The sequence below is a fragment of the Candidatus Pelagibacter sp. genome, assembly GCF_052049775.1.
In the GTDB taxonomy this organism is placed as follows: domain Bacteria; phylum Pseudomonadota; class Alphaproteobacteria; order Pelagibacterales; family Pelagibacteraceae; genus Pelagibacter.
In genome coordinates, this window is the sequence record NZ_JBNGZH010000029.1 from 1 (window position 1) to 57,671 (window position 57,671).

General features: G+C 29.9%; 62 protein-coding genes and 1 riboswitch (1 of these 63 running past the window's edge). Of the genes, 26 read left to right on the forward strand and 36 right to left on the reverse strand.

What is annotated here, in order from left to right; genetic code table 11:
* Both ACTT83_RS04240 and rsmA read left to right on the forward strand, forming a co-directional pair.
* Window positions 1–626, forward strand: a 626-nt coding sequence (locus tag ACTT83_RS04240) for a 4-hydroxythreonine-4-phosphate dehydrogenase PdxA (RefSeq protein WP_440918880.1), incomplete at its 5' end; no start/stop codon positions are given.
* The gene (rsmA, locus tag ACTT83_RS04245; RefSeq protein WP_440918881.1) at window positions 623–1,405 is read left to right on the forward strand and encodes a 16S rRNA (adenine(1518)-N(6)/adenine(1519)-N(6))-dimethyltransferase RsmA; all 783 of its coding nucleotides are present in this window, start codon (window positions 623–625) and stop codon (window positions 1,403–1,405) included. The genes ACTT83_RS04240 and rsmA, both read left to right, overlap by 4 nt.
* On the opposite strand, the gene gmk is transcribed toward rsmA, so the two are convergent.
* The 4 genes from gmk to fabD are packed head-to-tail and all read right to left on the reverse strand — an operon-like array spanning window position 1,400 to window position 3,987.
* The gene (gene gmk, locus ACTT83_RS04250; protein WP_440918882.1) at window positions 1,400–2,032 is read right to left on the reverse strand and encodes a guanylate kinase; all 633 of its coding nucleotides are present in this window, start codon (window positions 2,030–2,032) and stop codon (window positions 1,400–1,402) included. The two genes, rsmA and gmk, sit on opposite strands and share 6 nt — an antisense overlap.
* A 7-nt stretch (window positions 2,033–2,039) precedes the next feature.
* Window positions 2,040–2,279, reverse strand: a complete 240-nt coding sequence (locus tag ACTT83_RS04255; RefSeq protein WP_008544320.1) for an acyl carrier protein — start codon at window positions 2,277–2,279, stop codon at window positions 2,040–2,042.
* A gap of 47 nt (window positions 2,280–2,326) precedes the next feature.
* Window positions 2,327–3,064, reverse strand: coding sequence for a 3-oxoacyl-ACP reductase FabG (fabG, locus tag ACTT83_RS04260; protein ID WP_440918883.1), 738 nt, complete (start codon window positions 3,062–3,064; stop codon window positions 2,327–2,329).
* Entirely contained in the window at window positions 3,061–3,987 is a 927-nt protein-coding gene (fabD, locus tag ACTT83_RS04265) for an ACP S-malonyltransferase (RefSeq protein ID WP_440918884.1), read from the reverse strand. The genes fabG and fabD overlap by 4 nt, the downstream gene beginning before the upstream one ends.
* Before the next feature lie 87 nt (window positions 3,988–4,074).
* On the opposite strand from fabD, the gene rpsF reads away from it, so the two are divergent.
* From rpsF to ACTT83_RS04330, 13 genes are all read left to right on the forward strand, one after another.
* Entirely contained in the window at window positions 4,075–4,428 is a 354-nt protein-coding gene (gene rpsF, locus ACTT83_RS04270) for a 30S ribosomal protein S6 (protein ID WP_440918885.1), read from the forward strand.
* Window positions 4,429–4,430: 2 nt separating this feature from the next.
* The gene (rpsR, locus tag ACTT83_RS04275; RefSeq protein ID WP_440918886.1) at window positions 4,431–4,703 is read left to right on the forward strand and encodes a 30S ribosomal protein S18; all 273 of its coding nucleotides are present in this window, start codon (window positions 4,431–4,433) and stop codon (window positions 4,701–4,703) included.
* On the forward strand, window positions 4,704–5,162 hold the full coding sequence (gene rplI, locus ACTT83_RS04280) for a 50S ribosomal protein L9 (RefSeq protein ID WP_440918887.1): 459 nt from the start codon (window positions 4,704–4,706) through the stop codon (window positions 5,160–5,162). It begins immediately after the preceding gene.
* A 67-nt stretch (window positions 5,163–5,229) separates the two neighbouring features.
* Complete coding sequence (locus ACTT83_RS04285) at window positions 5,230–6,648, forward strand: replicative DNA helicase (protein ID WP_440918888.1); 1,419 nt, start codon at window positions 5,230–5,232, stop codon at window positions 6,646–6,648.
* 21 nt (window positions 6,649–6,669) lie between these two features.
* Entirely contained in the window at window positions 6,670–9,057 is a 2,388-nt protein-coding gene (locus ACTT83_RS04290; RefSeq protein WP_440918889.1) for an efflux RND transporter permease subunit, read from the forward strand.
* Between the two features lie 4 nt (window positions 9,058–9,061).
* Entirely contained in the window at window positions 9,062–9,607 is a 546-nt protein-coding gene (locus ACTT83_RS04295) for a CvpA family protein (protein WP_440918890.1), read from the forward strand.
* Entirely contained in the window at window positions 9,561–11,042 is a 1,482-nt protein-coding gene (purF, locus tag ACTT83_RS04300; RefSeq protein ID WP_440918891.1) for an amidophosphoribosyltransferase, read from the forward strand. Before ACTT83_RS04295 ends, purF begins: the two co-directional genes overlap by 47 nt.
* Window positions 11,043–11,609 (forward strand): HD domain-containing protein, encoded by a 567-nt coding sequence (locus ACTT83_RS04305; RefSeq protein WP_440918892.1) that lies wholly within the window; start codon window positions 11,043–11,045, stop codon window positions 11,607–11,609.
* A gap of 17 nt (window positions 11,610–11,626) precedes the next feature.
* Complete coding sequence (locus ACTT83_RS04310; protein ID WP_440918893.1) at window positions 11,627–12,922, forward strand: glutamate--cysteine ligase; 1,296 nt, start codon at window positions 11,627–11,629, stop codon at window positions 12,920–12,922.
* Entirely contained in the window at window positions 12,912–13,838 is a 927-nt protein-coding gene (gene gshB / locus ACTT83_RS04315) for a glutathione synthase (protein ID WP_440918894.1), read from the forward strand. Before ACTT83_RS04310 ends, gshB begins: the two co-directional genes overlap by 11 nt.
* A complete protein-coding gene (locus ACTT83_RS04320) occupies window positions 13,835–14,695 on the forward strand; it encodes a DMT family transporter (RefSeq protein ID WP_440918895.1) in 861 nt (286 codons plus the stop codon). Before gshB ends, ACTT83_RS04320 begins: the two co-directional genes overlap by 4 nt.
* Before the next feature lie 58 nt (window positions 14,696–14,753).
* The gene (locus tag ACTT83_RS04325; protein ID WP_440918896.1) at window positions 14,754–16,109 is read left to right on the forward strand and encodes an MFS transporter; all 1,356 of its coding nucleotides are present in this window, start codon (window positions 14,754–14,756) and stop codon (window positions 16,107–16,109) included.
* Window positions 16,110–16,217: 108 nt separating this feature from the next.
* Entirely contained in the window at window positions 16,218–16,949 is a 732-nt protein-coding gene (locus ACTT83_RS04330; protein WP_440918897.1) for a hypothetical protein, read from the forward strand.
* Window positions 16,950–16,956: 7 nt separating this feature from the next.
* On the opposite strand, the gene ACTT83_RS04335 is transcribed toward ACTT83_RS04330, so the two are convergent.
* Together ACTT83_RS04335 and ACTT83_RS04340 are read right to left on the reverse strand one after the other, a co-directional pair.
* Window positions 16,957–18,072, reverse strand: a complete 1,116-nt coding sequence (locus tag ACTT83_RS04335) for a serine/threonine protein kinase (protein ID WP_440918898.1) — start codon at window positions 18,070–18,072, stop codon at window positions 16,957–16,959.
* A 5-nt stretch (window positions 18,073–18,077) separates the two neighbouring features.
* On the reverse strand, window positions 18,078–18,983 hold the full coding sequence (locus ACTT83_RS04340) for a DMT family transporter (RefSeq protein WP_440918899.1): 906 nt from the start codon (window positions 18,981–18,983) through the stop codon (window positions 18,078–18,080).
* A gap of 86 nt (window positions 18,984–19,069) precedes the next feature.
* Between ACTT83_RS04340 and ACTT83_RS04345 the strand changes: the two genes are divergently transcribed.
* From ACTT83_RS04345 to ACTT83_RS04365, 5 genes are all read left to right on the forward strand, one after another.
* Window positions 19,070–19,468, forward strand: a complete 399-nt coding sequence (locus ACTT83_RS04345) for an iron-sulfur cluster assembly scaffold protein (protein ID WP_440918900.1) — start codon at window positions 19,070–19,072, stop codon at window positions 19,466–19,468.
* Between the two features lie 4 nt (window positions 19,469–19,472).
* Entirely contained in the window at window positions 19,473–19,937 is a 465-nt protein-coding gene (locus ACTT83_RS04350; RefSeq protein WP_440918901.1) for an HPP family protein, read from the forward strand.
* 77 nt (window positions 19,938–20,014) lie between these two features.
* Entirely contained in the window at window positions 20,015–21,214 is a 1,200-nt protein-coding gene (locus ACTT83_RS04355; protein ID WP_440915972.1) for an NAD-dependent formate dehydrogenase, read from the forward strand.
* Between the two features lie 92 nt (window positions 21,215–21,306).
* Window positions 21,307–21,882 (forward strand): peptide-methionine (S)-S-oxide reductase MsrA, encoded by a 576-nt coding sequence (gene msrA / locus ACTT83_RS04360; RefSeq protein WP_440918902.1) that lies wholly within the window; start codon window positions 21,307–21,309, stop codon window positions 21,880–21,882.
* A gap of 6 nt (window positions 21,883–21,888) precedes the next feature.
* Window positions 21,889–23,343, forward strand: a complete 1,455-nt coding sequence (locus ACTT83_RS04365) for a protein adenylyltransferase SelO (RefSeq protein WP_440918903.1) — start codon at window positions 21,889–21,891, stop codon at window positions 23,341–23,343.
* Here ACTT83_RS04365 and ACTT83_RS04370 read toward each other — a convergent pair whose 3' ends face one another.
* Both ACTT83_RS04370 and ACTT83_RS04375 read right to left on the reverse strand, forming a co-directional pair.
* Window positions 23,344–24,447, reverse strand: a complete 1,104-nt coding sequence (locus tag ACTT83_RS04370; RefSeq protein WP_440918904.1) for an NAD(P)/FAD-dependent oxidoreductase — start codon at window positions 24,445–24,447, stop codon at window positions 23,344–23,346.
* Window positions 24,447–24,914: a TspO/MBR family protein gene (locus tag ACTT83_RS04375; protein WP_440918905.1), complete on the reverse strand. Its 468-nt coding sequence runs from the start codon at window positions 24,912–24,914 to the stop codon at window positions 24,447–24,449. Before ACTT83_RS04375 ends, ACTT83_RS04370 begins: the two co-directional genes overlap by 1 nt.
* Window positions 24,915–24,938: 24 nt before the next feature.
* Between ACTT83_RS04375 and ACTT83_RS04380 the strand changes: the two genes are divergently transcribed.
* Window positions 24,939–25,700, forward strand: coding sequence for an SDR family NAD(P)-dependent oxidoreductase (locus ACTT83_RS04380; protein WP_440918906.1), 762 nt, complete (start codon window positions 24,939–24,941; stop codon window positions 25,698–25,700).
* Here the strand turns inward: ACTT83_RS04380 and ACTT83_RS04385 are convergent.
* The 10 genes from ACTT83_RS04385 to ACTT83_RS04430 all read right to left on the reverse strand — a co-directional run bounded on the left by ACTT83_RS04385 (window position 25,697) and on the right by ACTT83_RS04430 (window position 36,466).
* Window positions 25,697–26,245, reverse strand: a complete 549-nt coding sequence (locus ACTT83_RS04385; RefSeq protein WP_440918907.1) for a DUF3833 domain-containing protein — start codon at window positions 26,243–26,245, stop codon at window positions 25,697–25,699. The genes ACTT83_RS04380 and ACTT83_RS04385 overlap by 4 nt on opposite strands.
* A gap of 13 nt (window positions 26,246–26,258) precedes the next feature.
* On the reverse strand, window positions 26,259–27,437 hold the full coding sequence (locus ACTT83_RS04390) for a class I SAM-dependent methyltransferase (protein ID WP_440918908.1): 1,179 nt from the start codon (window positions 27,435–27,437) through the stop codon (window positions 26,259–26,261).
* Window positions 27,437–28,195, reverse strand: a complete 759-nt coding sequence (locus tag ACTT83_RS04395) for a DUF1365 domain-containing protein (RefSeq protein ID WP_440918909.1) — start codon at window positions 28,193–28,195, stop codon at window positions 27,437–27,439. Before ACTT83_RS04395 ends, ACTT83_RS04390 begins: the two co-directional genes overlap by 1 nt.
* Window positions 28,188–29,426 carry an NAD(P)/FAD-dependent oxidoreductase gene (locus tag ACTT83_RS04400; protein ID WP_440918910.1) on the reverse strand — a complete coding sequence of 413 codons (1,239 nt, stop codon included), beginning with the start codon at window positions 29,424–29,426 and terminating at the stop codon, window positions 28,188–28,190. The genes ACTT83_RS04395 and ACTT83_RS04400 overlap by 8 nt, the downstream gene beginning before the upstream one ends.
* Window positions 29,427–29,432: 6 nt before the next feature.
* Window positions 29,433–32,303: an aminomethyl-transferring glycine dehydrogenase gene (gene gcvP, locus ACTT83_RS04405; RefSeq protein WP_440918911.1), complete on the reverse strand. Its 2,871-nt coding sequence runs from the start codon at window positions 32,301–32,303 to the stop codon at window positions 29,433–29,435.
* Complete coding sequence (gcvH, locus tag ACTT83_RS04410; RefSeq protein WP_440918912.1) at window positions 32,303–32,683, reverse strand: glycine cleavage system protein GcvH; 381 nt, start codon at window positions 32,681–32,683, stop codon at window positions 32,303–32,305. Before gcvH ends, gcvP begins: the two co-directional genes overlap by 1 nt.
* Window positions 32,680–33,786, reverse strand: a complete 1,107-nt coding sequence (gene gcvT / locus ACTT83_RS04415; RefSeq protein ID WP_440918913.1) for a glycine cleavage system aminomethyltransferase GcvT — start codon at window positions 33,784–33,786, stop codon at window positions 32,680–32,682. The genes gcvH and gcvT overlap by 4 nt, the downstream gene beginning before the upstream one ends.
* A 77-nt stretch (window positions 33,787–33,863) precedes the next feature.
* A riboswitch (glycine riboswitch) is annotated at window positions 33,864–33,954 on the reverse strand.
* A 22-nt stretch (window positions 33,955–33,976) separates the two neighbouring features.
* Window positions 33,977–34,855 (reverse strand): DMT family transporter, encoded by an 879-nt coding sequence (locus ACTT83_RS04420; RefSeq protein ID WP_440918914.1) that lies wholly within the window; start codon window positions 34,853–34,855, stop codon window positions 33,977–33,979.
* Window positions 34,855–35,799: a biotin-dependent carboxyltransferase family protein gene (locus tag ACTT83_RS04425; protein WP_440918915.1), complete on the reverse strand. Its 945-nt coding sequence runs from the start codon at window positions 35,797–35,799 to the stop codon at window positions 34,855–34,857. Before ACTT83_RS04425 ends, ACTT83_RS04420 begins: the two co-directional genes overlap by 1 nt.
* Complete coding sequence (locus ACTT83_RS04430; protein ID WP_440918916.1) at window positions 35,792–36,466, reverse strand: 5-oxoprolinase subunit B family protein; 675 nt, start codon at window positions 36,464–36,466, stop codon at window positions 35,792–35,794. Before ACTT83_RS04430 ends, ACTT83_RS04425 begins: the two co-directional genes overlap by 8 nt.
* Before the next feature lie 27 nt (window positions 36,467–36,493).
* Here ACTT83_RS04430 and ACTT83_RS04435 point away from each other — a divergent pair, with 27 nt between their 5' ends.
* Both ACTT83_RS04435 and ACTT83_RS04440 read left to right on the forward strand, forming a co-directional pair.
* Window positions 36,494–37,267: a 5-oxoprolinase subunit PxpA gene (locus tag ACTT83_RS04435; RefSeq protein ID WP_440918954.1), complete on the forward strand. Its 774-nt coding sequence runs from the start codon at window positions 36,494–36,496 to the stop codon at window positions 37,265–37,267.
* Window position 37,268: 1 nt separating this feature from the next.
* A complete protein-coding gene (locus tag ACTT83_RS04440; RefSeq protein ID WP_440918917.1) occupies window positions 37,269–37,754 on the forward strand; it encodes a tetratricopeptide repeat protein in 486 nt (161 codons plus the stop codon).
* A gap of 6 nt (window positions 37,755–37,760) precedes the next feature.
* Here ACTT83_RS04440 and ACTT83_RS04445 read toward each other — a convergent pair whose 3' ends face one another.
* From ACTT83_RS04445 to ACTT83_RS04460, 4 genes are read right to left on the reverse strand one after another with little or no spacing between them, the layout of a single operon-like run.
* Window positions 37,761–38,369 carry a hypothetical protein gene (locus tag ACTT83_RS04445; RefSeq protein ID WP_440918918.1) on the reverse strand — a complete coding sequence of 203 codons (609 nt, stop codon included), beginning with the start codon at window positions 38,367–38,369 and terminating at the stop codon, window positions 37,761–37,763.
* A gap of 12 nt (window positions 38,370–38,381) precedes the next feature.
* Window positions 38,382–39,692: a TRAP transporter large permease gene (locus tag ACTT83_RS04450; protein WP_440918919.1), complete on the reverse strand. Its 1,311-nt coding sequence runs from the start codon at window positions 39,690–39,692 to the stop codon at window positions 38,382–38,384.
* Window positions 39,693–40,175 (reverse strand): TRAP transporter small permease, encoded by a 483-nt coding sequence (locus ACTT83_RS04455; protein WP_440918920.1) that lies wholly within the window; start codon window positions 40,173–40,175, stop codon window positions 39,693–39,695.
* Window positions 40,176–40,226: 51 nt separating this feature from the next.
* Complete coding sequence (locus tag ACTT83_RS04460) at window positions 40,227–41,198, reverse strand: TRAP transporter substrate-binding protein (protein WP_440917320.1); 972 nt, start codon at window positions 41,196–41,198, stop codon at window positions 40,227–40,229.
* A gap of 113 nt (window positions 41,199–41,311) precedes the next feature.
* Between ACTT83_RS04460 and ACTT83_RS04465 the strand changes: the two genes are divergently transcribed.
* Entirely contained in the window at window positions 41,312–41,923 is a 612-nt protein-coding gene (locus ACTT83_RS04465; RefSeq protein ID WP_440915951.1) for a YjbE family putative metal transport protein, read from the forward strand.
* Here ACTT83_RS04465 and panB read toward each other — a convergent pair.
* From panB to ACTT83_RS04505, 8 genes are read right to left on the reverse strand one after another with little or no spacing between them, the layout of a single operon-like run.
* Window positions 41,920–42,693: a 3-methyl-2-oxobutanoate hydroxymethyltransferase gene (panB, locus tag ACTT83_RS04470; RefSeq protein ID WP_440918921.1), complete on the reverse strand. Its 774-nt coding sequence runs from the start codon at window positions 42,691–42,693 to the stop codon at window positions 41,920–41,922. The two genes, ACTT83_RS04465 and panB, sit on opposite strands and share 4 nt — an antisense overlap.
* Window positions 42,690–44,252, reverse strand: a complete 1,563-nt coding sequence (gene guaA / locus ACTT83_RS04475) for a glutamine-hydrolyzing GMP synthase (protein WP_440918922.1) — start codon at window positions 44,250–44,252, stop codon at window positions 42,690–42,692. Before guaA ends, panB begins: the two co-directional genes overlap by 4 nt.
* Complete coding sequence (locus ACTT83_RS04480; protein WP_440918923.1) at window positions 44,242–44,682, reverse strand: tetratricopeptide repeat protein; 441 nt, start codon at window positions 44,680–44,682, stop codon at window positions 44,242–44,244. Before ACTT83_RS04480 ends, guaA begins: the two co-directional genes overlap by 11 nt.
* Window positions 44,682–45,758 (reverse strand): IMP dehydrogenase, encoded by a 1,077-nt coding sequence (gene guaB, locus ACTT83_RS04485; RefSeq protein WP_440918924.1) that lies wholly within the window; start codon window positions 45,756–45,758, stop codon window positions 44,682–44,684. The genes ACTT83_RS04480 and guaB overlap by 1 nt, the downstream gene beginning before the upstream one ends.
* Before the next feature lie 37 nt (window positions 45,759–45,795).
* Window positions 45,796–46,407, reverse strand: coding sequence for an RlmE family RNA methyltransferase (locus ACTT83_RS04490; RefSeq protein ID WP_440918925.1), 612 nt, complete (start codon window positions 46,405–46,407; stop codon window positions 45,796–45,798).
* Window positions 46,408–47,319, reverse strand: coding sequence for a glycosyltransferase (locus ACTT83_RS04495; protein ID WP_440918926.1), 912 nt, complete (start codon window positions 47,317–47,319; stop codon window positions 46,408–46,410).
* Window positions 47,319–48,122, reverse strand: a complete 804-nt coding sequence (pssA, locus tag ACTT83_RS04500; RefSeq protein WP_440918927.1) for a CDP-diacylglycerol--serine O-phosphatidyltransferase — start codon at window positions 48,120–48,122, stop codon at window positions 47,319–47,321. Before pssA ends, ACTT83_RS04495 begins: the two co-directional genes overlap by 1 nt.
* Before the next feature lies 1 nt (window position 48,123).
* On the reverse strand, window positions 48,124–48,771 hold the full coding sequence (locus tag ACTT83_RS04505; RefSeq protein ID WP_440918928.1) for a phosphatidylserine decarboxylase: 648 nt from the start codon (window positions 48,769–48,771) through the stop codon (window positions 48,124–48,126).
* Between the two features lie 74 nt (window positions 48,772–48,845).
* Here ACTT83_RS04505 and ACTT83_RS04510 point away from each other — a divergent pair, with 74 nt between their 5' ends.
* Window positions 48,846–50,060: an NADP-dependent isocitrate dehydrogenase gene (locus ACTT83_RS04510; protein ID WP_440918929.1), complete on the forward strand. Its 1,215-nt coding sequence runs from the start codon at window positions 48,846–48,848 to the stop codon at window positions 50,058–50,060.
* On the opposite strand, the gene alaS is transcribed toward ACTT83_RS04510, so the two are convergent.
* From alaS to ACTT83_RS04540, 6 genes are all read right to left on the reverse strand, one after another.
* Window positions 50,052–52,718 carry an alanine--tRNA ligase gene (gene alaS, locus ACTT83_RS04515; protein WP_440918930.1) on the reverse strand — a complete coding sequence of 889 codons (2,667 nt, stop codon included), beginning with the start codon at window positions 52,716–52,718 and terminating at the stop codon, window positions 50,052–50,054. The two genes, ACTT83_RS04510 and alaS, sit on opposite strands and share 9 nt — an antisense overlap.
* Before the next feature lie 100 nt (window positions 52,719–52,818).
* Window positions 52,819–53,967 (reverse strand): recombinase RecA, encoded by a 1,149-nt coding sequence (gene recA / locus ACTT83_RS04520; RefSeq protein WP_440915940.1) that lies wholly within the window; start codon window positions 53,965–53,967, stop codon window positions 52,819–52,821.
* A 106-nt stretch (window positions 53,968–54,073) separates the two neighbouring features.
* On the reverse strand, window positions 54,074–55,369 hold the full coding sequence (locus ACTT83_RS04525; RefSeq protein WP_440918931.1) for a TolC family protein: 1,296 nt from the start codon (window positions 55,367–55,369) through the stop codon (window positions 54,074–54,076).
* Window positions 55,366–56,295, reverse strand: coding sequence for a uridine kinase (locus tag ACTT83_RS04530; RefSeq protein ID WP_440918932.1), 930 nt, complete (start codon window positions 56,293–56,295; stop codon window positions 55,366–55,368). Before ACTT83_RS04530 ends, ACTT83_RS04525 begins: the two co-directional genes overlap by 4 nt.
* A gap of 5 nt (window positions 56,296–56,300) precedes the next feature.
* Window positions 56,301–56,663, reverse strand: a complete 363-nt coding sequence (locus ACTT83_RS04535) for a GFA family protein (RefSeq protein WP_440918933.1) — start codon at window positions 56,661–56,663, stop codon at window positions 56,301–56,303.
* Window positions 56,664–57,212, reverse strand: coding sequence for an SOUL family heme-binding protein (locus tag ACTT83_RS04540; RefSeq protein ID WP_440918934.1), 549 nt, complete (start codon window positions 57,210–57,212; stop codon window positions 56,664–56,666). It lies immediately after the preceding gene.
* 163 nt (window positions 57,213–57,375) lie between these two features.
* On the opposite strand from ACTT83_RS04540, the gene ACTT83_RS04545 reads away from it, so the two are divergent.
* Window positions 57,376–57,671, forward strand: the 5' portion of a protein-coding gene (locus ACTT83_RS04545; protein ID WP_440918935.1) for a LexA family protein. 100 nt of this gene lie beyond the right edge of the window; the window shows 296 of its 396 coding nt (coding positions 1–296); its start codon is at window positions 57,376–57,378; the stop codon falls past the right edge of the window.

The following is a 57,671-nucleotide window of genomic DNA, read 5'->3' on the forward strand; positions in this document are numbered from 1 at the left end:
ATAAATTTATTAATGGTCCTATTTCAAAAAAATTTTTTTTAGAAAAAAAATACTTAGGTATTTCTGAATATTTAGCTAATAGAACAAAAACCAAAAAATTTGCTATGTTAATCTATAACAAAAATCTTTCTGTTTGTCCTCTGACAACTCATATGCCTATTAAAAAAGTCTCAAAAAAAATTAAAAGAAAATTGATTAATGAAAAGGTAAAATTAATAAACAATTTTTATCAAAAACATTTTAAACTGAAACCCAAAATAGCAATAACTGGATTAAACCCACATTGCGAAAGTATTGGAAATGTCAATGAAGATGAAAAGATTATTAAGCCTGCAATCAAGTCTTTAGCAAATTCAAATTTTAATGTTTATGGACCTTTTGCTGCAGATACAATTTTTTTAAAAAAAAATAGAGAAAGATATAATGTAATAATTGGGATGTACCATGATCAAGTATTAACACCCATAAAAACGTTATTTGAATATGATGCAATTAATATCACTTTAGGTCTTCCATTCTTAAGGATTTCTCCCGATCACGGACCAAATCATAAAATGTTAGGTAAAAATAAATCTAATCCATTAAGTCTTGTTAAAGCATTGACTTTTTTAGACTCAAAGAAGTGATCAAAGCAAAAAAAAGTTTGGGTCAAAACTTTTTAGTAGATGAAAATATATTAAGTAAAATTGTATCAATAGTTAAAATTAAAAATAAATCAATTCTTGAAATTGGACCAGGAACAGGAAATTTAACTTCACATATTCTTAAAAATGGTTCAAAAAAATTGATAGTTGTTGAAAAAGATAAAAATTTATCAATTTTTTTAAAAAAAAGATTTAAAGACAAAATAAATATAATTAATGACGATATTTTAAAAATAGATGAAAAAGGAATTTACAAAGAAAAATTAATTGTTTTTGGGAACTTACCCTACAACATATCAACAGAGATATTAGCTAAATGGATTCTAAATCTAGAAAATAACGATTATTGGTTTGATTTCTTAATCCTTATGTTCCAAAAGGAAGTAGCGAATAGAATTATATCCAAGTTTAACTCTTCAAATTACGGAAGACTATCAATATTAGCCAATTGGAGATTAGATATACAAAAAATTTGCGATATTGCACCTTCAAGTTTTTCTCCAAAACCTAAAGTTGATAGTTCATTGTTATTTTTCAAACCAAAAAAAAATTTTTATAAATTCATTAATCCAAAAAACTTAGAGAAAATAACTAGAGTTTTTTTCAATCAAAGAAGAAAAAAACTTAAAAGACCATATAATTTAATATTTCAAAATAATTTTGATATACTCAGAAAACTTAAAATTGATTTAAATTTAAGACCACATAATTTAAGTCATGAGATGTATTACGAGTTAACTAAAGAATATGAAAAATTATGATGTAAGTTTTTCGACATGGTTTCTAATAAAATCTTTGTCATAATCTTTTGATCCATTTTTTATTTCAGCTTGAATCAAGCTATAAATTTTTTTAAAACAATCTTCTAAATTATTATTGATCACAACATAATCGTAGTTAATCCAATGCAACACATCATGCTCAAATTGTTTCATTCTCTCTTCTACTATAAGTTTATCTTTCATATCTCTGTTGGATAGTCTTTCAAATAAAACTTCTTTACTAGGAGGAAGTATAAAAAAAGTGATTAATTTATAATCTAATTTTTTATTTTTAATTTGATCAGCACCCTGCCAATCAATATCAAAAAGCACATTTTTACCATTATTGAGATTGTTTATAACTGGCGTTCTTGTGGAACCATAGAAATTTTTAAAAACTTTTGCATATTCTAAAAATTCCTGATTTTTGATTAATCTTTTAAATTCATCTTCATTAACAAAAAAATAATCCTTGTTGGGAATTTCATTAATTCTAGGTTTTCTGGTTGTATGAGAAATTGAAATTTCAAAATTATCTTGCTGAGATAACAAGTTAACCAATGTAGTCTTACCTGCTCCAGACGGAGAAGATAAAATTATCATCACCCCATCATTATTTGTGGGCATTTAAGAATTAATTTGCTTTTCCTTCAATAAATTTAACAGCATCGCCCACCGTTAAAATTTTTTCAGCCTCGCTATCAGATATTTCTGAACCAAACTCTTCTTCGAAAGCCATAACTAATTCCACAGTGTCCAAACTATCTGCTCCTAAGTCATCTATAAAACTTGACTCTTCAGTTACTTTAGCTTCATCAATACCTAAGTGATCAGCAACTATTTTTTTTACTTTACTTGAGACATCTTCTGACATTTTGATCCTTTATAGTTTAATTCTTAATAGTTTAAAAACTTGTTTTGTCAAGCCATATACATACCTCCATTTACATGAATAGTTTCACCATTAATGTAATTTGATTGATCTGAGGCTAAAAAAAGAACTACACTAGCTATATCCTCGGGCTCTCCCAATCTTGCGGAGGGTATTTTAGATATAATTAATTCTTTAAATTTCTCATCCAATTTATCTGTCATGGCTGTTTTTATAAAACCAGGTGAAATACAATTAATATTTATATTTTTCTTAGCATACTCAATTGCTAAACTTTTTGACATCGCAACTATACCTGCTTTAGATGCTGTATAATTAGTTTGGCCTAAATTTCCAGTATGACCAACAACTGATGTAATATTAATAATTTTCCCTGATTTATTTTTTAACATTTTTTTAATGGCAAATTTACTTAATAGAAAAGTAGATGTTAAATTTACATCAATTACTTTTTTCCACTCCTCAAAACTCATACGAATGGCTAGGTTATCTTGTGTCAATCCGGCATTATTCACAATACAATCTAGTTTTCCTCCAAGTTGTTTTGTAGCATTATCAATGAATTCCTCAATTTTTTCACTTTGCGAGACATCAAAACCTAAAATTTTAACATTTTTAATTTTTGATTTTAATTCCTCTAATTTTTCAATTTTTGTACCCGTTGCTAATATATTGGCCTCAAACTCACTTAATTTTTTTACTATCGAGTTACCTATTCCACCTGATGCGCCAGTTACAATGATATTTTTATTTTTTAAATTAATCATAGCTTTAAATCTTTTATATCACTCACTGAATTGATTGTATTAGTTTTTACGTTCTTATCTATCCTTTTTATTAAACCAGTTAATACTTTTCCTGGTCCAATTTCAATGAAATGATTTACTCCATTACTAATCATATGGTCTACACTTTCTCTCCATCTAACTCTATTCTCTATTTGATCAATCAAAAGCATTTTAAGCTCTTCTTTATTTAAAATTTCTTTTGCTGTCACATTGGATATCAACTTATTTTTAGACTCTTTAAAATCTAATTTTTGGATTTCATTCCTCATAATTTCAGTAGCATTTTTCATAAGTTGGCAATGAAAAGGGGCGCTAACCGGTAATTTTATGTTTTTAACATTTTTTGATTTCAAGACCTGGATTAATTTTTCTATATCACTAATTCTTCCACTTAAAACAATCTGACCCTCAGAATTATCATTAGCAATTTGTACTATAAAATTATTCTTATTTTCTTTCAAAAGATCTTCTATTATTTCAACTTTTGAACCCAAAACAGCCAACATACCTCCCTCACCCTTTGGAACAGCATTTTGCATTGCTTCACCTCTAATTTTTAAAAGTTTAATGGTATCTGTAAAACTCAGATAGTTAGCAGCACATAAAGCTGAATATTCTCCTAGTGAATGGCCAGCATAATATTTTGCATTATCAAGATCCAAATTGAATTCTTTTTTCATTACCTGAAAAATTGAGTGGCTTATAAGAAATATTGCTGGCTGCGTATTTACAGTAAGATCCAATTCATCTTTAGGCCCCTCTAAAATTATTTTTGATATACTTATGCCTAATGACTCGTCAGCTTCTTTAAAAAGATCTTTTACCAATTCGTAATTTTCAAAAAAATCTTTTCCCATTCCAATTTTTTGAGAACCTTGTCCTGGGAATACTAAAGAAAACATCTAAAAAAACCTATATTTTTTATTGTTTTTGCTATTGTAATTAAAGATTTATAATAGTATATCCTCATTTTTTATTAAAGAAACTTTATGAATTTATACGAGCATACCATAATTGCAAGACAAGACACTTCTCCAAGTGAAATAAAACAATTAACTGAAAAATATTCAGGCATTATTGAAAAAAATGATGGTGAGATAGTAAAAACTGAAAATTGGGGTTTGTTAAATTTATCATATTTAATAAAAAAAAATAAAAAAGGAAGCTACATTCACTTTAAATTTAAAGGCAAAGGAAATGTAGTTAATGAACTTGAAAAGAATGAATCGATTGATAAAAAATTGTTAAGATTTTTAACTGTAAAAGTAAAAAAATTTGATCTTGAAACAAATTTTTTTTCAAAAAAAGATGACTCTGAAAAAAAGGAAAGTCCTAATAATTAGTTATGCCTAAAAGACAAAGTGGAAATAAAAAAAGTAAACAAAGTAATTTTGCAAAATTAAGTATTTTCCAGCCAAATAAATATAAGTTTAAAAAAAATTGCCCATTATCGGTCAAAGGTGCTCCAAAAATTGATTATAAAAATGTTAAGTTATTGAAAAGATATGTATCAGAAAATGGTAAAATTCTTCCATCAAGAATAACTAATGTGAGTCAAAAAAAACAAAGAGAGTTATCTTTATCAATAAAAAGAGCAAGAAATTTGGCTTTAATTTAAATGAAAGTAATATTACTAGAAAATATCAAAAGAGTAGGATCTATAGGCGAAATTATAGATGTAAAGAGAGGTTTTGCTAGAAACTTTTTGATCGCAAATAAAAAGGCATTATATGCTTCAAAAGAAAATATAAATCAAGTTGAAAAAATTAAAACCCAACTATCAAAAAAAGATAATGAAAAAAAACAAGAGGCAAAAAAAATAGCTGAAAAAATAAATAAAAAAGAATTTTTTGTAAAAAAACTTTCAACTGAGAATAAGGAGTTGTATGGTTCGGTCAAACCTACAGAAATTTCCAAACTAATTAAAGAAAAAGAAAAGTTAGATATTACACCATCAATGATACAACCAATTAAAGAAATCAAATCTCTTGGAAAATTTAAAGTAAAAGTATCTTTACACTCTGAGATTGATGCAGAGATACATATTGTAGTTGAGTCAGCAGAAACTATTCAATAATTATACAATTTTTTCCCCAATTAATATTTAAAATTCATTTGTCAGATAAATTGACATACTATGTAGTGTGGAAAATAATTTAACAATCGTTAAAGACAAATTCAAAGAATTACCAAATAATATTGAAGCTGAACAAGCAGTGATTGGTTCTATACTTGTTTCGAATGAGATTTTTGATGAAATTAATATTATTATAACAAGTAATAACTTTTACGATCCAATGCATCAAAAGATTTTTGGTGCAATAGAAAATCTAATTTATAAAGGATTGTTAGCTAATCCTATTACTTTAAAAAATTATTTTGAAGATGAAAAAGACGAACTAAATGTCCCAGAGTACTTAGTAAAAATAACAAAATTTTCTACCTCTGTAAGACAAGCAATCGAATACTCAAAAATTATCTACGATATGTTTGTACGAAGAGAACTTATAAAAATTTCTGAGCAAACTATTGATGATGCTAAGTTAGGTGATCTTAATACAAGTGGACAACAAATAATTGAAAACTCAGAAAAAGAATTATTTAAATTAGCTGAGAAAGGATCTTTTAGCTCCTCCTTTATAAAATTTGATAAAGCATTAAAAGATACAATTGATATGGCTTCTGCTGCTTATAAAAATGATGAGGGTATAGTAGGAGTTCCTACAGGACTAAGAGATTTAGACGATAGATTGGGAGGATTACACAAATCTGATTTGATCATAATTGCAGGAAGACCTGGTATGGGAAAGACAGCACTTGCTACCAACATCGCTTTTAATGCAGCTCAAAAATTACAAGAAAGTGGCAAGAAATCATCCATTGCTTTTTTTTCACTAGAGATGTCATCTGAACAATTATCTACAAGAATTTTAGCTGAACAATCTAGAATTAAATCAAATGATATTAGAAGAGGTAAAATTTCCGATGAACAATTTGATAAATTTATAGAAACTTCAAAAAATATATCTGAACTTCCACTTTATATTGATGAAACACCAGCAATAACAATTGCAGCCATGAGTAATAGAGCAAGACGAATAAAAAGAACTCATGGTCTTGATATGATTATTGTCGATTATATTCAATTAATGAGAGGAACTTTGAATTATAAAGATGGAAGGGTTCAAGAAGTTTCAGAAATTACTCAAGGTTTAAAAGCAATCGCTAAAGAATTATCAATACCTGTAGTTGCTCTCTCACAATTATCAAGACAAGTTGAGCAAAGAGATAATAAAAAACCACAATTATCAGATTTAAGAGAGTCAGGCTCGATAGAGCAGGACGCAGATGTAGTAATGTTTGTATATAGAGAATCTTATTATTTAGAAAATAAAGAACCAAAGCCAGCAACTGTAGAACATGCTGAATGGCAAGCAAAGATGAATGAAGTATCTAATCTGGCAGAATTAATTATTGGTAAACAAAGACATGGTCCAACTGGAAATGTATTTCTAGAGTTTGAGGCAATGTTTACTAAATTTAAAGATACTCAAATTAACTAAATTCCAATATAAAAGGGTAAGATGATTGCCCAATTTTATCAAAATACAATTCTAAAAAATCCAAAGGTAATAGTGATATTTTTGGTTATAGCCTTATTTACTTTTGGCTATTATTCCAAAGATTTTAAACTAGATGCTTCATCAGATACACTGTTAATTGATGGAGATCCAGACCTTAAATATCTCGAAGAAATTTCAAATAGGTATGGATCAAAAGAATTTTTGATATTAACTTATTCTCCTAATGAGGGGATGATTTCTGATGTTTCTATAAACAATCTTCTCAGTTTAAAATATAAAATTCAAAGTTTAAAATGGGTTCATAGCGTTATTACACTTTTAGATGTTCCTTTATTAAATAATTCGGATGCTCCTTTACAAGAGAGATTAGAAAATTTTAAGACCTTAAAAGATGAAGACATAGATAGAGAAAGAGGTTTTAAAGAGATTTTAAGTAGCCCCGTATTCAGAAATTTTGTTATCAGCGAGGATGGTAAAACCTCCGGAATCATAGTTAATATTAAAAGTAAAAAAACAATAGAAAATATTCCTAATAAAACAAAAGAAGAGATTGAAGCTCATAAAGATTTAATAAAAAAACAAAATCATCAAAATATTCTTGAAATTAGAGATGTCATTGAAAGCTACAATAATGTTGGAAAAATAAATTTAGGTGGAATTCCTATGATTGCCGACGATATGATGACATTTATTAAAAGTGATATAATAGTTTTTGGATTGGGTGTTTTACTATTTATTATAGCAACATTATGGTTTGTATTTAGAAAACTAATTTGGATTGTTGTCCCGATAAGTAGTTGTTTTTTTTCAGTAATTATCATGACAGGCTTGCTTGGGTTATTAGGGTGGAAAGTTACAGTTATTTCCTCAAACTTCATTGCATTAATGTTAATTTTAACAATGGCGATGAATATTCACATGAGCACAAGATTTTTACAAATTAAAGAAATTCATCCAAACAAAAAAGTTATAGAGCTGATTACTTTAACAACTAATAAAATGTTTTGGCCAATTTTATATACTGCTTTAACAACTATTATTGCTTTTTTGTCCTTAATCTTCAGTGAAATAAAGCCGATTATTGATTTTGGATGGATGATGACGCTAGGTTTAATTACGTCATTTATTATTACATTTACACTACTTCCATCTCTTATAAACTTTATGCCAAAAGATAAGATCTTTTTAAAAAAACAAGAAGAGTCAAAAATTACCTCTTTCTTAGCTCAAGTTTCTTTAAATAATCATAAAACTATTTTTACTTTTACTATTATGATAATCGTTCTAAGTTTAATCGGTATAAGCAAACTAGAAGTTGAAAATAGTTTCATAAATTACTTTAGTAAAAAAACTGAAATTTATAAAGGTATGAAACTTATAGATGAAAAATTAGGTGGAACAACTCCGCTTGAAGTAATTTTGAAGTTTCCAAAGAGAGAAAACAAGAAATCTGATGATGAAGATGATTTTGAAGATTGGGGAGATGAAGAAAATGAGAATAATGATAAATATTGGTTTACCAAAGATAAAATAGATAGAATTTCCTCTGTTCATAACTATCTAGATGATTTGCCTCAAGTTGGAAAAGTCATATCCTTTTCATCAATAATAGATGTGGCAACAATGCTAAATAATAATAAACCTTTGGGAACATTAGAAATGGGTGTCCTTTATTCAAAAATACCTGAGAGTATTAAGACTGAAATAATTGATCCATATATCTCTATAAAAGATAACGAGGCAAGAATTAATCTGCGGATTATTGACTCCCAAGAAAATTTGAGGAGAAACGATCTCATAAAAAAAATTAATTATGATTTAAAAAATAAATTAGGTTTAAAAGAAAGTGAGTTCAAACTTGGTGGAGTTTTAATTCTATTTAATAACTTACTCCAAAGTCTTTTTAAATCTCAAATACTAACTTTAGGTTTAGTGATGATAGGAATATTTGGCATGTTTGTGATCTTATTCAAAAATATTAAGCTTTCTCTAATTGGTGTAGTACCAAATTTTATAGCAGCTTTTTTTATATTAGGAATAATAGGTTTATTAGGAATTCCATTAGACATGATGACAATTACAATAGCCGCAATTACAATTGGAATAGCTGTTGATAATAGTATTCATTATATTTATAGATTTAAGGAGGAATTTAATACTTCGAAAGATTATAATAAAACGCTTATTTTATGCCATTCTACAGTTGGTAAAGCAATTTTGAATACATCTATAACAATAGTTTTTGGATTTTCAATATTGGTTTTGTCAAAGTTTATCCCAACGATCTATTTTGGTGTTTTTACTGGATTAGCAATGTTGTTGGCTATGGTCTCAGTTTTAACATTACTTCCCTCTTTAATACTATTGGTCAAACCCTTTAATAAATAACTAGATGCAAGATTTTGTTGTAGATTTTTATAAGACTACAAATGTTTTAGATATTGTGTATTTAGTAATCACAATTTTTGCATTAATTGGATGTTATAAAAGAGGTTTTGTTTTAAGTATTCTGTCAATGGCTAAATGGTTTCTAGCCTACATAATTACATTGATAATATTCCCTAGAGCAAAACCTTACTTGAAAGGCATAATAGATAATGAGTATGTTTTAGATATAGTTTTAGGAATTACAATATTTGTAATTGTTTTATTTCTAATTCTAATGATTAACAGAGGTATTAAAAAAGCTGTCCGTTTCACTGGCCTTGGAAGTATAGATACAATGTTTGGATTCTTTTTTGGATTTATCAAAGCTTATATTATATCTGTATGTATCTTCTCAGGTGTACACATTGTATATAATCACGATAAATGGCCAGTAAATTTAAGTAAATCATTAATCTTTCCATATTTAGAAAAAGGTAGTAATTATTTATTAGAAAAGTTTCCTGATGAAAAAACATATCAAAAATCTAAAGAGAAAATTGAAAATATTTGAGCCTAAACTCAAAGAAGAGTGTGGTATATTTGGAATAAGTAATACCAAAGATGCATCTGCACTAACTGCCTTAGGACTTCATGCTCTCCAACATAGAGGTCAAGAAGGATGTGGTATAGTTACCTTTAATGGTAAACAATATTTTTCTGAAAAAAGATTTGGTTTGGTAGGTGATAATTTTAATAAAGAAAAAATATTAAAAAAGCTTCAAGGAGATTATGCTATTGGACATAATAGATATAGCACAACAGGTGAAAATACTCTTAGGAACATTCAGCCTTTCTTCGCTGATACTAATGCTGGAGGGATCGGCGTAGCTCATAACGGAAATTTAACCAATTCTATTTCTTTAAGAAAAAAGTTAGTTGATGAAGGTGCAATTTTCTACACAACATCAGATACAGAAACAATAGTTCAATTAATTGCTAAATCAAAACGGGCAAAAACAATAGATAAAATTGTTGATGCAATTTTTCAAATTCAAGGTGGATACGCTTTAGTAATGTTAACTCAAACTTCATTAGTAGGTGTTAGAGATCCTTTTGGTATAAGACCTTTGGTGATTGGAAAATTAAAGAATAGTTATGTCCTAGCATCCGAAACGTGTGCTTTAGATATAATTGGCGCAAAATTCATACGAGAAGTTGAAAATGGTGAAATTGTCTTAATAGAAAATAATGAACTGAAAAGTATTAAGCCATTTCCACCAAGAAAAGTTAGACCTTGTGTTTTTGAATACATTTATTTTGCAAGACCAGATAGCATGCTTGATGGAAAAACTGCATATGAACATAGAAAAAATCTTGGTTCAGAACTTGCAAAAGAAAATGATATAAATGCTGATATTGTTGTACCAGTGCCAGATTCTGGAAATGCAGCTGCTTTAGGTTTTGCACAATCCTTAAATGTAAAATTTGAGCTTGGTTTAGTCAGAAATCATTATGTCGGAAGAACTTTCATTGAACCAAGTCAGAAGATCAGAAGTTTAGGTGTTAAATTAAAATTAAACGCCAATCAATCAACAATTCAAGGCAAAAAAATAATTTTAGTAGATGACTCACTAGTAAGAGGCACCACATCCCATAAAATAGTTAAAATGCTATATGATGCTGGTGCAAAAGAAGTTCATGTTAGAATTGCCTGTCCAGAAATAAAATTTCCTGATTTTTATGGAGTTGATACGCCAACTAAAAAAGAATTACTTGCTGCTAATAAAAGTAACTCAGAAATCTGTGAGTACATAGGTGCAAAATCATTGAAATTTTTGTCAGTGAATGGAATGTATCGGGCAATTGGTTTTGATAAAAGAAATGAGACTTATCCTGAATTAACTGATCATTATTTTACTGGAGATTATCCTGTCAAACCTATCGATGAACTTGGTGATAGTAAAATCACACAATTATCATTATTAAATACTGCATCTAATAATTAAATGAAAAAAGTAAGTTTTACTGAAATGAAAAATGGAACTAAAGAGGATTATCTTTTTTTAGATAAACATGAAAAAGATTTTGCTAGTAAAACTGCTGATAGAATATTAAAATTTATGTCTGGATTAAATGAAACCTTGGAAGGTTATCAGGTATCAAGACTTGAGCACTCACTTCAAAGTGCTACGAGAGCTCATAGAAATGGTGAAAGCGAGGAGATGGTTGTAGCTTGTCTGTTGCATGACATCGGGGATGAATTGGCACCAATGAATCATTCTGAGTATGCTGCTTCAATTTTAAAGCCCTATGTATCAGAAAAAACTCATTGGATAATTGAAAAACATGGAGAATTTCAAATGTATTATTATGCACATCATTTAGGTGGTGATAAAAACAGAAGAGATAAATATAAAGATCATAAATATTATCAAGATACAGTAGATTTTTGTGAAAAATATGATCAAAATTCTTTTGATCCTAAATATGAATCTTTACCATTGGAATTTTTCAAACCAATTGTAAAGAAAATTTTTTCTAGAAAACCATACTCTTCTCTAAAGAATAATTAAAAATAAAATTTATATCTATGATTACAGAAAAAGAGCAAATAATTGAATATTTCAAGTCTGGAATTAAAAACAAAAAAGAGTTTAAAATTGGTATCGAACATGAGAAATTTCTATTTGATAGTCAAAATAATAAGAGAATTGATTATCAAAAAATAAAGGAAATGTTTTCAGCTCTACTTGAATTTGGATGGAATCCTGTATTAGAAAACAACAATATTATTGGTTTAAATAAGGGTGGTAAAAATATTACTCTTGAACCAGGTAATCAGATTGAATTATCTGGTGATAAACTTACTAATATTCATGAAGCATGTGCAGAATCTTATGATTACTTATTTGAGTTAAAACAGGTCACAAAAAAACTTAACATTAAAATTGTAAGTGCAGGTTTTGATCCAATATCAAAATTAGATGAGATCCCCAATAACCCTAAAAAAAGATACAAACTTATGACAAGAGATATGCCTTTTGGGGGAGAATTAAGTCTTGATATGATGTATCGAACCTGTGGAACGCAGTTAAATTTAGATTACTGTTCGGAAGAAGATTTTAAAAAAAAATTTAAGATAGTTAATTCTCTGGTACCTATTTCAATTGCTTTATTCGCTAATTCATCAATAGTTGAGAAGAAAAAAAGTGATTATTTATCTTATCGATCAAAAGTATGGCAAAATACTTCACGAGGTGGTTTGCCTAAATTGTTCCTAGAAAACTTTGATTTTGAAAAATATGCAGATTTTGTGATTAATTTTCCAATTCTGTTTATACAACAAAAAGAAAATTATTTTTCAGGTATAGGATACAATTTCAGTGATTTCATGTCAGGAAATATTAAAGAAATAAATAATCGTCTGCCCGATGAAAATGATTTATCAACTCATTTAAGTACAATTTTTACGGAGAATAGACTTAAAAAATATATTGAATTAAGATCGATGGATACTTGTGGTTGGGATTGTCTATGTGCGGGCCCAGCATTTAATGTTGGAATGTTATATGGAAATGTAGATGAAGTTTATGAATTAATTTCTAGTTGGGATAAAGATAAAATTATGAATGCATATTTAGAAGCACCACAAAAAGGTTTTAATACCCAGCTTATGGGTAAAGACCTGCTTTATTGGTCTTCAAAATTATTAGATTTATCTAAAAAGGGATTAGAAAAGAGAGATATAGTTAATAAAAGTGGAAAAAACGAGACCATATTTTTAAATCATTTACAAAAAGTGATTGATAATAAAACTACAAATGCACATCATATGATTATTAAATTTTCTAAAGATGAAGATTTAACTGAATTATATGACAAATAAAATTATTGCTATCCAGGGAAATCATCCTTCTAAACTTAACCCTAGAACAGATACCAGTATTTTTTTAGCTCATGAAATACAAAAGAAAAATTACAAAATTTTCTATTATGATCCAAAAGATTTATCTATCATTAATTTTAAAGTAATTGCTAAAGGATTCTTCATCAAATTTGATTATAAAAAAAAAAGATTTTTCGAAATTTTAAAAAAACAAAAACTAGAGCTAGTTAAGTGTAAATATTTACTTATTCGCCAAGATCCACCATTCAATTTAGAATATATTTGTTCAACTCTTATTTTAGATAAAATAAAAAAAAGGGTTAAAGTTATTAATGATCCAACAGCAATAAGAAATGTATCTGAAAAACTTTTTTCCACAAAATATCAAAAATTTATGCCTGATACTATTTTTTCACAAAATATTGATGAAATTAAAAAGTTTTTTAAAAAACATAAAAAAGTGATAGTAAAACCTATCAATAGCTATAGTGGAAACAATATATATTTATTGATCAAGTTTAATCTAAAATTTTTTCAAAAATTTATTAAAAAACACAGTCATATTATGTGTCAAAAATATTTACCTAAGATCAAAGAGGGAGATAAGAGAGTTTTTTTAATAAATGGTAAAGTATGCGGCGCAATATCAAGAATTCCAAAAAAAGGCTCATTTTTAAGTAATTTAAGCAAAGGTGCAAAACCAATAAATGTAAAATTAACTAATAAAGAAATGAAAATATCAAAATTGATTAGTAAAGATTTAAAAAAAGATAAAATTTTCTTTGCTGGGATTGACTTTATAGATGAGCAACTCAATGGTGACATAAATGTTACATCACCTACTGGATTAAAAACTTTCTACGACCTTTCAAAAATAAATTTAGCATCAACTTTCTGGAAAGAATTAAAAGCGTGAAAAATCTTACAGACCAACAAAAGGGATCGTTATTGGCCTTTGTTGCTGTAATGTTTATTACACCAGACTCACTATTTATAAGACTTTCAAATGTAGATACTTGGGGTTTAGTTTTTTATAGGGGAATTATTCCTTTTATGACAGTTTTGATAGGTATGTTAATCATTTATAAGTTAAATTTCTTTAAAATTCTTTTCACTAGTAGTTATCATGGAATATTTTATGTAATTACATTTAGTGTAACTAATATAACTTTTGTTGTTTCAATTCAAAATACAAACGTTGCCAATACCTTGGTTATGATTGCGACCGCTCCAATGTTATCAGCTATTCTTGGAGCTATATTTTTAAAAGAACCACCTGATAAAAAAACTTGGACCTCTATAATAATTACTTTTTTAGCAATAATATATATCTTCTACGACTCTTTGAAGTTAGGTAATTTCTATGGAGATATTTTAGGATTTATAACTGCGATAGGTTTAGCGGTTGGAGCAGTTATTATCAGATCTGCTAAAAATAAAAATTTAGTTCCTGCTGCGGTAGTTGGCAAATTATTTGTAGCAACTTTTGCATTACTTTTTATCGAAAGTTTTGCATTAGTTGGTAAAGATCTTTTGATAGTTCCTATGATGTGTATTTTATGTGTAGCGATACCTTTTGTGTTAGTAACCATTGCACCAAGGTTTATACCTGCTGCAGAAGTTAATCTTTTTTTTCTGCTGGAGACTATAATTGGTCCAATTTGGGTTTGGTTAATCATAAAAGAACAGCCTAGTTTAGAAACACTTCAGGGTGGTCTAATTATAATCACTACCATCGCAATTCACTCGTACTTAAAACTCAAAAATTCTTAAGCTCGTCACAATTAAGACTTGATTTAATAATACATCGCGAATAATTACCTCAATTTTTATGAATAAAGTTTTAAAAAACTCCTGGGCATTATTTTTGGGAATGGGCTTCATCATGATGGCTTATGGATTCCAAGGCTCTCTACTCGGAGTAAGAGCGGTCCAAGAAGAATTTAGCCTTACTTCAACTGGATTTATGATGTCTGGTTATTTTGTAGGTTACTTTATTGGTGCCGCAACTATTCCAAATATAATTTCAAGAGTTGGTCACATAAGAGTTTTTGCAGCTTTTGCATCTTTAGCCTCATTAGTTGTTTTAATTCACTCAGTTATAATTCATCCATTCATATGGTTTTTATTAAGAATACTTACAGGTGTAAGCATGGTCTGCATTTATACGGTTGCAGAAAGTTGGTTAAATGACAGATCAAGTAATAAAAATCGAGGCAGCGTGCTTTCTATTTATATGGTCATACTTTATGGAACCATGGGTATTGGTATGTTTTTACTTAACTTTAGTAGTCCTAAAAACTTTCAACCATTTATATTAGTTTCAGTAATTACTTCTGCTGCTTTAATACCTATTTTACTAACTAAAAAAAAACCACCAAATTTTAAAAAAATACAAGCCATGAATATGAGAGAATTATATGAAGCTTCACCTTTTGGTATGGTGAGCTCTCTTTTTTATGGAACAATACAATCTGCTTTATTCACATTGCTAGCAGTTTATGCTACCTCTATGAACTTCACTATTTTAGAAATATCAATTGTAACTTTCTTGCTAGCAATTTCAGGTGCAGTAGCCCAATTTCCAGTTGGTAAAATTTCAGATATTTACGATAGAAGAAGAGTAATTGTGTTTTCAACATTTGGAGCAGCAATATTCGCAATAATTGCAATATTTGTTTCAAGACAAATGTATCTACCAGGTGGTCTTGCAACTAGTAAAACATGGTTTTATTTTTTCTTTATTCTTTTTTCATTTTGTAGTTTACCAATGTTTTCTTTGATCCTGGCACACACAAATGATTATATCTCAAAAGAAAAATTTGTTGCAGCAGGAGCAGGGTTACAATTTGCTTTTGGATTAGGTGCGATGAGCGGTCCATTTCTTTGTTCAATATTTATGGATCTAGTTGGACCAAATGGTTTCTTTGTGTTTCTATTTATTTTTCATTCTTTTATTGGATTTTTTGGAATATATAGAATGAAAGTTAGAAAAACTGTTGAAAATCCAGACTCTCAGTTCGTTGCTATGCCACAAACCATAACTCCAGCAGGTATTGAACTCAATCCTACTACTGAACACATAGAGGAACCATATTCTGAAAAAGTTAAAGAAATTTTAGAAAGAAAAGGTGTAAAATATAAAAAAGACGAGACCGAAGATCAAAAAGAGGAAGTGACATACTAAATATATCCCTTTCAGGTTGTAACTCATTTAAGTCAGACTATAAAAATTTTTTTGAGAATCTTATTGAATAATTTTCATTTATCTAGTGAAATAAATAAAAATTAAAAAATGCCGTTAAAAAAAAAGAAAACAAAAATTAAAAAAAAAACTAACGGGCTTGCTAAAATAGCATCGTTTACGACAAGTTCGCTTAGCAGCGCATTAACTAATTATAAGAAAAAAAAAGAACAAGAAAAAATCAAAGCTATTAAGTTACAAAAACTTGAGGAAAGAAATTCTTATCAAAAGGAGAAGAAAGAATTGAAACTTTGGGAGGATAGGCTCAATAAAGAAAGTAGTAAAATCCGCTCAAATGAAGAAGAGCTAAGAATAAGAGAAAAAGAAATTAGGTCTAAAGAAGATCAACAAAAAATTGAAAGTGAAAGACTAACGAAAAAAGATGAAGAATTAGTGCTCGTTGCAAAAGAATTAAGAGAAAAAGAAAAACAATTAAAAACTAGAGAAGAAGAGCAAAATAGAAAAGATATCGATTTAAAAGTAAGGGAAGATGAACAAAAAAATAAAGAATTAAAAGAGCAAAGACGTAAAAATAGAGAATTAAAAATATTGAAAGAAGAGGAAGATAGACAAAAAGAAGCTGAGTTTATCAAAATAAGAGAGTGGGAAGAAAAATTTGACAGAGAACAAAAGCAAAAAGAACAAGAAGAAATTAGACGTGAACAAAGACTTATTCAAAAAGAAATAGAAAAAAGAGCAAGATTTGATGAAATTGACAAAAATCTTAAAAGTTCATCAAGTGGATTAGAGAATTTTAATATAGATAAATCTAAAGAAAATTAATCTTTTTTTATTGTTTTGGAAAATAATCTTTGATTTCCCCTTCTCTATAAACATCAGCAGTACAACAATGAAGTCCGCCTCCAAAAGCATAAGCATCCCTTAAATCTACTGGAAGTACTTCCATACCTAACTTGTCTAATTGTTCTGCCTGATATTTTTCACTTTTTTCAACACAAACTGTTTTAGGGTCTAACACTAAAACATTCATTGAAAGCCAAACAGATGAATAACAAAGTGGTGGTGGTTTATTATGAGCTGGTTGAGCGGCATCAATTATTTCCCATCCATTATTTTCAAATAATTTTCTTTGACCTTTAGGTAATTTTCTTTGAGGATTATTTATAATCAAACCTTCTTTTATAGGAGTAAAGGTTGCATCTATATGTATTGGATATGGGTCACCCGGAAAGTTTACTGCATGAATTCTATGATCTTTAAAATGTCTTTTTAACCAATCAATACCTTTTAAATTTGTGGTGAAACCATGTTGTACAATTAAGTCTTTTCCAAATCGAAGTATGTCTGCTGCATCAAATAAAGGTTCTTCCTCAGTTGTTACAAAAAATTTATCTTCAGTCCACTTTAACCTTTTTTCAATTCCTATTTTATCAGACAAATAATCTTTTCTGTAATCTGCATCAGTCAATCTAGGTTTAGGAGCCGACTCATGTCTCATGTTTGGGTCTGAATTATAATATTCTTTTAAGAGAGGTCGATAGCAAAGATATTCAAACCATCTGCATCTATAACTCATAGTCGCTTCTAAAATTTCATTGCCGACAGTCAATAAAACATCTCTTGGGGGCATACAACCAAACATAGTTTCAACTTTCCAGTCAGGGGTTGAAATATTTTGATTAAAATCAATTGGTGTTGGTCTATCTACTTTTATACCACGCTTAGATAACATTTCTGAAAAATCATTTAACAATTGATTAGCTTTATCTATTGCATCTTTTGTTCTTGGACCAAATTTACCTTTCATATCAGAGTCTTCAGGAACTTTAGCATCAAGTGCTGGTTCAGGTGCTGGAATGCATACACCATCTGCCCTGCCAACAATTACATGTTTTAATGGATCCCACTCATTCCAACTATTTACAATGACTTTATTTCTATCCATTAAATTTAATTTAGTGCGATGTATCTCTTATTCCACCTCATGATAAGACTATAATAAATAAGTGAAACAAACAGAAAGAAACCACCTACTATTGTGTTAGTAGATGGAATTTCATTAATCCCAAACAATGGTAACCATACCCAAAAAATTCCACCAATAACCTCTGTCAGAGACAATAATGTTAACTCTGCAGCTTGGATTGCTTTAGATCCTATCGAATATAAAATAAGACCTAAACAGACTAATACCCCATGTAAAGAAAACATTGCACTATTATAACTAGTTGCAAAAAAAGTTTGTTTATTGACCAAAATCATAATCGTAGCAGTTATGAAACAAAATAAACCTGCAACAGCAACTGTTGTAAATTTTGGAGTTTCTTTTCTCCATCTTAAAGTAACTGAAAAAATTGAAAATCCTATTGATGATGTCAGTCCAAAAACAAAACCTATTAAAGAATTTTTTTCAGTATTACCAACAGCCATGATTATAATACCCACAGTTGCAATAAGCATTGATATCCAAACATTAAGAGAAATTTTTTCTTTTAAAAATAAAAAAGCTAATAATGCAGTAAAAAAAGGCATTGCAGCTAAACATAACAAAGTAATTGCTGCTGTAGTGTTTGTAATTGAATAAATAAATGAAATCATTGCAATACCAAGACCCATGCCACCGACCAATCCTGATTTACCTACTTTTTTGTAATTTTTGTAAAAATTTATTCCTTCTTCAAAATATAAATATAAATTTAAAATAATAAAAATAGTTAAACCTCTACCAAAAATATATTGCCAAGGAACCATATGAGGATCATTCATATATCTCACTACCAGAGGACCAAACGACCAAAGTATTCCCGCAAATAAAACGACTGGTACAGCTATTTTTTCATTTCTAAGTTCAACCATAATCGAATATTTAGATCTAATTGATTAGTACTACAACATAAATTAAATTGTTATACAAAGTATTAGCGCTAATATAATAAATTAATATGAATTTGGATATTCTTAAAATAGCCTCTGATACCAACAATAACAAAAGTATCAAAAACTATACGCACCACTCAAAATTGAAAAATTCAATGTGCGGTGATGAGATGCAAATAGATTTGGTTATCAAAAAAAATAAAATTGTTGATTTTGGTTATCAAGGTAAGTCCTGTGTTTATTGTCAGGCTTCAGCAAGCTTACTTTCAAAAATTTCAATGAATGAAAATAAATCTAAAATTAATGAATTGTGCGACGATGCCAAACATTATTTTGAGGGAAACGTTGAAAATATTGAAAAAAAATGGAAATCGCTGAATAAAATATTTAATAATAAAAATCTATCTCGTAAAGAATGTATTTTATTACCTTTTAAAACAATAAAAAAAATAGTATCAAAATAATTTCATGGGTAATTTAAAACAATCTTTTATTGCAGGTTTATTTTCAATTATCACTATAGGTATTTTAACTTTATTGACTTATAAAACTGAATTTGGGATTTTTCTTATTGCATCTTTTGGATCATCAATGGTTCTGTTGTATGGATATCCCGAAAGCCCCTTTGCCCAACCCAAAAATGTTTTTTTTGGGCATCTAGTAACTGCAACAGTGGGAATGTTTTTTTTATATTTATTTCCTTTGCCATTATTTATAATTATACCATTAGCAGTTGGTTTTGGAGTGGGTCTAATGATATTGTTAAATGTAACACATCCGCCTGCAGGTGGAAATCCAATTATAGTTATTATGGGTAGTGTCTCACTAGACTATTTGTTAAGCCCAATAATTTCAGGATCAATAATTATTCTGGTTTTTGCTATTATAATTAATAAATTTATACTTAAAAAGAGTTATCCAAAAACAAAATAATTTGTTTGCTAGCGACATTAAAATAATGTTAGATGTCTCAAAATAAATTAATGATCGAAAGTAACGCAGGAGAATAAATGAAAATATTATGTGTATTATATGATGATCCAAAAGGAGGAATGCCTAAGTCATATCCACTTAAAGATCTTCCTAAACTAGAAAAATATCCAGATGGGATGACCTTACCTTCACCAAAAGGAAGAGATTTTAATCCAGGAGAATTGTTAGGATGTGTTTCAGGAGAATTAGGATTAAGAAAATTTTTAGAAAGTAATGGACATGAGCTAGTAGTTACTAATAGTAAAGATGGAGATGGATGTGAGGCTGATAAACATATCGTTGACGCTGATATAGTAATTTCTCAACCTTTTTTTCCTTACTACTTAACTAAAGAAAGAATTGCTAAAGCTAAAAACTTAAAAATGGCTATTACAGCCGGAATTGGCTCTGATCACGTAGATTTACAAGCAGCTATGGATAACAAAATTGATGTAGTTGAAGTAACTTTTTGTAATTCAAGATCTGTTGCTGAACACATTGTAATGATGATTGTATCAATGGTGAGAGACTATCACAACCAACATAGAATTGTTAATGAAGGTGGATGGAACATAGCAGATGCTGTGCAAAGATCTTATGATGTTGAAGGTATGCACATTGGAACTGTTGCCGCTGGCCGTATCGGTTTAGATGCATTAAGAAAAATGAAACCATTTGATGTACACTTACATTATTTTGATAGACATAAATTACCAGATAGTGTTGAGAAAGAATTAAACTTAACATTTCATGAGTCAGTAGAGTCTATGGTTAAAGTTTGTGATGTCGTGACTATAAATTGCCCTCTCCATCCTGAGACTGAGAACTTATTTGACGATGCAATGATAAGCAAAATGAAAAAAGGTGCTTATATTGTAAACACTGCAAGAGGTAAAATTTGTAATCGTGATGCTATTGCAAAAGCATTGAAGAGTGGTCAACTAAGTGGTTATGCTGGAGACGTTTGGTTTCCACAGCCAGCTCCAAATGATCATGTATGGAGAACAATGCCTAACCATGGTATGACACCTCACACTTCTGGAACTTCTTTGTCAGCTCAAACAAGATATGCTGATGGTGTAAGAGAAATCTTAGAATGTTTCTTTGAAGGAAAAGAAATTAGAGATCAATATCTTATCGTCAAAGATGGACAATTAGCTGGAATGGGTGCTCACTCATATAGTAAAGGATCTGCCACAGGTGGTTCTGAAGAGGCAGCTAAATATAAGAAAAAATAAATCATTCTTTTAATTATTAAAGGTAAGCTACTTAAGGTAGCTACCTTTAATAATCTAGACTCAATTCCCAATTTTTGTATAAATTTTTAGTCATGAGATTTTTATTATTCATATTTTTAAACTTGATAATTACAAATTCAGTATTGGCATCTGAAAAAAGTAAAGCATATTTTGCTGGTGGTTGTTTCTGGTGTATGGAAGAGTCTTTTGAGAAATTAACAGGTGTTGAGAAAGTGATTTCAGGATACTCTGGAGGAAAAACTGAAAATCCAACCTATGAAGAAGTTACTTATGGAAATACAGGTCACCTTGAAGTTGTAGAAGTAATTTATGATGCAAGTTTAATAACTTACGAAGAATTACTAAAAAATTTTTGGCTCAATATAGATCCATTTGATCCCTATGGTCAGTTTTGTGACAAAGGTTATAGCTACAGATCTGCAGCTTTTTATACAAATCAAAAGGAAAAAAACTTAATTGAAAAAGATTTTAAAAGACTAGAAAAAAAATTTAATAAAAAAGTTGTTACTTATATTAAAGAATTTGAAAAATTTTATATAGCTGAAGATCGTCATCAAGATTATTATCAAGTATATTTTTTAAATTATTTAAAATATAAAAAAGCTTGTAGAAGAGAAGAGATTTTAAATAGAATTTGGAAAATGTAACAATTTATGAAAAATAATATCAATTGGAATTTTGATAACACATATTCCAAATTGCCTGAGCCATTTAGAGAAAAGATAAATCCAGTAAAAGTTAAAAATCCTAAACTGATTTTATTAAATGAGTCTTTGGCCAAAGATTTAAATTTAGACTTTTCTGAAATAAGTCAGACTGAATTATCGGCTATATTTACAGGAAACGAATTGCCAAAAAATAGTAATTCAATAGCACAAGCTTATGCAGGTCATCAATTTGGCCATTTTACAATGCTTGGTGATGGGAGAGCAGTTTTGATTGGAGAACATGTATCTAAAAATAATCATAGATACGATATTCAATTTAAAGGCTCAGGAAAAACTGCTTTTTCAAGAAATGGAGATGGAAGAGCAGCGTTAGGGCCTATGCTTAGAGAATATTTAATAAGTGAAGCAATGTATGCCTTAAATATTCCAACAACACGAAGTTTAGCAGTTGCAAAAACTGGAGAAAATGTAATCAGAGAGACACAATTAGAAGGTGCTATACTCACCAGAGTAGCATCAAGTCATATTAGAGTAGGAACTTTTCAGTATATTGCAGCAAGGAATAAAAAAGGTGAGTTAGAGACATTATTTGATTATGTTGTCAAAAGACATTACCCAGAAATTGAAAATTCAAAAAATAAAGCCTTAGATCTTTTAAAAGTTGTTTTAGATAAACAGATTGATTTAGTTGTCAATTGGATGCGAGTTGGATTTATTCATGGTGTAATGAATACAGATAACATGAGTATAGCTGGTGAGACCATTGACTACGGACCCTGTGCTTTCATGGATATTTATGATCCAAAAACTGTATTTAGCTCAATTGATAAATTAGGTAGATATGCTTATTGCAATCAGCCGGTTATAACCAAATGGAATCTTTCAAGATTTGCTGAGTGCTTGATACCTTTGATTGATAAAGACCAAGACACAGCTGTAAAATTAGCAACTGAAATAATTGACACTTTTGAAAAAACATATGAAGAAAAGTGGTTAAATATGATGAGAGCTAAGCTGGGCTTAATTGGTTCGGATAAAAAAGATAAGTACCTAATTTTAGACTTACTCACTTGGATGCATCAAAATAAAGTTGATTACACAAATACATTTTGCCACTTGATGAACTTTAAAATTCAAGAAGATAATATTTATGAAGGTACTGATTTTAGCAACTGGAAAAAAAGGTGGCAGGAAAGATCATCAAGTCATGATAATTCAAAGGAAAAGCATAAAAAATTAATGAGAAGTACAAACCCTCTTTTAATTCCAAGAAATCATATAGTTGAAAATACTCTTAGAGATGCAGATCAAGGAAATTTGGAACCTTTGCTTAACTTTTTAAAAATCTTAAATAGCCCCTATACTGATCAAAAAGATATCAGTGAATACCAAATATTATCCAGTTCAAATGAAAATTATCAAACATTTTGTGGAACTTAATTAAAGAACATATGGCTCATGTCTCGCCTGTTTACCTAAAACTCTCTCTACAGCCATATTTGAAATATCAATTGATTGATAAGCACCCGTCGTAATCAATTCTGTTAATGCTCTACCAATTCCCGGAGCTTGCATTAATCCTCTTCCTGTGAAACCTGTTGCTAAGTAAACATTTTCAAATTTTGGATGTTTTCCAACAACTGCATTGTTATCAAGTCGATTGCAATCATAATATCCAGCCCATCCTCCATTTAATTTTAATTCTTCCATAGCCGGTATTCTGTGAGCTAATGCTGGCCAAACCAATTCTTCAAAATCATCCCATGCAGGTTCAAGATCTTTGGCATCAAAGACTGACTTTGGTGAACCCGCTAAATATTCTTTGCCTTCAGGTCTCCAATAAACTCCTGTTGTTAGATCTCCCGTTAATGGCATTTCAGGAATATGTTTTGGGCACTTTACTCTGAAAACTGTATGTTTTTGAGGTTCAACAGGGATATCTTCTAAAAGCTCTTTAGTCCAACATCCAGCTGCTGAAATAATTGTCTTAGCGTTAATTTCTGAAAGAGATTTAACTTCACCCTTAACAAATTCTGCGCCAAGATCAATTGCTTTACTTTTTAGAGCACTATGAAACATGAAAGGGTCAATCCATCCCTCACTTTGATTGTCAGTAAAAGTCGCTGTTTCAATTCCCTCACTATTGATATATGGAAAAAAATTATTCAACTCGGAGCCTTTAATATTTTTTGTTCCCGCATCACAAGCTTTATGATTTTCGAGCGCTTTATATTGTTCATCTGCATGCTCAGGTCCAAACATTAATAAATAACCATTGGTCACCATACTAGCAGTGGGTTTTGGATTTTTTTCAGTTTTTAATAAATCTGGAATTTGAAAAATAAATTCTCTGGCAAATTTTCCTAATAAAATATTTTCTTTTTGGAAGAATTGTCTTCTAAAGCCACCTAATGACAAAGGAAAAGAAGCAGTTTTATAAGTTGGGTCTTTTTCTATAACTTTAACTTTTCTGCCCTCTTTTGATAAAAAGTAAGCAGTCGCGGCTCCAATTATTCCACCACCAACTATTACAACATCATCCATTAATTTAATATTAGTAAGTTAATATTCAGAAATAATGCATAGCAACACCAAAGTAAATAGGGAATCATTAAATAATAACTCACAAAATTGACACGCTTATATCTAATTACTAAAGTAATTATTAAACCAATTAAGATTACCAAAACAATTAAAGCTAAAAAAATTTGGTGTAATCCAAAAAAAACGATACTCCAAGTTGTATTAAATATAATATGAATAAAATAAATATAAATCGTGTTCATGTCTCTACTTTTACTATGCCAAAAAAACCAAATAGCAACTGTCATCATTAGATATAGCGTTGTCCAAACAGGTGCAAATATCCAATCAGGTGGGTTAAAATCAGATTTGACTAATTGAGAATACCAAGGGTCTTTAAAATTAATTGTGACTAAACTTCCAATAAATGAGGCTGAAAATGTGATAATAAAAAAAAGTATGAATGATAAAAATTTATTTTTTAACATTAAAGTATTATACATCTTTAGATAATGAATAAAAAAACAATTTGGATAACGGGTGGGAGTACTGGAATCGGCAAAGCTCTTGCAATAAAATTTGCTAATGAAGGGTGGAATGTTGCTATTTCAGCCAGACGTGAGAATCTTCTTAATGAGATTGCAGACAATCATGAAAATATAAGTCCATTTCCATTAGATGTGACTGATAAATCAAAATGTAAAGAGGTTTTTGAAAAAATTAAGAATAAATTTGAAAATATAGATATTTGTTTTTTTTCTACTGGCACATGGAATCCAAAAAAAGAAAGAGATATTGATGTTGAACAAATTGAGGAAGTTTTTAAAATTAATTTTTTTGGGACATTGAATGCTATTAAAGCAGTTGAAGAATATTTTAAAAAAAAGAAAAGTGGAACAATTACTATTGTTTCCTCAATTGCTGGTTATAGAGGTTTACCCAATTCAACCGGATATGGACCTTCAAAATCTGCTCTAAATAATTTAGCAGAAAGTCTATATTTTGACTTTGGTCGATCAAATGTTAGAGTGTGCTTAGTATCTCCAGGTTTTATCAAAACTCCAATGACAGATAAAAATGATTTTAAAATGCCTTTTTTAAAAACTACTGAATATGCGGCTGAAAAAATATATGATGGCTTGGTCAATAAAAAAACTTTTGAAATTCATTTTCCAAAATCATTAACTGTTGTACTGAAAATCTTAAGTTTTCTTCCGAGTAAGATTTATTTTGGTTTAGTTGGAAAATTAACAAAATATCAAAAGAAAAATTAATCTTTTACAAATACTACAGTCAATTCAGCAACTTTAATTCCAAATTTAGTCATTGTAGCTCTATTAATTGCTACTCGATCATCCTGTTTGAAAATCCAATCATCGAAAGTAATCTTAATTTCTTTACCTTTTACTGGAACTAATAAAACATACTCAAATTTAAATGCGGGACCATATGAATATCCCCTGGCTTTACCAACTACGTCTCCAGCGGTTCCCTCATAATTGTTGTCGTCTATTTTAGTAATTTGCCATTGTCTAGTTTGTATTTCACCGTCATCCCAATTAAATTTTTCATCAAGAATTAATTGCTTGCCATCCCACTTGCCATCTAAATCTGCTGAGAATTGTCTAGTAACTTTTCCAGATCTATTCTGAAGAACTCCCCAAGCTTTTACATTGCCTGACAAGTAATTTTCTATGATTAATCTTGGTTCTTTACCTTTAAAATCTTCTGGTTTCATATCGCTATTATTTGAGCAGTTTGTAATTAAGAATAAAGAGATTATCAATAAAATTGATCTTAAGTTTATTATTTTGCTCACAAGCCCCCTTTATTTATTTATTTTGAATTGAAAATTGTATCAGATCAATATTTTTCGATTTAAATCCAGCCTCACAATAAGATAGGTAAAACTCCCACATTCTTTTAAAAGTTAAATCAAAACCTAGTTTTTTAATGAGATCCCATTTTCTATTAAATTCATTTTTCCAAATAGCTAATGTATTTGCATAATGATCAGCATATGAGTCGTAAGACTTTATTGTTAAACCATTGTCTGAAACATATTTGTTTAAGCTATTTTTGCTTGGCAAAAATCCTCCTGGAAAAATATATTTTTGAATAAAATCTTGTTTCGTTTTATATCTATCAAATAAACTATCATCTATTGTAATTGCTTGAATGGCTGCCCTACCATCTGTAGAAAGGTTTTTCTTAATAGTTTTAAAATAACTTTCCAAATAATTTTGCCCTACTGCCTCAATCATTTCTATGGAGGCTATTGAATTATATTTATTCTTTAAATCTCTATAATCTTTTATTTCAATATTTACTTTTTCATTTAAACCACAATTATGAATCCTTCTTTTTGCATATTCGAATTGTTTTTTTGAAATAGTAATACAATCTAATTTTACATCATATTTTTTTCCTAAATATTCTGCAAAACCACCCCAGCCACATCCAATTTCTAAAACCCTGTCGCCATGGTTTGGTTTTATTAAATCTATCATTTTTTGATATTTGTTATTTTGTGCATCTGAGAGATCTTTAGTGGTCTCACTAAAAATTCCGCTTGAGTAAGTTAAAGTTTCATCAAGCCATAAAGAAAAAAAATCGTTTCCTAAGTCATAATGTTTTGCAATATTTTCTTTACTTCTATTCTTTGTATTTTTTATAAAGATCCCTTTTAAAAAATTTATAATTGGAAAATCGAGTAAGCCTGAAAACTTGTATATGATTTTGATATTTCGAGCTGTTATTTCAATGAGATTGGATAAATTATCAGTTTCAAATTCTCCTCTCATGTAAGACTCAGCAAAACCAATGCTGCCACCCTTTATAAGATTAAAAGAAAAATTTGGTTTTTTAATTTTTAATTTAGCTTTTAAATTATCCTGAGGATTTCCAAATTTAAAAACTTCTCCTTGATAATTTGTAATTTCTAGAAATCCAACATTTATTCCGGCTAATATGTTAAAAACCAGTTTGTCTGAAAGTCTATTTAAGGACATTAATTTTCAAAAGATATGTTGTTTCTTATTTTCAATTTTTTTTGGATAAACTTTATTCCTTTGGTCCATAATTTAAACGCTTCAAAATGTATCGCTGCAATAATTTTAAACGTCATTAGGGGATGTTTTAAATAAGATTTAATTAACTCTGAAGTTGTAAAATCTTTTCTTTTCCCATCTTGAGAAGCATATAATATTTTTTCGTTTAATTGATATTGATCTATGATTACTGAGATCTTATCTGCAGGTTTTAAAATTCTAAAAAAATAACTACAATTCATTTCAATGAATGGTGAAACATGAAATTTTTTCTCACAATTGTGTTGCAATAAATCGTCATTTTTTACTTTAAAAACATAAGTGTGTTGCTCACCAAAAGTATTTTTGACTTCATATAATATGGATATTAAATCATTGTTATTATTGTACACATAAAAAACACTTAATGGATTAAAAACATATCCAAAGATTCTTGGGTAACATAAAAGTTTAATTCTAATATTTTCACTACTAATATTATTTTGTCTAAGATTTTTTTTAACCCAATCGGTTAAGAGTGATCCATCTCTATCTCCATGATCTTTATCAAAAAAACTAATTAAATTAAATTTATTGTATGAAAAAAAATTAATCGTTTTATCTAATTTTTCTAATTCAGAAAGATCAATTAAAAGTGAAAATACTCTGTACTTAAAAAAATGTATCTTTGGTTTGAATCTTTTGTGAATTACAGCGCCATTATATATACAACTAGTCATTAAGGGTTTTAAGCATTTCAATAGATGATTTTATTCCATCTTCATGAAAACCGTAACCAAAATAACTACCACAATAAAGAATATTTCTTTTATTTTGTAAATTTGTAAGCTGACTTTGAAAATTTAGTGCAGATTGATCAAAATATGGATGTGTAAATCTTACTTTTTTTAAAATTTTCTTATCATCAATTTTAAAATAAGGATTTAAGGTAAGAAAAATATTTTCATCACATTTAAGGTTTTGTAATAAATTTAACCAATATGTAATTGAATTTTTTTCTATTTCATCCTTTTTCATTGATGAATTCCATGAACACCAAGCTTTTTTATTTTTTGGCATAGCTTGTTCATCGGTATGAATATAGGCAATATTTTCCTTATACTTATAATTTGAAAGAACATTCTTTTCTTGATCGGTTGGATTATCAATTATTGATAAAGCTTCATCTGCATGTGTTGCTAAAACAACTTTGTCGTATCCAAAATATTCACTTTCTCCACCATAATATAAATCTATACCTGTTGTTTTTGTTTTAATTTTTTTGATTGAATAATTTTTGAAATGTTCACCACTGATTTTTGAAATAATGTTTTGAACATAAGCTCTACTTCGATTTGACACAGTATACCACTGAGGTCTATTTTTTAATTTAAACAAGCCATGATTTTGGAAAAACTTTAAGAAAAATCTTAACGGCATTTGACTGGCAGCACTTGGTGGCATTGACCATATGGCTGAGACCATTGGTATCAAATGAAAGTTGATAAACTCTTTTGAAAGATTTTCCTTTCTCAAATAATCACCAAGTGTAGTCTCTTGATCAATTTTTTTCATATTATCACATTTTTTGTAAAACTTTATTATATCAAAAAACATTTTGAGGAATCTTATATTAAACAGATTGGTCTTATTTGAAAAAATTCCATTTAATCCTCGACCGCAATATTCAAATGAAGATTTTTCGACTGATACAGAAAAAGACATATCGCTTTTTTCAATTGCAATATTATTCTCCTCAAAAAAATTAATTAAATTTGGGTAAGTTGCGTAATTAAATACAATAAAACCTATATCAACTGGAACTTTTTTTGTACCAAACGATAAATCAATAGTATGAGAGTGACCACCGAAACGATCTTCTTTCTCGAAAAGATCTACATGATGTTTTTTTGATAAGTAATATGCAGCGCTTAATCCTGATATGCCTGAGCCGACAACAGCAATCTTCATTAATTATTAAGCTGCATCTTCTTTAAATTCATCTATGCTTGGACAAGTACAGAATATATTCTTGTCACCATAAACATTATCTACTCTTGCAACTGGAGGCCAAAATTTATTAGCTCTTAAAAATTTTGCTGGATAAGCAGCTTCTGCTCTTGAATATTTATGCGTCCAATCATCAGAAGCTAGTTCGCTGTCCGTGTGAGGAGCATTTTTTATTGGATTGTCTATTTTATCAAATTCACCTGATTTAATTTTTTCAATTTCTTCTTTAATCTTAATTAAAGTATCACAAAATCTATCGAGTTCTGACAAACCCTCACTTTCAGTTGGCTCTATCATCATTGTACCAGCTACTGGCCATGACATAGTTGGTGCATGAAACCCATAATCTATTAATCTTTTTGCAATATCTTCTTCGGTTACTCCTGTCTCTGATTTAATATTTCTAATATCAATAATACATTCATGAGCAACATTTCCATTTGATCCTTTATACAGAATTGGAAAGTGATCTTTAAGTCTATGAGCAATATAATTTGCATTTAATATTGCTACTTCAGTAGCAAGCTTTAACCCTGCTGATCCCATCATTTTAATGTACATCCAAGAAATTGAAAGAATACTTGAACTACCCCAAGGAGCTGCCGAGACTGCTCCAATGCCAGATGTTGGTCCACAATCTTTAATCACTGGATGATTAGGTAGATAAACTTGTAAATGTCTTTTACAAGCAATCGGTCCCATACCTGGTCCTCCCCCGCCGTGTGGTATACAAAATGTTTTATGTAAATTGATATGACAGACATCTGGACCAAAATTTCCAGGCTTTGCAACTCCAACTAAGGCGTTTAAATTTGCTCCATCCATATACACTTGTCCACCATGTTTGTGAATTAACTCACAGATATCAGTTATTTTTTCTTCAAATACTCCATGGGTAGATGGATAAGTTACCATTAGTGCCCCAAGATTTTCCGAATGTTGTTCAGCTTTTTTCTTTAAATCATCAAAATCAACATTTCCCTCTTTATCACAATTAACAACTACCACCTTCATTCCAACCATTTGTGCACTTGCTGGGTTAGTACCATGTGCTGAACTTGGAATTAAACATATATTACGATTAGCCTCACCTCTATCTAAATGATACTTTCTAATAACCATTAAGCCCGCATACTCACCTTGAGCACCTGCATTAGGTTGCAAAGAAACACCTGAAAAACCAGTTATAGAACGCAACCAATTTTTTAGATCAGTGAATAAATCTCTAAAACCTTCCATTTGTTCAATTGGGACAAACGGATGAGGTTCTGCAAATTCTTTCCATGATATTGGGATCATTTCGGCAGCAGCATTTAATTTCATTGTACAAGAACCAAGTGCAATCATAGTTCTATTCAATGCTATATCTTTATCTTCTAATCTTTTTAAATATCTAAGCATTTCAGTTTCGGAATGATATGAGTTAAAAACTGGATGTTCTAAATATTTTGAAGTTCTTAATAAATTTTTTGGAAGATTAGGTAAACTTACTGATGGATCTTCTTTTTTAATTGATTCTGCTGCATTAAAAATTTTTAATAATTGATTTACTCTATATACATTTTTTCTCTCATCAAATGAAACAGCAAGCATTTCAGAATTTACTTTTCGAATATTAACTCTCTGATTCAGAGCATTCTTATAAATTTGATCAGTCTTTTCTTTGGTAATAATCGTTACAGTGTCAAAAAAATTATTCGAATAAAGCTCGTATCCAGATTGTTTTATTTTATCAGCAAAACTTTTTGCTAATTGAGACACTCTTTCCGAAATATTTTTAATTCCATCCGGGCCATGATAAATAGCATACGCTGCTGACACAATTGCTAATAAAGCTTGGGCAGTACAAATATTACTCGTCGCCTTATCTCTTCTGATATGTTGCTCTCTTGTTTGTAATGATAATCTGTAAGCTTTATTACCATGTCTATCAACTGATACACCGACAATCCTTCCAGGCATTGATCTTTTAAATTCGTCTTTTGTTGCAAAAAAAGCTGCATGTGGACCTCCATATCCCATTGGAATACCAAATCTTTGAGAGCTTCCAACTGCAATGTCGGCACCAAGTTCTCTTGGTGTTTTTAATTTTGCTAAAGCCAACAGATCACAAGCTAATACCGCTTTCCCATTTTTTTTGTGAATTTTGCTAATTGCTTCACTTGGGTCTTTAATATCTCCTAAAGTTCCTGGATATTGTAAAATTCCACAAACTAAATCCTCTTTTAGTTTATCTAAAACTTCATCTTCTTTACCGACTAAAACCTTTAAACCCATAGGTTCAGCTCTTGTTTGAATTACATTTATTGTTTGAGGGTGACAATCTTCAGAAACAAAAACTAAATTACTATCTTTTTTATTTAATCTGTGACTTAAACCCATGGCTTCTGCTGCTGCTGTGCCTTCATCTAATAAAGATGCATTGGCAATATCCATTCCTGTAAAGTCAACAATCATTTGTTGAAAGTTTAATAACATCTCAAGTCTTCCTTGAGCTACCTCAGGCTGATAAGGTGTATAGGAAGTGTACCAACCTGGATTTTCTAATATATTTCTCAAAATTACATAGGGTGTATAGGTTCCATAATAACCCATACCAATAAAATTTGAGTAGACTTGATTTTTCTTCGAAATTGCTCGTAACTTTCTTAATGCCTCATACTCTGAATTTGAATCACCAATATTAAGTTCACCTTTAAACTTTATTTTTTCTGGAACAGTATTCTCAATCAAGTCATCTAGTGACTTATAATTTAATTCTTTTAACATTTTTGATTGGTCTTCTTTTGAAGGACCAATATGTCTTCTTAAAAAATCTTTTTCTGAATTTGGTAACATTATGCTGAAGTCTCCTTTGCAAATTTATCGTAATCGTCTTTATTCATTAAAGTATTCATTTCTGATGGATCTTTTATTTTTAGTTTAAAAAACCACGCTGAGTCCTCCGGGTCTTGATTAATCTTTGATGGATCATCTACTATAGCTTGATTGGTATCAACTACTTCACCGCTTACAGGGGTATATACATCGCTAGCAGCTTTCGTTGACTCTACAACACCAGCTGTACCATCTTTCTCTACGCTAGAACCTTTTTCTGGAAGTTCTGCAAAAACTATATCACCTAACATCTCTGTAGCATGTTTTGTGATACCAATTGTTGCAACATCTCCATCTAATTTAATCCACTCGTGTTCTTTTGAATATTTTACTTCACTCATTTGTTTACCCCTTTGACATAACTTTTTTTATAAAATGGTAAGCTGCAAATACTTGCAGGATGTTTTTTACCTCTGACTTCTAAAAATACTTTAGTATTTTTTTTTGAAAATTCATTTTCCACATAACCCATTGCAACAGGTCCATTGACACTTGGTCCAAATGTACCACTTGTGATTTCTCCAATATGAACATCTGATTGATTAAATATTTTTGTTTTTTCTCTAGCAATAATTCTGCCTTCAGGTTTAATTCCAACTCTTATTTTACTGACACCATCATTTAATTGTTTAATAATTATGTCAGAGCCAATAAAATCTCCCTTAGAGATTCTTTCTTTTGAAATAGCCCACTTTAAATTTGCTTCCACTGGAGTTTTGTCTTTATCAAGATCATGACCATAAAGACATAAACCTGCTTCCAATCTTAATGTATCTCTTGCTCCAAGACCTATCAATTTAGATCCTTTGTTGATTAATTCTCTAGTTAATTGGTCTACAAAATCATTTACAATTGATATTTCAAAACCATCTTCGCCTGTGTAACCAGATCGCGTAATATAAACTTTCTGATTTTCAAATGTAAACCAGTTTCCAGACATAAAATTTAGATCTTTCACACCATTAATTACATTATTAAGAATTTCTGATGATTTAGGACCCTGAATGGCAATTAGAGATCTATTTTCATCCATAACCATTTTGTACTTATCCCCAAGAAATTCTTTTAAAATTTTAAAGTCATTATCTTTACATGCTGCATTGAGGATTATCAAAAAACCTTCTTTTGTTTTTGTGATAATTAAATCATCATGTATCCCAGCATCTTTGTCCATTAAGAAGCTGTATTTTGAATGATTTAATTTCAAATTTTTAAGATCTAAAGGAAAAATTTTTTCTAAATCTTTGATTAAGTCTTCACCACCATAAATAAATAGCTGACCCATATGGGAAACATCAAAGATACCTGAGTGATTTCGTGTGAATTTGTGTTCTTCTACAATACCTTCCGAATATTGTATCGGCATTTGATAGCCTGCAAATTCAACAAATTTTGCATTACAATCTTGATGTAATTGGTACAGCGATGTTTTTTTTGTTTCCATATTAACTCTTTGTACCCATCTGTATATTTGCCTGAGAGTTTTGCTCCTTCGGCGAGAATTAAATCTCTTTCCAGAGTTAATATGTTACGGTCCTTTTTGCCTGAGAGATTCCTGGGTGGTTGCTCCTTCGGCGCTACGATAATCTGTAGTCTCTCCCGTGTCAGGATATTCTTACATGTGTGGAAAAAAGTCAATCAGAAACAATTTTTTTTTGTTTACTTAAAAGCGAGTAAAATTGTAATAAAACCGCAGAAAGTATAATTGCGCCACCAATTAATCCAAATAAAGAGGGTCTTTCACTTACGAAAAGGAATGCCCATATCGGTCCTAGGACAGATTCGGATAACATTATGATTCCAACCATTGCAGACGGTGTTGTTCTTGCACCGATAGTTATAAATATAAAACCAAAACCAACTTGAAAAAAACCTGCGAGAAAACCTAAAAAGATATCATGAGGAGAAATCATGATTTTAGTGGAAAGCAAAAAACCAATTAGACATGAACTCACACCAGCAACGAACTGGGCTGGCACCATATCCACAGAGGGAAATTTTCTCACAATCATTATTAAAACTGCAAAAGTAATTGGCATTGTAAAAGCTGCAAGGTTTCCAGATAATTCTCCAGGAGATAATGAATTGCCAACCATTAATAAAACACCTGTCATCGCCAGACAGATTGAAAACAAAGTAATTAAATTTATTTTTTCCTTAAGGAAAAAATACCCAAATATTGCAAGAAATAGTATTTGAAGTGAAATGATAAAATTAGTATTAGCAACAGTGGTGTTGTACATAGCAAACACATATCCACAAAAACCAAAAGATAAAATAATTCCACCAAAAAATCCTGGTAATCCAGATTTATAAAATGACTCAATTGTTTTTCCTCTATAACTTAAAATTAAGAAAGCTAGAACTGTTAAAGAAAAAAATAAAGATCGCCAAAATAGAATTTGCCATAATGTAGCTCCCTCAAAAGATTTTACAATTAATCCACCAAAACTTAAACTTAATGCACCTAAAAAAATTAATAATGGTCCAGATAAGTTTCTTATAAAAGTCATTAAATTTGTGAAATTAAATTTTGCGTCTCTAAGTCATATAATTTAAATAATGTTTCTGCATCAGCTAATTCGACTTTTTTAAATTTAATCTTTGAACCTGGGGTTAATTGAACCAACTTGTCATAATCTGCACTGATAACAACTCCTATTTTAGGATAACCTCCAATAGTGCCATGATCTGAAAGCATAATTATTGGATTTCCATCTGCTGGTACTTGAATAACACCTTTTAATAAACCTTCTGATTTAATATTGGTATCAACAATATTTTCTATTTTTGGTCCCTCTAGCCTCATACCCATACGATCTGATAATTTTGATATTACAAATTCTTTCTCAAAAAAAATCTTTTTTCCTTCGTCAGAAAAATAGTCAAAATTTGTTCCTTGGATAACTCTGATATTTTCAATTTTTGTATTAATGTAATTTAATTTTTTATCACTTAAATTTTTATTGATATTTAAAATATAAATCTTTTGTCCATCTTCTATTTTTTTTCCATTATTTGCACCAATATTTGCTTTTGTATTAACAGAGCAACTTGACCATTGATAATTAACATCAAATTCACCACTTACTGCTAAATATCCATAAACAGATTTATTAGTGCTTATAATATCTAATTCATCACCATTTTCTAAAGCGAAAGATTGATAACATTTTCCTTCGATAGTATTTTTTTTTTTTCTAATTATAAATTTTACATCCCCCGTGATTGCAAAATTAATATTTTCACCAAAATACTTTAACAAAGGACCTTGATAAGCAAATTCAATTATTGGAAAATTTACTTCATTACCAACAAGTTTATTAGAAATTTGAAAATTTCTATTATCCATTGCTCCACTAAATGGAATACCAATATGATAGAGATTTCCTCTACCCTGATCTTGAAATGTTGTGTTAATTCCAGCTCTTTTTATTTCAAAATAATTTTTATTCATTGTTATTGTAATATTGTTCTTTAGTAATTTGCTCAAAAGTAACTACATCACCTGGATTAATTAAATTTGGATTATTCTCATTAGTGCTATCAAAAATAACTTGTGGTGTATTTCCAATGATATTCCACCCACCAGGACTTTCAAATGTATAAACATTTGCAAATTGTTCTGTTAATCCAACTGAGCCCTTAGGCACTTTTACTCTCGGTGTTTCCAAACGTTTTGCCTGCAACTCATTTTCCAGATCACCAAGAAAAGGCATACCTGCAATAAAACCAGTCATATAACAAAAAAATTCCTTACCAAAAAATTTCTCATAGATTTTATCACGAGTTATTTGTAATTTTTCCTCTAATCTTTTTATATCTAATGAAAAATTTTCATCACAACAAACAGGTATCTTAATTCTATTTGTCTCTAATTCATCATCATTAGTAATATTTAAATTTTCGATTAATTTTTTGATCATTTGAAAATTTTTTTTTCGTAGATCGAATGAAATAATTAATTTATTATATGAGGGAGTTAAGTTATTGATCCCATCAATATTTTCTTTTTGAATACTTTTAAAATATCGTATTACTTTACTATTTATTTCTTTGTTTACCTCAGACCCGAAATCACAATACAAAGCTGCGTCACCAAGATTTGATATATTTTTAATCATGCCATGTTATACTTACAAATTATGAGTATGGAAATTAATATAAATTGTGATTTAGGTGAAAAATCAAAACATCACTCAAATAAGTATGATCCAGATTTATTAGAAATCGTAAATTCAGCCAATGTTGCTTGTGGCTATCACGCTGGAGATGAGCAAACCATGAATCAAGTAGTAAAAATTTCGAAAAAAAATGGAGTGAGTATTGGTGCCCATCCTTCTTTTAACGATCCAGAAAATTTTGGTAGAGAAAGAATGAATCTTTCTGAAAGTGAAATAAAAAAACTTATAATTGATCAATACGAAATTCTTCAAAAAATAGCTTCTTCTCATGGAGAAAGTGTAACTCATGTAAAACCTCATGGGGCCTTAAATAATATGGCATGTGAGGATATTGAGTTAGCTACAATTTTAGCCAAAACTATTAAGGATATTAATAAAGACATAATATATCTCGTACCTACTGGATCAAAAATGCAAGAAGCTGCAAAGAAATTAGATATGAAGTTCGCTTGTGAAATATTTGCTGACAGAAATTATGAGGATGATGGCAATCTTGTATCGAGAAAGAAATCTCATGCATTAATAACTGACCCTGAGCTAGCAAAAAAACATGTATTAAAGATGGTTCAAACTCAGTCGCTTAATTGTCACAGCGGGAAGCAAATACCTTGTGAAATCGACTCTGTTTGTATACATGGTGACAATCTAAGCTCATTAGCAACGGCTAAGTCGATAAGAGATAACTTGGTTGAGAATGGTTTAGAATTAAAAACTTTAAACAAAATGAAAAAATTTATTTAATATGAAAAAAATTGTCTTATCTTTATCTATTGCCTTCTTTATCACAACAAATGTTTTTGCAGCTGGTTCGTCTTCTAGCGGATCAAGTTCAACAAAAACAAACTATGATAAAGCGGTAGTGCATATTAAAAGTGCTAAAAAATACGAAAAAAAAGGAAAAGTAGAAAAAGCGCAAAAAAGTTATGCAAAGGCACAAAAGCTTTTAATCAAATCAAATGAAAAAAAACCTGGTAAAGCTGATACTCTTAACTACTTAGGTTTCACAACTAGAAAGCTTGGTGATTTTGAGAATGGTGAAAAATATTATCTTCAAGGTTTAGCTATTGATCCAAAACACAAAGGTATCAATGAGTATCTTGGTGAATTGTATGTTGCAACTAACAGACATAATCTTGCGGTTGAAAGGCTCGGAGTTTTAGAGGGTTGTAATTGTGAAGAATATGATCAACTAAAAGCTGTTATAGCAGGTGAGAAATCGAAATATTAGGTATTTTCAAATATTAAAACTCTCACTTAATTTTTCTAAAAACTTACCCTCAAATTTATATGCGAAGGAAAAGTTTACTGTTTTATCTGATGGAAAGTATCCTAATTTAGGATCAACTTTGATTATATCATTATTAAAGTTATATGACTTTTGAGAGTGTTCTTTTTTTGTAACAATGATCGTTCTGTCGTTTTCCCAGTACCATTGCCACCATTTTTCAAAAGGCATTAGGTTTTCTATCATTCTACCCATTGTTACATTTCTATTCTGAAAATAATGATCTCTTTGAGTACCCTTAAGGTATCTAAATCTATTATTTTTAAAATGTTGAATAGCATTTTTTGAAATTCCTACAACTCTCCAACTCCAGGGCTCATACGCAAATAAAACATTTAGTGCTTTTTCTTTCTTATTGTATGACAAAACTTTACTATTAACGATTTCCTTGTGAATCTTATATAATTCCATCTTATAAGGCTCACTAGGTTCAATTCTATTTTTCCAAATTTCATCTAATTTTACTTTTAGATGATTGTGTCCAAGACTTTTGATTTCTTCATATTCATTTGGAGATATCCTCATGTTATATTGTTTTTCTAAATCTTTTTTTTGCATTTCTTTAAAATTTTAATTAATATTTTTAATCATTTGCTCTGGCATCCATAAAGCTATTTCTGGAAAGATCACAACTAATATAACTGCCAAGACCATTAACAAGAATAATGGGAAAGCACTCCTTGCAATGTACCCCATATCTTTTTTTGCCATGCCTTGAAGTACAAATAAATTAAAACCAACAGGCGGGGTGATTTGTGCCATCTCAACAACAATGACTAAAAAAATACCAAACCAAATCATATCAAAACCTGCTTGTCTAATCATGGGCTCAATGATTGCCATTGTTAAAACAACTGCTGAAATACCATCAAGAAACATTCCTAAAATTATATAAAAGATCATTAAGACAAATATCAAAACATATGGAGATAATTCCATATTTTGGATCCAGAGAGCTAGATTTCTTGGCAATCCAGTAAACCCCATTGCTAAAGATAAAAATGTTGAACCTGCTAAAATAAAAGCGATCATACAAGAGGTTTTAGTTGCTCCAAGTAAAGAGGATTTAAAAGTGTTTAATGTTAAACTTTTTTGAAAATAAGATAATATTAATGCTCCAACTACCCCTAATGAAGCTGCTTCGGTAGCTGTTGCAATTCCTGTGTATATCGATCCAATAACAGCTAATATTAAAATTATTACCGGCAAAAGTTGTTTTGATCTTTTTATTTTTTCAAAAAATGAGTACTCCTCAATAATTTTTGGCATAGATTTTTTATTTATTAAAGACCAAATAATCACATAAGACATGAATATTAGTGCAATCATTATCCCAGGAATAATCCCGGCAATAAATAATTTTGCTATAGACTCTTGGACAGCAACGCCATAGATAATCAATATGATTGACGGTGGTATCAGCAAACCTAGTGTTCCTGAACCCGCTAAACTACCTAGTAAGATTTTTTCTGGATAATTTCTTTTTCTTAATTCGGGAATAGACATCTTGCCGACTGTTGCAACAGTTGCTGCCGAAGAGCCTGAAATTGCTGCAAATAATGCACATCCGACAACATTAACATGGATTAAACCTCCCGGTAATTTTTGCATCCAAGGAGATAATCCTTTGAATAAATTTTCAGAAAGCTTTGTCCTAAATAAAATCTCACCCATCCAGACGAATAGTGGTAATGCGGTTAGTGTCCAAGAGGATGATGTGCCCCATATTGTTGTAGCCATCGCATCACCGACTGGTCTTGAGGTAAATAACATCATGCCAATAGCCGATACACCAATCATACTTAACGCAACCCAAATTCCGGATCCTAAAAAAAATAGCAAAACACTGATAAAGAAAATTGTTAAAAGTATCTCGGTCATTTAATCTTTTTTGATGGTTAAAATAAATTGATGAAAAACGCTTATAAAAAAAATTGTTGATCCAATAGCTACACTTGTTTGGGGAATCCAAATCAAAATTTCATCTGCTCCTTCACTTCGTTCTTGAAATTTATAGGATATAATTAACATTTTAACGAAGTAAAAAGCTAGGTATCCTGAAAAAAAGCTTGCAATACTTAAACACCAGGTTTCAATAAATTTTTTCTTTGTGCCTGATAATTTTTCTAAAAAAAGTGTAATCCGAATATGCCCTCCTTCTACAAATGTGTACGCTAATGCAAAAAAAGATGCAGCAGCCATACAATAACCTGAATACTCAGCAAGACCTCTTATATAAAAACCAAATATTCTCGACGAGATACCAATAAGAATAAAAACTGCTACTAAAATTAAGAAAAAAGCAGCGACATAACCTGAAAATTTATAGAGTTTATTTAAATTTCTATCTAGTGATTTTAACATAACAATTTAAGGCCACTCAAATTTTAAGTGGCCTTAATTTTAAGAATTGAATTATTTATAACTTGATAAAACAGCAGCTCCTCTTGAACCAGCTTTTTGAGACCATTCCTTAGCCATAGTCTCTCCAACTTTTTCAAAATGAGCTTGTAGTGGTGCATTTACTTTACCGACTACCATACCAGCATCAGCTAAAGCTTTTTTATCACCAACGTTGCCTTGTTTTGACAATTGCCAACCTTTTCTTTCAGCTAAAGCTGCTTGTTTCATAACAAGATCTTTAGTTGCCTGATCTAATTTATTCCAAGCATCTTTATTCACAATTATCATGTTTTTTGGAAACCAAGCTGCAATATCATAAAAATATTTCACACCATTCTCCCAAATTTTAGAGTTTTTACCAGTAGTTGGTGAAGTGATCATACTTTCTACAGCACCTGTAGAAAACGCCTGACTAATTTCAGCAGCCTCTATTTTTGTAGGAGCCATTCCTGTTAGCTCGGCAATTCTAATAGTAGCAGAATTATAAGCTCTAAATTTAAGACCTTTTAAATCTTCAACAGAGTTAATTTCCTTTTTACTATACAAGCCTTGCGCTGGCCACGGCACAGCATAAAGAAATACCAAGCCTTTCTCGTCTAGTCCTTTAACGATTTCGTCTTTTGACGCTTTATATAACTTCATTGCATCGGCGTAAGACGTTGCTAAGAATGGTTGAGAGTCTACTTCTAAAAGTGGATCCTCTTTTCCTAAAGCTGACATAAATCTCTCACCAATTTGAGCTTGACCTGTTCTTACTGCTCTAAAAATTTCTCCACCTTTAAACAACGAACCACCAGGGTGTGTTACAATTGTTAACTTGCCACCACTTTTTTCAGTAACATTTTTTGCGAATTCAGCTGCGTTTGCAGAATGAAAGTTCCCCGCCCCATAAGCTAGAGCCATGTCCCATTTCTCTGCAATTGCAAGATTAATTGACAAAATTAATGAAACTAAAATAGTTGATAAATATTTTAAGAATTTCATTTGTCCTCCATTTTTATTAAGACTATTTCATTATGTATTAAAATAATTATCAATAAAAAAATAATACTACTTTTAATTGAATTATTTTAAATATTTTATACTATGCTCTTACTTTGTTAGAAGAAGCGCTCATATTAGTTCAGATTATTTTTATCGATATAATCTTAGCAGCAGATAATGCAATCATCATTGGTTTGATTGCTGCAAACTTTGCACCAAAACATAGAAGACAAATTATTTTATGGGGAGTGGCTGGTGCTTTAATATTTAAAGTTATTTTTGCGTTATTTGCAACTTACTTGTTCAAATTTTATTTTATCAAAATTTTAGGTGGTTTACTTTTAATCTGGATTGTAAATGATTTAAGAAAAGATCTTTTTGAAATAAAGAAAGTAAAGTCGCCAACAAAAAAGTCTAAAGAACCATCTTATATTCAAAGTGTTTATAAAGTTTTATTTGCAGACATTACAATCAGTTTTGACAATGTTATAGGCGTAGTTGGAGCTGCCAAAGGTAATTTTGGCTTTATGATATTTGGACTGGTTTTATCAGTAATTTTAACAGGGGCAATGGCGACATATCTTGCAAGTTATATTCAAAAACATTTATGGATTGCCTATGTTGGTTTAGGTTTTATTCTTTTAGTAGCCCTTCAATTAGTAATTGGAGGTTTAGTAGACTTAGAAATTTTATCAATCAACGAACAATTTAAGAAATATTTTTAATACGAATGTTTTTTAGTTGGATATTTCTTAGATCTTACCTCTGAAGCATATTTTCTTAATCCGGCATTGATATATTTTTTTACGTTTAGAAATTGTTTAACAAATTTTATTTTTGTTTGGTTTAGACCAATTAAATCATCCGTAACAAGAACCTGACCATCGCAATGAACAGATGAACCAATTCCAATTGTTGGGATATCTAAATTTTTTGTAATTTGTTTTGCTATTGGTGTTTTTATACACTCCAGGACAATTGCAAAAACTCCATTATTTTGAAGTAATAAAGCATCATTAATTAATTGATTGATCTCTTTAGTGGTCTTTCCTTTAGATTTAAATTTACCTTTGGTTGATTGGGGTAATAATCCAAGATGGCCCATCACAGGAATCTTGTTTTTGGTTAGTAGTTTAATTTGATGGATTATTTTTTTTCCACCTTCTAACTTCACTGCATCACACTTGGTTTCCTTAATTATTTTTTTAGCATTCTTTAGAGCAGCGTTTGATGTTGAATAGGTGTTAAATGGCATATCAACAACCATTAAACTTTTTTTAACTCCAAGTCTTACGCTCTTAGAATGATTGATCATTTCGGTTAGGGTAACTTTTCTGGTAGTTGAATAATTGTACAATACTGAACCTAGCGAATCTCCCACTAATACAATATCAACATATTTATCTACCTCTTCTGCAATATTTTTTGAATACGCAGTAAGACAAACAATTTTAGATTTATTTTTTTTATTTATAATTTTTTTTATTTTTTTCATTCAAGCTCAATGGTGCTCGGCGGTTTAGATGTAACATCATAAACTACTCTATTTACTCCTCTTATGCTATTTACAATTTTATTTGAAATCATTTGAATAAATGATTTTTTGAAGTCATAAAAATCAGCTGTCATTCCATCCTCAGATGTAATTGCTCTTAATAGACACAAATATTCATAAGTTCGATTATCACCCATGACACCTACTGTTTTGACTGGAAGCAATGCAGCATAGGCTTGCCAAATTTTATTATATAAATTGTGCTCTCTTAAAGCTTGAATAAAATAATTGTCAGCTTCTTTTAAAATTTTGATTTTTTCTTTAGTAATGATGCCAGGCATTCTGATCGCCAATCCAGGTCCTGGAAACGGATGTCTTGAAATAATTTCTTTACTAAGTTTTAGTTCTAATCCTAATTTTCTAACCTCATCTTTAAATAAAAATTTTAATGGTTCTACCAATTTAAGTTTCATTTTCTTTGGTAAACCACCTACATTATGATGAGATTTGATCTTTGAGGTTTGGCTTCCAGTCACTGACTTACTTTCAATAAGATCTGGATAGAGCGTTCCTTGTGCTAAAAATTTTACATTTTTTATTCTTTTAGCGTATCGTTCAAAAATTTTGATAAATAAATTTCCAATTATTTTTCTTTTTTTCTCTGGGTCAGAAACATTGTTGAGCTTTCTCAAAAATTCATTCTCTGCATTCACATAAATTAGATTTATTTTCAATTTTTTTTTAAAAGTTTTAACTACTTGTATTTCCTCATTTTTTCTGAGAAGACCCGTGTTAACGAAGATACAAAACAATTTTTTACCAATTGCTTTATTCAATAGTTGAGCGACAACACTACTATCAACTCCACCTGATAATGCACATATTACTTTATTTTTACCGACTAAATTTTGAACATCTTTTATCAATTTTATCTTTTGATCTTTTGATGACCAATTTCTTTTAATTTTACATATCAAAAATATAAAATTATTTATTAATTTTTTTCCATTTTCTGTATGGGTAACTTCGGGATGAAATTGGACACCATAAAAATTTTTTTTCTTATTCTCGATAATAGCAAATTTTGAGTTTTGACTTGAGGCAATAACATTAAAATTTTTGGGAAGTTTCGAAACTTGATCAGCATGACTCATCCAAACTTTATTAATATTTTTTTTATTAAAGAAGTTTTTTGTCAAAATACTTTCCCTCTTTTTGCGAATATTCGCTAATCCAAACTCTCTATATTTTGATTGTTTGACTCTGCCCCCGTTAAGTTTTGATAAAATTTGATGACCAAAACAAATACCTAAGACTGGTATTTGATTTTCGATAATCCTTTTATCAAAAGAATATTTATTAATTTGGTAAACATTTAATGGTCCGCCTGACAAAATTATTCCTTTAATTGAATTATCAATATTTTTATTTTTAACTTTTTTATGACTAATAATTTCGGAATAAACTCCGGACTCTCTTATTCGCCTGGCTATTAACTGAGTAAATTGTGAACCAAAATCTATTATTAAGATTTTGTTCAAATTCTTATCAAGACTCATTTTTTTTGGGTTCTATATTTGCAAGGGTATCTAAAATTTTTTTATTTTCATTACAGAGTTTTTTGCAAATCTTAGAAAAAGTATTAGATAAATCTTTTACTTTTGAATAATTAGATCTCTCTAAAGCTATTTTCATAGACATTAATATTGCTTCCTCGTTATTAGGTTCAATTAATAATGTTGCTTCCAAATTTTTTTCTTCTTTATCTTGATCTTCTTGAATGTTGTAAATTTTTGCTAAATAAAGATAAGAATTTGAGTCTTTAGGATTAAATACTATTCCTCTTTCAAACATAAACCTAGCATCCTCATATTTTTTATCTTTGAATAATTTTAAACCTTTATTAAAAAAATTTTCATCCGCTATAGCAATACTCATGCTATTAATTATTAAATATAATAAAAAAATTAATTTAAATATTTTTGTCATTAGTATTTACTATCATTTTTAACGATATCGACATTATGAACCATACTTTCATAAAATCCAGCTTTTGTAATTTTAACAAATTGCGGTTTATATCTTAAATATTTTATCTGTTTGGAACCAAGATAACCCATAGATGATCTTAATCCACCAACTAATTTAAAAATAACTTTATCAACTTTACCTTTATATTTTGCTAATCCTTCTACTCCCTCGGGCACATACTTTGAACTATCTTTTTGTTTTTTTTGAAAATATCGATCAGCCGAGCCTTTGTTCATCGCGCCTACCGAGCCCATGCCTCTAAAACTTTTAAATAGTTTACCATTTTTTTTTATGAGTTTACCCGGCGTTTCATCAGTTCCTGCAAACAATGAACCTATCATGACTGCATCAGCGCCAGCAGCAAAAGCTTTAGCGAGGTCACCTGAGTATTTTATCCCTCCGTCAGAAATAATTTTTACATTTTTATTTTTTATGCCACTTCTTACATTTAATATTGCGCTTAATTGAGGAACTCCAATACCCGCAACCAACCTAGTTGTGCAGATAGAACCGGGACCAATCCCAACCTTAATTATATCAACACCTAATTTAAGTAAAAATTTAGCTGCATCTGGTGTTGCTATATTTCCAGCACATAGAGCTGTTTTTTTATTTTTAATTTTTTTGATAAATCTAATTATTTCAGAAACTTTTTTGGTGTGTCCGTGAGCGGTGTCCACAACAATCATATCCAATTTTTCTTTTAATAGTGCTTCAGCTCTTTTGAACTCGTTAGGTCCTGCTCCCACAGCTGCACCTACTAGTAATTTTTGTTTTTTTACTTTCTTAACTTCAAGAACTTGTTTTTTGATATCTAAATTTCTGTGAATTATTCCTAGTCCACCAGATTTTGCAATAGCAATAGCCATTTTGCTTTCGGTTACGGTATCCATTGCTGATGATAAAAGTGGGATTTTAAGTTTTAATGAATCTGTTAATTTGATACTCGTATCAACCTCTGAGGGTAATATTTCAGAGTACTTAGGAACTAAAGTAACGTCGTCAAAGGTAAGTGCTTCTTTTATAGGAACCATAATCTTTTATATATGATTCCTTTTAAATTAAAAGTGTCTATCTAAGATTTTTACAAATAATAAAACTCTCTTTAGAATCTTTTCGACTCGACTTAGGTTTAAAAACCTTTACTTCTTTAAAAATTTTTTTTCCTAGTGCGACAATTTCATTAAAAGATCTGCCCATAAATATTTTAGCAATAAAAATACCCTTTTCAGATATTACATCTTTTGAAAATACCATCGCCTCTTTACATAACTCTCCTGTTTGGATTGCATCAACATCTTTTATTCCAGTCGTATTTACTGCCATATCAGACATAACCACATCAATTGGATTGTTGAAATTTTTTTTTATTTTCTCTTGAATATTGGGCTCTGTGAAATCACCTTCAATTTGAATAGTGTTTTTAATTTTTTCCATTTTTTTTAGATCTATCGAGATAATTGTTCCATTTTTTACAACCTTTGAAGCATATTGAGACCAACTTCCTGGTGCAGCACCAATATCTATTACAGAAATTCCACCCTTAAAAACTTTAAACTTTTCATCAATTTCAATTAATTTATATGCAGATCTAGCTCTATAACCATCCACTTTGGATTGACGAACATAAGTATCTCTTCTTTGTTTATTAATCCAATTTTTTGAAATTTTATTTTTTTTCAACTAAATATCAAATCTTAAACTTTTATTAATCTTTTTATTATCTAAAGTTTCTAATTCTATCTTAATACTTTTATCTACCCGCATATCTTTGCCATCTTTCCATATTCCAGCTGCAAGGTGCATTATACCTATTTTGTAATTAGGAAGATAAGGTTCTACAAATGTTTTTTGATTTTCATCATATTTAGGTAAAAGATTGCTAGTGATCCAATTACAATTTAAAGGTAAAAATTCTGTTTCAAGATCGTCAATATAGACTGACATATTAATCGCTAATCCTTCAGAACCAAAAATATTTCCAGCCTTTAGTGTTTCTGATAAATTGTTTTGCCACAAGCTCCACCCTTTTGAGTTTTTTTCTAAAGAAAATACGCCAATATTAATGTGTGGAGTAAAAGCAAGTTTTCTAGCTTTATCAGTACCAATTTTTGATTTTATTGCATGTTTAAAATTCTGGGATTTGATTATTGCTAATTTTCCAAATAACCAATTTACTTTTGAAGTGATTTTGTAACCTGGTCCTATTGTTTGTGTAATACCCAACTTACCATTGTCGCAAGCTTGAAAATAGAGCTCAACAGAACTCCAATCATTTACCCAAGCATCACAATCAATCCACAAATATTTTTCATAGTTTGGAAAATATTTAGGTAAAAATGCTCTTGAAACTTGGCTTTTAAGCCATTCCTTTTCTTTAACTTTAGATTGAGGAACTTCAATATCCCACTCTGCAGATTTAATTTCATCTACTTTAGTAGATAATTTTTCTTTTTGATCTTTGTTTAAGCCTGCATCTAAAATACAGATCGCAACATTCTCACTTTCTTTGAATCTTTTTATAGAATTAATTAATTCCTCTAATAAAGGAAAATAGTTAGCATCAGCAAGAGAAACTATTGTGTTTTTTTTCATTAAAGTATGTCTTCAAGATCATCATCCTCTTGAATTTTGTCATTTTCATGTTGTTTTTTTAATTTTTGAAAATGAAAAAAGCTAATTGGTAATAAAAGTACATAAACTAAAGAACTTATTGCAATTACATTGAATGTATAAACTAACAATAGTCCAAAAAATAGAACTATACCAAATAATAAAAATATTGTTGTCTTTCTTGGTATGACAATTTTTTTAAATGAATAACTCGGAAATTTACTAATCAGAAGCAATGATGTTACCACAAAAAATATTGGAACAATGATATTAAAATTTAATTGAATATAATCAAAACCACTCAGGCTTATTATTAGCGGAGTTAATAGTAATATAGCACCTGCTGGAGATGGCACTCCTTCAAAAAAGTTATCTTTCCAGGAAGGTTCTTGATTAGAATTAACATTAAATCTTGCTAATCTTAAGGCAACACAAATTACATAAACTAAACATAGTAACCATCCAAATCGACCTAAGGTATTTAATTTCCAGAAATACATAATGAATGCTGGAGCAACCCCAAAACTTATTACATCCGTCAAAGAATCTAATTCTTTTCCAACCTTTGACGTTCCTTTTATAAGTCTTGCTATTCTTCCATCTAAGCCATCAATCAAAGCAGCAAAAATTATTGCAATAATTGCTATTTCAAATCTCCCATCCAAAGCAAATCGAATTGAACTCAAACCAATGCATACACCCATCAGGGTTAACATATTTGGTAAAATCATTCTTGCGCTTTTTTTATCCGCTACAATTTTAAGATTTGGTTTTTTTTGTTCCATATTATTTTTTTGCAAGTAATGTCTCACCTGAAATAGCTTTTTGACCAACTTTTACAAGTGGCTCATAATTTTCATAATAGATATCAGCTCTACTACCAAATCGTATCATGCCAATACGATCTCCTTGTTTCAAATCTTGATCTTTGTTTGATTCACAAACTATTCTTCGTGCAACCAGTCCAGCTATCTGAACAACTATAATATCATTGTTGTGAGGGTCTTTAATTTTAAAGTAATTTCTTTCATTATCCTCACTTGCTTTATCTAATGAAGCATTTACAAACTTGCCAGGTTTATATAAAATTTCCTCAATCTTCCCAGCACATGGAGTTCTGTTTACATGACAATCAAAAACATTCATGAAAACACTAATCTTTTTAAATCTTTTATTCTCTAGACCAAGTTCTTTAGGCCCATCAACTTCTTCAACTTTAATCACCTCACCATCTGCTGGGCTAACAAGATAATTATCATCATCGATAATAACTCTCTCTGGATCTCTAAAAAAATAATAAACCCAAATAGTTAAGACCAAACCAATAAGACCTAAGAAATTACTAAAAATATAAAATACTATTGTGATTATTCCGGCTATAACTAAAAATTTATAACCTTCAGCGTGAATTTTTGGAAATATCTTACTAAACATATTCTTCTATTTGATAATTTGTCATTAATATGTATATAAAATCGCGAAATTCAATTATTAAGATAAAAATATAAGTGAGCAAAATTAGCGTTAAAAACCCAATTGTAGAGTTAGACGGCGATGAAATGACCAGAATAATCTGGGAATTTATTAAGAAAAAATTGATACTTCCGTATTTAGATCTTGGCATCGAATATTACGATTTAGGAATGAAAAGTAGAGATGACTCTGATGATCAAATCACTATCGACTCCGCTAATGCAATTAAAAAAATTGGTGTCGGTATCAAATGTGCAACCATAACTCCAGATGAAGCAAGAGTTGAAGAGTTTAAATTAAAGAAAATGTGGAGATCTCCAAACGGAACTATCCGGAATATTATTGGAGGAACTGTATTTAGAGAACCCATAATTTGTTCTAATATTCCAAAACTCGTACCCTCTTGGTCAGACCCAGTAGTGATTGGGAGACATGCATTTGGAGATCAATATAGAGCAACTGATTTCAAAGTGCCTGGCAAAGGTAAGATGGAAGTAAAATGGACCTCTGAAGATGGTAAAGATGAAATTAAATATGAAGTATTTAATTTTACAGGACCAGGGGTTGCACTCTCAATGTATAATTTAGATAAATCAATCGAGGATTTCGCAAGATCCTGTTTTAGTTATGGATTAATTAAGAATTGGCCAGTTTACTTATCAACTAAAAATACAATTCTAAAAAAATACGATGGGAGATTTAAAGATATATTTGAGGAGGTCTATAATAAAGAATTCAAGAAAAAATTTGAGGATGCAAAAATTACTTATGAACACAGGTTAATTGATGACATGGTAGCGTGTGCAATGAAATGGAGTGGCAAGTATATATGGGCATGTAAAAATTATGATGGTGATGTTCAATCAGATACCATGGCTCAAGGATATGGTTCACTTGGTTTAATGACCAGTACACTGCTTACACCTGATGGAAAAATAATGGAGGCAGAAGCAGCTCACGGAACAGTAACTAGACATTATAGAATGCACCAACAAGGTAAAGAAACTTCAACCAATCCAATTGCCTCAATTTTTGCATGGACGAGAGGATTAGCACACAGAGGAAAACTTGATGGTAATGAAGAACTTATCAAATTTGCTAATACAATTGAAAAAGTTTGTATTGAAAGTGTTGAAAATGGCTCCATGACAAAAGATCTTGCATTATTGGTTGGGCCTTCAAGCAAATATTTAACAACCAATCAATTTCTGGATGTAATTGATAACAATCTTAAACAGAAGCTAAATTAAAGACTTTAGTTTTTCAAAAGCCTCATCAATTTTGTCTTTATCCTGTCCCCCTGCTTGGGCAAAATCTTTTCGGCCACCCCCACCTTTGCCACCAATAATTTCTGAACCTAATTTTGCAAATTTTACAGCATCATATTTATCAACTAGCTTTTCAGTAACACCAACTCCTAAACCAACTTTATCTTCACTACTTGCAAAGACAATTATAATTCCATCGCCAAGTTCTTTTTTTCCATTATCAACTAATTTTCTCAAATCTTTAGGAGGTAAATCTTGAACTTTTTGAAATCGAACTTTTATATCCTTTATTTTTTGATCATTAATAATATTTTTTGTTTTATCTTGAAGAACTGAATTAACATTTAATTGTTCAAGTTGTTTTGAAAGATTTTTTATAATTTCTTTTAAATCTTTATTATCAACTTTCGGTTTACCTCCAAATTTGATTATTTGTGATGACAAATTTTTGATAGTCTCCTCATCTTTTTTTACAGATAAAGTTGAGAGCTTTTCTTTATTCTTAATAAAATCTTCAAGCTGTTTGTCTCTTAAAGCTTCAACTCTTCTTACTCCTGCAGCAATTGATGATTGACTAATTGTCTTAAATTTTCCAATATCTCCGGTGTTTTTTACATGTGTTCCGCCGCATAATTCCGTTGAAAAATAAGCATCTTTTTCCTTACCCATTGAAACGACACGAACTTCTTCGCCGTATTTTTCACCAAAAAAAGCTAGTGCTCCCTTTTCTATTGCAGCTTTAGGTGTCATAATTCTTGTGGTCACTTCAGAACCATTTTTAACGTATTCGTTAACTAATTTATCTATTGTCTCTAATTCTTCATTAGTAATCGGTTTCATGTGACTAAAGTCAAACCTCAAACGATCTGGTGCAACTAATGATCCTTTTTGCATCACGTGCTTACCTAAAGTTCTTCTTAAAGACTCATGAAGTAAGTGAGTTGCAGAATGATAAGCTTTTAAATTATTTCTTCTTTCAACATCAATTTTCATTTCAACTACATCATTAATTTTAATTTCTCCAGTTTTAACTGATCCATAATGAACAAATAAATCTCCAAGTTTTTTTTGTGTGTCCTCAACTTCAAATACAGAATTTCCAGAAACTATTGTGCCTTTATCACCAAGTTGTCCTCCTGACTCACCATAAAAAGGAGTTTGATTAGTTATAATCATTCCTTCTTCTCCAGTAGCTAATGATTTTGACTCCTGATTGTTTTTTATTAAGTTTAACACTACTCCCTCAGATTGATTAGACTCGTAACCCAAAAATTCTGTAGGACCAGTTTTATCTTTAATTGAAAACCAAATTGCTTCTTCTGAGCTGTCCCCAGATCCTTTCCAATTCTTTTTTGCAAGTTCTTTGCTTTTTTTCATCAACTCATCAAATTTTTGATGGTCAACTTTTAATAATTTATTTTTTAAAATATCTTCTGTGAGATCTAATGGAAAACCATAAGTGTCATACAATTTAAAAGCTACTTCACCTGATAACACTTTATCAATTTTGGAAATTTCATCATTTAGAATTTTAATTCCTCGATCAAGTAAAACTAAAAATTTTTCTTCTTCCATTTTTAATGTTTCAGTTATCAAAGATTCAGATCGCTCTAACTCTGGATAATTTCCAGACATTTCATTTTTTAAAGATTCAAAAATTTTGTAAAAAATAGGTTCTTTTGATCCTAATAAATGAGAATGCCTCATACCTCTTCTCATAATTCTTCTTAAGACATATCCACGACCTTCATTAGATGGTAGAACACCTTCAGCTAAAAGAAATGAACTTGCTCTTAAGTGATCAGCAATTACTCTAAAACTTGATATGTTATTATCAGCTTGTTTAACTTTAGTTACATCTGATATCGAATTTATTAATTTCTTAAAATGATCAGTTTGATAATTGTCGTGTGTGCCTTGTAAAAGAGCGGCTATTCTCTCCAATCCCATTCCGGTATCTACAGATGGTTTAGGTAAATCTATTCTTTTATCTTTTGAAACTTGTTCATATTGCATAAATACCAAGTTCCAAATTTCAATAAAACGATCTCCATCTTGATCCTTTGTTCCTGGTAAACCACCTTTTAAATGATCGCCATGATCGTAGAATATTTCTGAGCAAGGTCCACAAGGACCTGTTTCGCCCATTGACCAGAAATTATCTAATGTCGAAATTCTGATAATTTTATCATCGCTAAAACCCGCTATTTTCTTCCAAAAATTGAAGGCTTCATCATCTTCATGGAAAACTGTTACGTAAAGTCTATTTTTATCTAAACCAAAATCTTTAGTGATTAAATTCCATGCAAGTTCAATTCCTCTTTCTTTAAAATAGTCCCCGAAAGAAAAATTTCCCAACATTTCAAAAAAAGTATGGTGTCTTGGGGTATAACCAACATTTTCTAAATCATTATGTTTACCTCCTGCTCTGACACATTTTTGCGAAGTGGTAGCTCTTTGATAATCTCTTTTTTCTAAACCAGTAAATACGTTCTTGAACTGAACCATTCCAGAATTAGCAAACATTAATGTCGGATCATTATTTGGAACTAAATTACTAGACTCAACAATCTTATGATCATTCTTTTCAAAATATTTTAAGAACGTACTTCTTATTTCATTTAATGATTTATCCGCCATACTTTAAAATACAGCTTTTTTATTCTATGTCTAGTTAGGGATAAAGGGGGGAAGGCGCTTATTACAAGCGCCTTTTATAATTTAAAGATGACCTTTAATTTTAGTTCTTTTTAGAAGGAGTAGCTTCTTTTGCAGCCTCTTCTTTTTCAGCTACTTTCTTCTCTTTTTCAATTTTTTCAGGACTTAATGGATTTCCTTCAATTTTCTTTGAAATCACACCTGCTTTTTCTCTAATTGCCATTTCTATTTCTGCAGCAACTTTAGGATTTTGAGCAAGGTAAGTTTTTGCATTTTCTCTACCTTGACCTATTTTTTCACCTTTATAAGCATACCATGCTCCTGATTTTTCAATAATGTCAGCTTTAGCACCTAGGTCAACTAACTCACCCATTTTACTAATTCCTCTGCCATACATTAAGTCAAACTCAACAACTTTAAATGGTGGTGCAACTTTATTCTTAACTACTTTCACTCTTGTAGTGTTTCCGATAATTTCATCTTTATCTTTGATAGCACCAATTCTTCTAATATCCATTCTTACAGATGAATAAAACTTCAGCGCATTTCCACCTGATGTTGTTTCTGGACTTCCAAACATAACTCCAATTTTCATTCTAATTTGGTTAATGAAAATCATCATTGTGTTTGTATTTGAAATTGAACCAGTTAATTTTCTTAAAGCCTGACTCATTAATCTTGATTGAAGACCAACATGATGATCACCCATCTCACCTTCAATTTCAGCTTTTGGAGTTAAAGCTGCAACAGAGTCAATTACGATAACTGAAATAGAGCCTGATTTTACTAGCGTATCAGCGATTTCTAGAGCTTGCTCACCTGCATCTGGTTGAGAAATTAAAAGCTCCTCAGTATTCACTCCTAATTTTTTCGCATAGACTGGATCTAAAGCATGCTCCGCATCAACGAATGCACAAATTCCACCGGCCTTTTGAGCTTCAGCAACTACTTGTAATGCTAATGTTGTTTTTCCAGAACTCTCCGGTCCATAAACTTCAATAATTCTTCCTTTAGGTAAACCACCTATTCCTAAAGCTAAATCTAAACTTAAAGAACCTGTAGATATCGACTCGATATCCATCGCTCTTTTTTCGCCCAGTTTCATAACTGAACCTTTTCCAAAATTGTCAGTTATCTGGCTAATCGCAGCATCTAAAGCTTTGTTTTTTTCTTTAATATCCAATTCTTGATCTTTCGTAGATTTAACTACTTTTAAGTTATTTTTTGTCATTTTTTGCCTCTTTTCTTGCTTTTTTTAACACTCGAATCATAGAATAAATGTACACATTTTGTTCTCATTGGCAAGATATTTTATTTTTCCTCAAAAAAACCAATAATTATCTTATTTTTAAGTAATCGCTGTTTAGCAACCCTAAGGACTTTAACAAATTAAACTGAGATAAAATGTAATTTCTCTCAGAATCTGCCAAAGAAATTTGAGCATTCAAAAGTAATGAGTTGGATTGAATGACCTCTAAAGTTGTTCTTCCTGCTCCACTATTATATTCAGCAGTAATTCCCTCATTGGCAATTTCAGCAGCTTTAACTTGGGATTGAACAGAATTAAGTAAACTTCTATTAGATTGATAATTAGACCAGGCGCTAGCGACATCAGTTTGATTTTGTTTTACGGCACTATCTAAAATCAATCTTTTTCTATTTTCTAAACTTTGATTTTTTTTATATTTAGCAATGTTTTTACCACCTGAAAAAAAAGGCCACGAAACAGTTGCTTTAACAGTATCTTTTTCTCTCTCATCATAAGTTGTATTTAAATCTTCAGTATATGATCTTTCAAAAGATAATTTCGCAGTAGGTGCTAAATCTGATTTAGCTATCGATTTATCTTTAATAGATTGTTCATACTCTAACTTTGCAATTATTAAATCAGGATTATTTTTCTTTGAAAGCTCAATGGCTGAATTAAGATCTCCTGGGAGTTCATAATTAATAATTGAACTTTTATCTAATGATTGCGCATCATTAATGCTACCTATGATATTTTCATAATTTAATTTACTGGTTAATAAATCATTTTGTGCTTTAATAAATTGTGCCTCAGCGCCTGCTAAAGAAGACTCTGATTGAGAAACATCTGATAAAGAAATTTGACCTCTGCTAAGTCTAATTCTATCAGTTTCAACTTGTCTGCTTAAAAGCTCAACATTTGTTCTATTAATTTCCAACTTTTCATTTGCCGAAATTAACCCAGTATAAGCCTCGGTAGTTTTATATAAGATATCTTGTTCTTTTTTTAATAATTTTGCTTTTGCAAGATCAATACCTATCTTATTTTTTACAAGATCTGCACCTCTACCAAAATCTATCAAAGTTTGCGTAATTGAAACTGATCTTGTTGATGGATCCACATCACTAATTGAAGCATCTCCCCCACTTTGATTAGTAAGTTTTGTGGTATCCTCCTGACTTTTAGTTCCCTCAAGTGTAATGGTTGGTAAATAAGATCCTTTTGCTATATTTAGATCTTGCTCGGAAACATTAATATTTTCTCTTTCTGCGTTCAGTTCTGAGTTATTTTTATATGCTTTTGATAAAGCACTAGAAAAGGTTTCTGCATTAACTTTTGAAAATAAAAAGAATGTACCAAAAAAAATTAAAATTATTTTTTTCATTTACTTTTATATACTGCAGATTTGATCTGATGGTTACTATTTAGATTAAATATTATAGATGCATATTTAGGCATATTTTTAAACATATTCTGAGTTATTCTTTGATATGTCTGCATAAAGTTGATGACATCTCCTCTACTCATTATTTTAATGTTCGATTTTACTTTACTTTTCACCCAAAGTTTTCTTTCTTGTTTCAATCTCCATTTCTGAAGCAAACTAAAATTTTTTGCTCTTAAATAAATCAAGCAATTAAGTTGAGAATATAAGTTTTTGTATTTTGATTTCAATTGCTGGTTCACGTATTTTCTCCAAATTTGTTTTTGATCTTTAGCTTTTTCAAGAGAATTGATGTTTTTCTTTAAAGTATTATTTTTTTCTGATTTTGCACCAACACACCAACCTTCGAAAATAATTACATCAGGTCTAACTTTTAGATCATACCAATTTTTTTTATGAAATCGGTCATCTATTGCTTTGTTAAATGCTGGCAATTTCAGTCTTTTAAATTTTCTATTTTTTGCCTTTCTAAAAAAACTCAACATCATATTAATATCATGTGTTCCTGGTACTCCTCTGGTTAAAAGCATTGGGTGAATTTTATTAGATAAATTAATTCTCTCTTTTCTAGTTTTATAAAAATCATCTATTGAAATTCTAAAAACCTTTAGTTTAAAGTACTTTGTCAAAATTATCTTAATGAGTGAACTAATTGTGGTTTTGCCTGTACCTTGACCTCCTGCTAAACCCACAAAATAAGGTCTTTTTTTATCAGCTTTTTTACTGATCCAAAAACATAATGGAATTAAGAAAGACTTTATCATTCTTTCTTTATTCTTAAATTTATCTGCTTTTGTTTCTTGAGATTTAATAAACTTTAAACAATCTTTTTTTACCTTACCAAAGCATAAGCTGAATTGTTGCATGAAAATTATTTCTTATCTAATGGATGATTTTGACCATCATTTACAGGAACTTCTTTCATATCGAAAGTATTTATTTCATCAATACAACCAACATTAAATCCTGTCATTGCCGGATTAATTCTTGGATTGTGATGTGTGTAGATCCCGCAGTCAGAACAAAAGTAATGTTTAGCTACTTTTGAATGAAATTGATAAAGTTTTAATTTATCTTGGCCTTTGGTAATTTTAAAATCTTCATTTTTTACCATTGACATAATTGCTCCTTTTCTTTTGCAAATAGAACAATTACATTTTATTACTTTAGCTAAATCTCCGTCTAAATTAATTTCTGCTTCTACAGCTCCACAATGGCAAACTAATTTTTTCATTTATAAATCTATCCTATACATTACTTCATTTCTTTTTAACATTGGTAAAGTAAATGGTGAATTATAGGATGCTCTTATCGGTGGACTTAAAATTGCAATATTATCTTGCTTAAGCTGTTTTTCTAAGATGTCTTTATTCTTTAAAAAATTTTGATCTGAAGATCTTCCAGAGTATTTAATAACAGCATAGTACCCACCTTCTATTGTTAAAACCTTTATTTCTGAATTGGATGGCTTTGGCGTATTGGTTTTATTAAATTTTGAAGGTAGATAAAACTGCATTGTCATGTTTCCATTTTTGACTTCTTGAGTGACAGGAACTGTCATTTTAATTTCTTTTTTCTCCTCATTGTTTCCTGAAATATAATTAAATAGTTTTCTAAAACCATTACCCTGTATGGAATTTGTTTCAATGACTAAACGATCAGAATATTTTCTGATTTCATATTCTTTATTTTCTTTTACTATTTCATAATTTGCTTCCTCGTATGCCATAACTTGAGAATTTAAGGTTAGTATTGAAATTAAAATTATTAAAATTACTCTCATTTGATATCCAATTAAACTATCCTTGGTTAAAGTTATCCACAAGCATACAAAATATAGTTTTGATGTTCACGTTTTGATTCAGTTTTGATTCAATTACGGACTCAAAATACAACCTATTGACTACATTGTATAACTACGCTACAAATAAGAACAAAACAAGAACATGAAGCTGACTATTCCCTATTATCTGCATAAAGCTGGCGCTGGTTTTCCATCTCCTGCCACTGATTATATCGAAGAAGATATCGATCTAAACATGCATTTAATCAAAAATGTTCCTGCCACTTTCATCATCCGAGTACAGGGAAAATCTATGGTCGATGTTGGGATTAATGATGGGGATTTATTAGTTGTCGACAAAAGTTTAAAGCCAAGAAACTTTTCAACCGTTATTGCCAATGTTCATGACGAGCTCGTAGTTAAAACTTTAGTTCAAGAAAGAGATAAAAAATTTCTATC

Bases quoted from the DNA above. Each gene is read 5' to 3' on its own strand.
- ACTT83_RS04505 (WP_440918928.1), bottom strand. From the start codon at position 48,771: ATGTTTAGTAAGATATTTCCAAAAATTCACGCTGAAGGTTATAAATTT.
- msrA (WP_440918902.1), top strand. From the start codon at position 21,307: ATGAGATTTTTATTATTCATATTTTTAAACTTGATAATTACAAATTCA.
- ACTT83_RS04400 (WP_440918910.1), bottom strand. From the start codon at position 29,426: ATGAAGATTGCTGTTGTCGGCTCAGGCATATCAGGATTAAGCGCTGCA.
- ACTT83_RS04495 (WP_440918926.1), bottom strand. From the start codon at position 47,319: ATGAAAAAAAACACAATAGTTTCTCTTGCTGATGCTAACTATTTTCCT.
- ACTT83_RS04480 (WP_440918923.1), bottom strand. From the start codon at position 44,682: ATGACAAAAATATTTAAATTAATTTTTTTATTATATTTAATAATTAAT.
- ACTT83_RS04335 (WP_440918898.1), bottom strand. From the start codon at position 18,072: ATGGATAGAAATAAAGTCATTGTAAATAGTTGGAATGAGTGGGATCCA.
- ACTT83_RS04325 (WP_440918896.1), top strand. From the start codon at position 14,754: ATGAATAAAGTTTTAAAAAACTCCTGGGCATTATTTTTGGGAATGGGC.
- ACTT83_RS04295 (WP_440918890.1), top strand. From the start codon at position 9,062: ATGCAAGATTTTGTTGTAGATTTTTATAAGACTACAAATGTTTTAGAT.
- ACTT83_RS04365 (WP_440918903.1), top strand. From the start codon at position 21,889: ATGAAAAATAATATCAATTGGAATTTTGATAACACATATTCCAAATTG.
- ACTT83_RS04375 (WP_440918905.1), bottom strand. From the start codon at position 24,914: ATGTTAAAAAATAAATTTTTATCATTCATACTTTTTTTTATTATCACA.
- gmk (WP_440918882.1), bottom strand. From the start codon at position 2,032: ATGCCCACAAATAATGATGGGGTGATGATAATTTTATCTTCTCCGTCT.
- rplI (WP_440918887.1), top strand. From the start codon at position 4,704: ATGAAAGTAATATTACTAGAAAATATCAAAAGAGTAGGATCTATAGGC.
- alaS (WP_440918930.1), bottom strand. From the start codon at position 52,718: ATGGCGGATAAATCATTAAATGAAATAAGAAGTACGTTCTTAAAATAT.
- fabD (WP_440918884.1), bottom strand. From the start codon at position 3,987: ATGTTTTCTTTAGTATTCCCAGGACAAGGTTCTCAAAAAATTGGAATG.
- ACTT83_RS04290 (WP_440918889.1), top strand. From the start codon at position 6,670: ATGATTGCCCAATTTTATCAAAATACAATTCTAAAAAATCCAAAGGTA.
- ACTT83_RS04340 (WP_440918899.1), bottom strand. From the start codon at position 18,983: ATGGTTGAACTTAGAAATGAAAAAATAGCTGTACCAGTCGTTTTATTT.
- purF (WP_440918891.1), top strand. From the start codon at position 9,561: ATGAAAAAACATATCAAAAATCTAAAGAGAAAATTGAAAATATTTGAG.
- panB (WP_440918921.1), bottom strand. From the start codon at position 42,693: ATGAAAAAAATAAAAAAAATTATAAATAAAAAAAATAAATCTAAAATT.
- ACTT83_RS04540 (WP_440918934.1), bottom strand. From the start codon at position 57,212: ATGAGAGTAATTTTAATAATTTTAATTTCAATACTAACCTTAAATTCT.
- recA (WP_440915940.1), bottom strand. From the start codon at position 53,967: ATGACAAAAAATAACTTAAAAGTAGTTAAATCTACGAAAGATCAAGAA.
- gcvP (WP_440918911.1), bottom strand. From the start codon at position 32,303: ATGTTACCAAATTCAGAAAAAGATTTTTTAAGAAGACATATTGGTCCT.
- ACTT83_RS04425 (WP_440918915.1), bottom strand. From the start codon at position 35,799: ATGAATAAAAATTATTTTGAAATAAAAAGAGCTGGAATTAACACAACA.
- gcvT (WP_440918913.1), bottom strand. From the start codon at position 33,786: ATGGAAACAAAAAAAACATCGCTGTACCAATTACATCAAGATTGTAAT.
- ACTT83_RS04455 (WP_440918920.1), bottom strand. From the start codon at position 40,175: ATGTTAAAATCACTAGATAGAAATTTAAATAAACTCTATAAATTTTCA.
- ACTT83_RS04355 (WP_440915972.1), top strand. From the start codon at position 20,015: ATGAAAATATTATGTGTATTATATGATGATCCAAAAGGAGGAATGCCT.
- ACTT83_RS04350 (WP_440918901.1), top strand. From the start codon at position 19,473: ATGGGTAATTTAAAACAATCTTTTATTGCAGGTTTATTTTCAATTATC.
- ACTT83_RS04435 (WP_440918954.1), top strand. From the start codon at position 36,494: ATGGAAATTAATATAAATTGTGATTTAGGTGAAAAATCAAAACATCAC.
- rpsR (WP_440918886.1), top strand. From the start codon at position 4,431: ATGCCTAAAAGACAAAGTGGAAATAAAAAAAGTAAACAAAGTAATTTT.
- gshB (WP_440918894.1), top strand. From the start codon at position 12,912: ATGACAAATAAAATTATTGCTATCCAGGGAAATCATCCTTCTAAACTT.
- ACTT83_RS04430 (WP_440918916.1), bottom strand. From the start codon at position 36,466: ATGATTAAAAATATATCAAATCTTGGTGACGCAGCTTTGTATTGTGAT.
- ACTT83_RS04525 (WP_440918931.1), bottom strand. From the start codon at position 55,369: ATGAAAAAAATAATTTTAATTTTTTTTGGTACATTCTTTTTATTTTCA.
- ACTT83_RS04420 (WP_440918914.1), bottom strand. From the start codon at position 34,855: ATGACTTTTATAAGAAACTTATCTGGACCATTATTAATTTTTTTAGGT.
- gcvH (WP_440918912.1), bottom strand. From the start codon at position 32,683: ATGAGTGAAGTAAAATATTCAAAAGAACACGAGTGGATTAAATTAGAT.
- ACTT83_RS04255 (WP_008544320.1), bottom strand. From the start codon at position 2,279: ATGTCAGAAGATGTCTCAAGTAAAGTAAAAAAAATAGTTGCTGATCAC.
- ACTT83_RS04450 (WP_440918919.1), bottom strand. From the start codon at position 39,692: ATGACCGAGATACTTTTAACAATTTTCTTTATCAGTGTTTTGCTATTT.
- ACTT83_RS04445 (WP_440918918.1), bottom strand. From the start codon at position 38,369: ATGCAAAAAAAAGATTTAGAAAAACAATATAACATGAGGATATCTCCA.
- ACTT83_RS04440 (WP_440918917.1), top strand. From the start codon at position 37,269: ATGAAAAAAATTGTCTTATCTTTATCTATTGCCTTCTTTATCACAACA.
- ACTT83_RS04330 (WP_440918897.1), top strand. From the start codon at position 16,218: ATGCCGTTAAAAAAAAAGAAAACAAAAATTAAAAAAAAAACTAACGGG.
- ACTT83_RS04530 (WP_440918932.1), bottom strand. From the start codon at position 56,295: ATGCAACAATTCAGCTTATGCTTTGGTAAGGTAAAAAAAGATTGTTTA.
- fabG (WP_440918883.1), bottom strand. From the start codon at position 3,064: ATGATTAATTTAAAAAATAAAAATATCATTGTAACTGGCGCATCAGGT.
- ACTT83_RS04370 (WP_440918904.1), bottom strand. From the start codon at position 24,447: ATGGATGATGTTGTAATAGTTGGTGGTGGAATAATTGGAGCCGCGACT.
- ACTT83_RS04395 (WP_440918909.1), bottom strand. From the start codon at position 28,195: ATGACTAGTTGTATATATAATGGCGCTGTAATTCACAAAAGATTCAAA.
- pssA (WP_440918927.1), bottom strand. From the start codon at position 48,122: ATGGAACAAAAAAAACCAAATCTTAAAATTGTAGCGGATAAAAAAAGC.
- ACTT83_RS04460 (WP_440917320.1), bottom strand. From the start codon at position 41,198: ATGAAATTCTTAAAATATTTATCAACTATTTTAGTTTCATTAATTTTG.
- guaA (WP_440918922.1), bottom strand. From the start codon at position 44,252: ATGAGTCTTGATAAGAATTTGAACAAAATCTTAATAATAGATTTTGGT.
- rpsF (WP_440918885.1), top strand. From the start codon at position 4,075: ATGAATTTATACGAGCATACCATAATTGCAAGACAAGACACTTCTCCA.
- ACTT83_RS04535 (WP_440918933.1), bottom strand. From the start codon at position 56,663: ATGAAAAAATTAGTTTGCCATTGTGGAGCTGTAGAAGCAGAAATTAAT.
- ACTT83_RS04310 (WP_440918893.1), top strand. From the start codon at position 11,627: ATGATTACAGAAAAAGAGCAAATAATTGAATATTTCAAGTCTGGAATT.
- ACTT83_RS04345 (WP_440918900.1), top strand. From the start codon at position 19,070: ATGAATTTGGATATTCTTAAAATAGCCTCTGATACCAACAATAACAAA.
- ACTT83_RS04380 (WP_440918906.1), top strand. From the start codon at position 24,939: ATGAATAAAAAAACAATTTGGATAACGGGTGGGAGTACTGGAATCGGC.
- ACTT83_RS04305 (WP_440918892.1), top strand. From the start codon at position 11,043: ATGAAAAAAGTAAGTTTTACTGAAATGAAAAATGGAACTAAAGAGGAT.
- guaB (WP_440918924.1), bottom strand. From the start codon at position 45,758: ATGGTTCCTATAAAAGAAGCACTTACCTTTGACGACGTTACTTTAGTT.
- ACTT83_RS04390 (WP_440918908.1), bottom strand. From the start codon at position 27,437: ATGTCCTTAAATAGACTTTCAGACAAACTGGTTTTTAACATATTAGCC.